54 protein-coding genes and 1 tRNA gene (2 of these 55 cut by a window edge) are annotated in these 57,671 nt (G+C 62.3%); 35 read left to right on the top strand and 20 right to left on the bottom strand.

The genetic code is table 11. The annotated features are described in order from the left end of the window. The 3 genes from fadB to EV688_RS05410 form a co-directional block, all read left to right on the top strand. On the top strand, positions 1-813 hold the 3' portion of the coding sequence (gene fadB, locus EV688_RS05420; RefSeq protein WP_117317032.1) for a fatty acid oxidation complex subunit alpha FadB. The gene continues 1,335 nt to the left of window position 1, outside the view; only the last 813 of its 2,148 coding nucleotides appear in the window; its start codon lies beyond the left edge, outside the window; its stop codon occupies positions 811-813. A 26-nt stretch (positions 814-839) separates the two neighbouring features. After that, on the top strand, positions 840-2,012 hold the full coding sequence (gene fadA, locus EV688_RS05415) for an acetyl-CoA C-acyltransferase FadA (RefSeq protein ID WP_117317035.1): 1,173 nt from the start codon (positions 840-842) through the stop codon (positions 2,010-2,012). Between the two features lie 279 nt (positions 2,013-2,291). Then, positions 2,292-4,427, top strand: coding sequence for a TonB-dependent receptor (locus EV688_RS05410; RefSeq protein ID WP_162883872.1), 2,136 nt, complete (start codon positions 2,292-2,294; stop codon positions 4,425-4,427). A 15-nt stretch (positions 4,428-4,442) separates the two neighbouring features. Here EV688_RS05410 and EV688_RS05405 read toward each other — a convergent pair whose 3' ends face one another. Beyond that, complete coding sequence (locus tag EV688_RS05405; protein WP_117317039.1) at positions 4,443-4,796, bottom strand: YqcC family protein; 354 nt, start codon at positions 4,794-4,796, stop codon at positions 4,443-4,445. A 167-nt stretch (positions 4,797-4,963) separates the two neighbouring features. Here EV688_RS05405 and EV688_RS05400 point away from each other — a divergent pair. Then, positions 4,964-5,037 (top strand) — tRNA-Gly (locus tag EV688_RS05400). A gap of 45 nt (positions 5,038-5,082) precedes the next feature. Here the strand turns inward: EV688_RS05400 and EV688_RS05395 are convergent. Beyond that, complete coding sequence (locus EV688_RS05395; RefSeq protein WP_117317041.1) at positions 5,083-5,856, bottom strand: ferredoxin--NADP reductase; 774 nt, start codon at positions 5,854-5,856, stop codon at positions 5,083-5,085. 354 nt (positions 5,857-6,210) lie between these two features. On the opposite strand from EV688_RS05395, the gene EV688_RS05390 reads away from it, so the two are divergent. Together EV688_RS05390 and EV688_RS05385 are read left to right on the top strand one after the other, a co-directional pair. Then, on the top strand, positions 6,211-8,568 hold the full coding sequence (locus EV688_RS05390) for a TonB-dependent receptor (RefSeq protein ID WP_240624323.1): 2,358 nt from the start codon (positions 6,211-6,213) through the stop codon (positions 8,566-8,568). A 416-nt stretch (positions 8,569-8,984) separates the two neighbouring features. Further along, a complete protein-coding gene (locus EV688_RS05385; RefSeq protein ID WP_117317045.1) occupies positions 8,985-11,561 on the top strand; it encodes a TonB-dependent receptor in 2,577 nt (858 codons plus the stop codon). 19 nt (positions 11,562-11,580) lie between these two features. Here the strand turns inward: EV688_RS05385 and dinG are convergent, their stop codons facing one another. Both dinG and EV688_RS05375 read right to left on the bottom strand, forming a co-directional pair. Beyond that, positions 11,581-13,734: an ATP-dependent DNA helicase DinG gene (dinG, locus tag EV688_RS05380; protein WP_131917558.1), complete on the bottom strand. Its 2,154-nt coding sequence runs from the start codon at positions 13,732-13,734 to the stop codon at positions 11,581-11,583. Beyond that, positions 13,724-14,890 carry a 1-acyl-sn-glycerol-3-phosphate acyltransferase gene (locus tag EV688_RS05375; protein WP_205686600.1) on the bottom strand — a complete coding sequence of 389 codons (1,167 nt, stop codon included), beginning with the start codon at positions 14,888-14,890 and terminating at the stop codon, positions 13,724-13,726. Before EV688_RS05375 ends, dinG begins: the two co-directional genes overlap by 11 nt. Before the next feature lie 154 nt (positions 14,891-15,044). Between EV688_RS05375 and EV688_RS05370 the strand changes: the two genes are divergently transcribed. Next, complete coding sequence (locus tag EV688_RS05370) at positions 15,045-15,269, top strand: hypothetical protein (protein ID WP_117317060.1); 225 nt, start codon at positions 15,045-15,047, stop codon at positions 15,267-15,269. 5 nt (positions 15,270-15,274) lie between these two features. On the opposite strand, the gene EV688_RS05365 is transcribed toward EV688_RS05370, so the two are convergent. Continuing rightward, positions 15,275-16,288 (bottom strand): tyrosine-protein phosphatase, encoded by a 1,014-nt coding sequence (locus EV688_RS05365; protein WP_205686601.1) that lies wholly within the window; start codon positions 16,286-16,288, stop codon positions 15,275-15,277. 232 nt (positions 16,289-16,520) lie between these two features. Here EV688_RS05365 and rpsT point away from each other — a divergent pair, with 232 nt between their 5' ends. Further along, positions 16,521-16,787: a 30S ribosomal protein S20 gene (rpsT, locus tag EV688_RS05360; protein WP_117317061.1), complete on the top strand. Its 267-nt coding sequence runs from the start codon at positions 16,521-16,523 to the stop codon at positions 16,785-16,787. 182 nt (positions 16,788-16,969) lie between these two features. Further along, positions 16,970-17,764, top strand: a complete 795-nt coding sequence (locus EV688_RS05355; RefSeq protein WP_117317063.1) for an NUDIX hydrolase — start codon at positions 16,970-16,972, stop codon at positions 17,762-17,764. A 12-nt stretch (positions 17,765-17,776) separates the two neighbouring features. Here the strand turns inward: EV688_RS05355 and EV688_RS05350 are convergent, their stop codons facing one another. Beyond that, positions 17,777-18,967, bottom strand: coding sequence for a ferritin-like domain-containing protein (locus EV688_RS05350; protein ID WP_117317065.1), 1,191 nt, complete (start codon positions 18,965-18,967; stop codon positions 17,777-17,779). A gap of 94 nt (positions 18,968-19,061) precedes the next feature. On the opposite strand from EV688_RS05350, the gene EV688_RS05345 reads away from it, so the two are divergent. Both EV688_RS05345 and EV688_RS05340 read left to right on the top strand, forming a co-directional pair. Continuing rightward, positions 19,062-20,078, top strand: coding sequence for an AraC family transcriptional regulator (locus tag EV688_RS05345; RefSeq protein WP_240624327.1), 1,017 nt, complete (start codon positions 19,062-19,064; stop codon positions 20,076-20,078). Next, on the top strand, positions 20,071-21,141 hold the full coding sequence (locus EV688_RS05340; RefSeq protein WP_117317067.1) for a patatin-like phospholipase family protein: 1,071 nt from the start codon (positions 20,071-20,073) through the stop codon (positions 21,139-21,141). The genes EV688_RS05345 and EV688_RS05340 overlap by 8 nt, the downstream gene beginning before the upstream one ends. Here the strand turns inward: EV688_RS05340 and EV688_RS05335 are convergent, their stop codons facing one another. Together EV688_RS05335 and EV688_RS05330 are read right to left on the bottom strand one after the other, a co-directional pair. Continuing rightward, positions 21,142-21,420 carry a polyhydroxyalkanoic acid system family protein gene (locus tag EV688_RS05335; protein WP_117317069.1) on the bottom strand — a complete coding sequence of 93 codons (279 nt, stop codon included), beginning with the start codon at positions 21,418-21,420 and terminating at the stop codon, positions 21,142-21,144. A gap of 46 nt (positions 21,421-21,466) precedes the next feature. After that, positions 21,467-22,342: a DMT family transporter gene (locus EV688_RS05330; RefSeq protein ID WP_117317071.1), complete on the bottom strand. Its 876-nt coding sequence runs from the start codon at positions 22,340-22,342 to the stop codon at positions 21,467-21,469. Between the two features lie 62 nt (positions 22,343-22,404). On the opposite strand from EV688_RS05330, the gene hslO reads away from it, so the two are divergent. The 5 genes from hslO (at position 22,405) to EV688_RS05305 (ending at position 27,017) form a co-directional block, all read left to right on the top strand. After that, the gene (gene hslO / locus EV688_RS05325) at positions 22,405-23,316 is read left to right on the top strand and encodes an Hsp33 family molecular chaperone HslO (protein ID WP_240624328.1); all 912 of its coding nucleotides are present in this window, start codon (positions 22,405-22,407) and stop codon (positions 23,314-23,316) included. Positions 23,317-23,472: 156 nt separating this feature from the next. Next, on the top strand, positions 23,473-25,032 hold the full coding sequence (locus EV688_RS05320) for a phosphoenolpyruvate carboxykinase (protein WP_117317073.1): 1,560 nt from the start codon (positions 23,473-23,475) through the stop codon (positions 25,030-25,032). 102 nt (positions 25,033-25,134) lie between these two features. Beyond that, complete coding sequence (locus EV688_RS05315; protein WP_117317074.1) at positions 25,135-25,716, top strand: hypothetical protein; 582 nt, start codon at positions 25,135-25,137, stop codon at positions 25,714-25,716. 134 nt (positions 25,717-25,850) lie between these two features. Next, positions 25,851-26,333, top strand: coding sequence for a phasin family protein (locus tag EV688_RS05310; RefSeq protein ID WP_117317076.1), 483 nt, complete (start codon positions 25,851-25,853; stop codon positions 26,331-26,333). Between the two features lie 12 nt (positions 26,334-26,345). Then, a complete protein-coding gene (locus EV688_RS05305) occupies positions 26,346-27,017 on the top strand; it encodes a TetR/AcrR family transcriptional regulator (protein ID WP_117317078.1) in 672 nt (223 codons plus the stop codon). Between the two features lie 45 nt (positions 27,018-27,062). Here the strand turns inward: EV688_RS05305 and EV688_RS05300 are convergent, their stop codons facing one another. After that, positions 27,063-27,716 carry a class I SAM-dependent methyltransferase gene (locus EV688_RS05300; RefSeq protein ID WP_117317081.1) on the bottom strand — a complete coding sequence of 218 codons (654 nt, stop codon included), beginning with the start codon at positions 27,714-27,716 and terminating at the stop codon, positions 27,063-27,065. 86 nt (positions 27,717-27,802) lie between these two features. Here EV688_RS05300 and EV688_RS05295 point away from each other — a divergent pair, with 86 nt between their 5' ends. After that, on the top strand, positions 27,803-28,282 hold the full coding sequence (locus tag EV688_RS05295; RefSeq protein WP_117317083.1) for a peroxiredoxin: 480 nt from the start codon (positions 27,803-27,805) through the stop codon (positions 28,280-28,282). Here EV688_RS05295 and EV688_RS05290 read toward each other — a convergent pair. Both EV688_RS05290 and EV688_RS05285 read right to left on the bottom strand, forming a co-directional pair. Next, positions 28,248-28,904: a paraquat-inducible protein A gene (locus EV688_RS05290; RefSeq protein WP_117317084.1), complete on the bottom strand. Its 657-nt coding sequence runs from the start codon at positions 28,902-28,904 to the stop codon at positions 28,248-28,250. The genes EV688_RS05295 and EV688_RS05290 overlap by 35 nt on opposite strands. A gap of 41 nt (positions 28,905-28,945) precedes the next feature. Continuing rightward, entirely contained in the window at positions 28,946-30,325 is a 1,380-nt protein-coding gene (locus EV688_RS05285) for an SLC13 family permease (protein ID WP_420867056.1), read from the bottom strand. A gap of 202 nt (positions 30,326-30,527) precedes the next feature. Between EV688_RS05285 and moaA the strand changes: the two genes are divergently transcribed. The 7 genes from moaA (at position 30,528) to EV688_RS05250 (ending at position 38,687) form a co-directional block, all read left to right on the top strand. After that, positions 30,528-31,535 carry a GTP 3',8-cyclase MoaA gene (moaA, locus tag EV688_RS05280; RefSeq protein ID WP_117317086.1) on the top strand — a complete coding sequence of 336 codons (1,008 nt, stop codon included), beginning with the start codon at positions 30,528-30,530 and terminating at the stop codon, positions 31,533-31,535. Between the two features lie 56 nt (positions 31,536-31,591). Further along, positions 31,592-32,536, top strand: a complete 945-nt coding sequence (locus EV688_RS05275; RefSeq protein WP_117317088.1) for an AAA family ATPase — start codon at positions 31,592-31,594, stop codon at positions 32,534-32,536. 19 nt (positions 32,537-32,555) lie between these two features. Next, entirely contained in the window at positions 32,556-33,989 is a 1,434-nt protein-coding gene (locus EV688_RS05270; protein WP_117317089.1) for a VWA domain-containing protein, read from the top strand. Positions 33,990-34,011: 22 nt separating this feature from the next. Beyond that, on the top strand, positions 34,012-36,075 hold the full coding sequence (locus EV688_RS05265; RefSeq protein ID WP_117317091.1) for a DUF1631 family protein: 2,064 nt from the start codon (positions 34,012-34,014) through the stop codon (positions 36,073-36,075). An 18-nt stretch (positions 36,076-36,093) separates the two neighbouring features. Next, positions 36,094-36,468 (top strand): PilZ domain-containing protein, encoded by a 375-nt coding sequence (locus tag EV688_RS05260; RefSeq protein WP_117317093.1) that lies wholly within the window; start codon positions 36,094-36,096, stop codon positions 36,466-36,468. Positions 36,469-36,575: 107 nt separating this feature from the next. Further along, on the top strand, positions 36,576-38,162 hold the full coding sequence (gene gshA / locus EV688_RS05255; RefSeq protein WP_117317095.1) for a glutamate--cysteine ligase: 1,587 nt from the start codon (positions 36,576-36,578) through the stop codon (positions 38,160-38,162). A 30-nt stretch (positions 38,163-38,192) separates the two neighbouring features. After that, on the top strand, positions 38,193-38,687 hold the full coding sequence (locus EV688_RS05250; protein ID WP_117317097.1) for a disulfide bond formation protein B: 495 nt from the start codon (positions 38,193-38,195) through the stop codon (positions 38,685-38,687). A gap of 69 nt (positions 38,688-38,756) precedes the next feature. On the opposite strand, the gene bamJ is transcribed toward EV688_RS05250, so the two are convergent. Together bamJ and EV688_RS05240 are read right to left on the bottom strand one after the other, a co-directional pair. Continuing rightward, a complete protein-coding gene (bamJ, locus tag EV688_RS05245; RefSeq protein WP_117317099.1) occupies positions 38,757-39,518 on the bottom strand; it encodes a BamJ family beta-barrel-assembly machinery protein in 762 nt (253 codons plus the stop codon). A gap of 91 nt (positions 39,519-39,609) precedes the next feature. Then, the gene (locus EV688_RS05240; protein WP_162883875.1) at positions 39,610-40,110 is read right to left on the bottom strand and encodes a TIGR02444 family protein; all 501 of its coding nucleotides are present in this window, start codon (positions 40,108-40,110) and stop codon (positions 39,610-39,612) included. Positions 40,111-40,177: 67 nt separating this feature from the next. Here EV688_RS05240 and EV688_RS05235 point away from each other — a divergent pair, with 67 nt between their 5' ends. Next, complete coding sequence (locus EV688_RS05235) at positions 40,178-42,082, top strand: ABC-F family ATP-binding cassette domain-containing protein (RefSeq protein ID WP_117317103.1); 1,905 nt, start codon at positions 40,178-40,180, stop codon at positions 42,080-42,082. 14 nt (positions 42,083-42,096) lie between these two features. On the opposite strand, the gene EV688_RS05230 is transcribed toward EV688_RS05235, so the two are convergent. Next, positions 42,097-42,381: a GIY-YIG nuclease family protein gene (locus EV688_RS05230; RefSeq protein ID WP_117317105.1), complete on the bottom strand. Its 285-nt coding sequence runs from the start codon at positions 42,379-42,381 to the stop codon at positions 42,097-42,099. 138 nt (positions 42,382-42,519) lie between these two features. Here EV688_RS05230 and trxA point away from each other — a divergent pair, with 138 nt between their 5' ends. The 3 genes from trxA to ubiD all read left to right on the top strand — a co-directional run bounded on the left by trxA (position 42,520) and on the right by ubiD (position 45,951). Then, on the top strand, positions 42,520-42,849 hold the full coding sequence (gene trxA / locus EV688_RS05225; protein WP_117317107.1) for a thioredoxin TrxA: 330 nt from the start codon (positions 42,520-42,522) through the stop codon (positions 42,847-42,849). Between the two features lie 283 nt (positions 42,850-43,132). Continuing rightward, positions 43,133-44,401, top strand: coding sequence for a transcription termination factor Rho (gene rho / locus EV688_RS05220; RefSeq protein WP_117317109.1), 1,269 nt, complete (start codon positions 43,133-43,135; stop codon positions 44,399-44,401). A 65-nt stretch (positions 44,402-44,466) separates the two neighbouring features. Beyond that, positions 44,467-45,951, top strand: coding sequence for a 4-hydroxy-3-polyprenylbenzoate decarboxylase (ubiD, locus tag EV688_RS05215; RefSeq protein WP_117317110.1), 1,485 nt, complete (start codon positions 44,467-44,469; stop codon positions 45,949-45,951). 31 nt (positions 45,952-45,982) lie between these two features. Here ubiD and EV688_RS05210 read toward each other — a convergent pair whose 3' ends face one another. From EV688_RS05210 to hemC, 4 genes are read right to left on the bottom strand one after another with little or no spacing between them, the layout of a single operon-like run. Beyond that, positions 45,983-47,260, bottom strand: coding sequence for a heme biosynthesis HemY N-terminal domain-containing protein (locus tag EV688_RS05210; protein WP_117317112.1), 1,278 nt, complete (start codon positions 47,258-47,260; stop codon positions 45,983-45,985). Continuing rightward, positions 47,257-48,543, bottom strand: coding sequence for a uroporphyrinogen-III C-methyltransferase (locus EV688_RS05205; RefSeq protein ID WP_117317114.1), 1,287 nt, complete (start codon positions 48,541-48,543; stop codon positions 47,257-47,259). Before EV688_RS05205 ends, EV688_RS05210 begins: the two co-directional genes overlap by 4 nt. Beyond that, on the bottom strand, positions 48,524-49,309 hold the full coding sequence (locus EV688_RS05200; RefSeq protein WP_117317116.1) for a uroporphyrinogen-III synthase: 786 nt from the start codon (positions 49,307-49,309) through the stop codon (positions 48,524-48,526). Before EV688_RS05200 ends, EV688_RS05205 begins: the two co-directional genes overlap by 20 nt. Next, positions 49,299-50,243, bottom strand: a complete 945-nt coding sequence (gene hemC / locus EV688_RS05195) for a hydroxymethylbilane synthase (RefSeq protein ID WP_420867057.1) — start codon at positions 50,241-50,243, stop codon at positions 49,299-49,301. The genes EV688_RS05200 and hemC overlap by 11 nt, the downstream gene beginning before the upstream one ends. A 112-nt stretch (positions 50,244-50,355) precedes the next feature. Between hemC and argH the strand changes: the two genes are divergently transcribed. The 7 genes from argH to EV688_RS05165 all read left to right on the top strand — a co-directional run bounded on the left by argH (position 50,356) and on the right by EV688_RS05165 (position 56,538). Beyond that, positions 50,356-51,765, top strand: a complete 1,410-nt coding sequence (gene argH, locus EV688_RS05190; RefSeq protein ID WP_117317121.1) for an argininosuccinate lyase — start codon at positions 50,356-50,358, stop codon at positions 51,763-51,765. 106 nt (positions 51,766-51,871) lie between these two features. After that, positions 51,872-52,006, top strand: a complete 135-nt coding sequence (gene lptM, locus EV688_RS17370; RefSeq protein WP_162883876.1) for an LPS translocon maturation chaperone LptM — start codon at positions 51,872-51,874, stop codon at positions 52,004-52,006. Beyond that, a complete protein-coding gene (gene lysA, locus EV688_RS05185) occupies positions 52,003-53,274 on the top strand; it encodes a diaminopimelate decarboxylase (RefSeq protein WP_240624329.1) in 1,272 nt (423 codons plus the stop codon). The genes lptM and lysA overlap by 4 nt, the downstream gene beginning before the upstream one ends. 9 nt (positions 53,275-53,283) lie before the next feature. Next, positions 53,284-54,114, top strand: a complete 831-nt coding sequence (gene dapF / locus EV688_RS05180) for a diaminopimelate epimerase (RefSeq protein ID WP_131917556.1) — start codon at positions 53,284-53,286, stop codon at positions 54,112-54,114. A 30-nt stretch (positions 54,115-54,144) separates the two neighbouring features. Beyond that, a complete protein-coding gene (locus EV688_RS05175; RefSeq protein WP_117317125.1) occupies positions 54,145-54,855 on the top strand; it encodes a DUF484 family protein in 711 nt (236 codons plus the stop codon). Position 54,856: 1 nt separating this feature from the next. After that, entirely contained in the window at positions 54,857-55,819 is a 963-nt protein-coding gene (gene xerC / locus EV688_RS05170) for a tyrosine recombinase XerC (protein WP_117317127.1), read from the top strand. Continuing rightward, a complete protein-coding gene (locus EV688_RS05165) occupies positions 55,816-56,538 on the top strand; it encodes an HAD family hydrolase (protein WP_117317129.1) in 723 nt (240 codons plus the stop codon). The genes xerC and EV688_RS05165 overlap by 4 nt, the downstream gene beginning before the upstream one ends. Positions 56,539-56,550: 12 nt before the next feature. Here the strand turns inward: EV688_RS05165 and glnK are convergent, their stop codons facing one another. Further along, positions 56,551-56,889, bottom strand: a complete 339-nt coding sequence (gene glnK / locus EV688_RS05160; protein WP_117317132.1) for a P-II family nitrogen regulator — start codon at positions 56,887-56,889, stop codon at positions 56,551-56,553. Between the two features lie 132 nt (positions 56,890-57,021). Then, positions 57,022-57,671 carry the 3' portion of an ammonium transporter gene (locus EV688_RS05155; protein ID WP_117317530.1) on the bottom strand. Its footprint extends 622 nt past the window's final position, so 650 of the gene's 1,272 nt are visible here — the last part of the coding sequence; its start codon lies off the right edge, out of view — the gene reads right to left on this strand; its stop codon occupies positions 57,022-57,024.

Raw genomic sequence — 57,671 nt, 5'->3', positions numbered from 1 at the left:
GAGAATTTCTGCGGCATGCACTTCTTCAACCCGGTGCACGCCATGCCGCTGGTAGAGGTGATTCGCGGTGATAAGACCTCGGACACCGCGATCGCCCGCACCGTTGCGTTTGCGCGACAAATGGGTAAGAAGCCGGTGGTGGTCAGGGACTGCCCGGGATTCCTGGTCAACCGTGTGCTGTTTCCCTACTTCGACGGCTTTTCCAAGCTGGTGCGCGACGGCGCCGACTTCCAGGCCGTAGACAAGGTCATGCAGCGCTGGGGCTGGCCGATGGGCCCGGCGTATCTCATGGACGTCGTGGGTATCGATACCGGGGTGCACGCTGCCGGCGTCATGGCCGAGGGCTTCCCCGACCGCATGCAGCTGGATTTCAAGACTGCCACGGAAGTGATGTACGAGAACAACCGTTACGGACAGAAAAACGGCAAGGGCTTTTACGATCACGGCACCGACAAGCGCGGCAAGCCCAAGAAGGAAGCCAGCGATACCGCGTACCAGCTGATAGCGCCGGTGGCCGGTGAGCGTCGCGAGTTCGAGGCAGACGACATTATCATGCGCATGATGCTGCCAATGGCGACAGAAATGGCCCGCTGCCTCGAGGAAGACATTGTCGGCACACCCGCGGAGGCCGACATGGCCCTGATCTACGGCCTTGGCTTCCCGCCCTTCCGCGGCGGCATTTTCCGCTGGATGGACAGCGTCGGCATGCACACCATCGCCGCTGCCTCGGAGAAGTTCAGTGACCTCGGCAAAACCTATGAACTCACCGATGGCATGCGCGCAAAGCTCGCCGACGGCGCTACCTACTACTGAAACGCGGGCATCAAGGGAGAATTATCGTGAGCATGAATTCAAGAGACGCCGTGATTGTCGACTTCGCCCGCAGCCCCATGGGGCGGTCAAAGAACGGCTGTTTTCGCAACGTACGCGCGGACGACCTGTCCGTTGCCGTGATCCGTGGTCTGCTGGCGCGTAACGACAAGCTCGACCCTGTGGAAATTGATGACCTGATCTGGGGCTGCGTTCTGCAGCGCGGCGAACAGGGCATGAATCTCGCGCGCAATATCGTGCTGCGCGCACAGCTGCCCTTCAGCGTGCCGGCACAGACAGTCAACCGCCTGTGCGGCTCCTCCATGTCGGCGCTGCACACCGCTGCCGCCAACATCATGGCCGGCATTGGTGACGTCTATCTGGTCGGCGGCGTGGAGCACCTGGGCCACCTGCCCATGATGGACGACGTCGACATCAACCCGCGCCTGGGGCTGAACGTGGCCAAGGCGGCGGGCATGATGGGGATGACCGCCGAATACCTCGGCATGATGCACGGCATCAGCCGCGAGGATCAGGACAAGCTGGGCCTGCGCTCGCACCAGCTGGCGCACAAGGCGACCATTGACGGCAAGTTCGCTCGGGAAATCATTCCCGTGGAGGGCCACGATGAGCACGGTGCGCTGACGCTGGTCGAGCGCGACGAGACCATCCGTCCGGATACCACCCTGGAAGGACTCGCCGGCCTGGCGCCGGCCTTCAACCCCCAGGGCAGCGTCACCGCGGGCACCTCCTCGCAGATCTCGGACGGCGCGTCAGCCATGCTGGTCATGTCGGCGGAGCGCGCGAAGGCCCTGGGCATGGAGCCCGTAGCACGCATCCGCAGCATGACCCTGGCGGGCGTTGATCCCTCCATCATGGGCTACGGCCCGGTACCGTCAACGAAGAAGGCGCTAAAACGGACCGGCCTGTCAATCACCGATATCGACATGGTGGAGCTGAACGAGGCCTTCGCGGCGCAGGCACTGCCCGTCCTCAAGGACCTCGGTCTGCTCGATGATATGGAAGACAAGGTGAACGTCCACGGCGGCGCCATCGCCCTGGGCCACCCCTTCGGCTGCTCCGGCACCCGCATTACCGGCTCCCTGCTGACAGTCATGCAGGATCGCGATCTGTCGCTCGGTATCTCGACCATGTGCATAGGCCTTGGCCAGGGCATCACCACAATCGTCGAGCGTGTGTAACCTGCAGGCCCGACACGCCTGTCAACCGTTGGCGGCATTTATGGTTGACAGCTGCTGGCGGCTACTGACTTAATACGCCCCGCCGGCGCCACAGCACGTGGTGCCTTCCTCGGCAATCCAGGGACGGGGCGTAAACCGATGCAGCACTATTCCAGAAATGGCGGGCTCGCCGACGCCGCTTCGCGCCTGCCGCGCTTCAGAAACGCGTCCGTGGCATCGAGTCTCATGGCGTTGACGATATTATCGGCAAGTCCGGTCGTAGCTTCCCCGGCGCCGTCAATGCTGCAGGAAATTGTCGTCACTGCGCGCAAGCGCCGTGAGGCGCCGATTGATGCGCCGATAGCCATCACCGCCTTCAGTGGCGCGCAGATAGAATCCCTGCGCATTCGGGACCTCACCCAGTTCACCGCGGGCCTGCCGAACGTGGCCCTGGATGACGTTGGGACCCGCCGCGGCACGGCAAACTTTTCCATCCGCGGCCTTGGCATCAACAGCTCCATTCCCTCCATTGATCCGACCGTGGGCCTGTTCGTCAATGGCGTCTACCTGGCCGTGAACAACGACATGATCTTCGACGTGTTCGACCTCGCCAGTGTCGAAGTCCTGCGCGGCCCCCAGGGCGTACTGTTCGGCCGCAACGTCACCGGCGGTGCCCTTCTGCTGCAGACGCGCAGGCCCGGTGACGCGCTGGAAGTTGATATCCGCAGCGCGCTGGAAGGCGGTGGCGACGGCGGTCTGAACCGCTACCTCATGGCAGGCGTCAGCGGTCCGATCACTGACACCCTGAGCGGGCGTTTTTCCGCGTATTACAACGATGATGAAGGCTATTTCAGCAACGACTTCGACGGCGAGGACTTCGGTGCCATCACCCAGCGCATGCTGCGCGGCACCCTGGCGTGGACGCCAGACGCCGACACGTCTGTCACCCTGTTCTACCAGAACACGGACATCGAGGGTGATGGTCCCGCAACGCAGTCCCATACCAATGGATCGGGGCTTCCGGGAACCCCCGTCAACAACCCGCGCGACAGCCTGCATTTTTCCATCGATGAAAGGGGATACCAGGACGTCTCCACCGATCTGGTGACACTGCAGACGGATCGCAACGTCGCCCTCGGCGACGGTACTGTTACCCATATTTTCGGCTGGCAGCAGTCCGAATCCGTGGGCATGAGCGATATCGACGGACAGCCGGTGTTTCTGTTCCATTCACCCGGCTGGGTGGACGCGATGCAGTGGAGCAACGAACTTCGCTATAGCGGGCGCTTTGCCGACCGCGCAGACGTCACCGCGGGGCTGTACCAGTTCAAGGGGGAGCTCTCCTATCACGATCGGCGGCTGTTCCTTGGGGAGCTCAGCGACGATGGTGGCGCGCTTGCCACCCAGGACGGTGGCGGCCACCAGAATACCGAGACCTTCGGTGTCTTTGCAGCAACCGATTACGCGCTGAACACACACTGGGCAGTCAACGCCGGATTGCGCTGGTCAAGCGAGGAAAAAAGCGTTCAAGTCGCGTCTTTCAACCTCAACAGCACGCCCTGCAATATCGTGCTCGACAACGACTGCCCCCTCGATTTCATCGATCAAGCGCAGTTCGACACACTGGCGCCGCGGCTTGGACTTTCCTGGCGACCCCACCCGAACACCCATGTTTACACCAGCTGGACACGCAGCTTCCGCTCCGGAGGCTACAACCTGCGCAACTCGAACTCGGCCGAACCTCCCGGTCCCTTCGGTGAAGAACAGGTCGACAGCGTGGAACTGGGCTACAAGCGTGTCGGTGAGCGTTGGCGCCTCAATGCCGCCATGTTCTACACCCGCGTCGATGACATGCAGCGGGAAGTCAATCTGCCCAGTGAATCGGCCGGTATTCTGCAGTTGATACGCAATACGGCGGTCGCCGACATTGCCGGGCTGGAGCTGGACGGGCAGCTTCAGGTAACGGATGGGCTGCAGCTGCAGGCATCCCTGGGCTACCTGGATGCAGGCTATGACAAGGTCAGCTTTGATCTTAACGGCGATGGGCAGGTCGACGCGCTGGACCGAGCGCTGGAACTGCCGCGGGCGCCGGAATGGACCGGAAGCCTGAGCGGTGACTATCGCAGTGCTCTGCGCAATGGCGCTGAAATCGGTGTCCGTTTGTCCTACAGCTACCGCGACCGGGTCGCCTATACCGACAACAACGCCGGATTCATTCTTGCGCAGGATGTGGTAGATGCCGGTATCGACTACATCAGCGCAGACGGTCACTGGCAGATCGCCGCCTACGGTCGCAACCTCCTGAACAGCGTGAAGCACGGGGGAGATTCGCAGCTGCCCGAGGTGTTCATCGGCCAGCCTCTCGGTGGCACCTTCTCTCCCCTGGCCAAGGGCCGGGTGATCGGTGTCGAACTGACCTGGCGGCTTGCGCCCTAGTGGGCATGCGTGACGCTACCCGGCGCGGGGTCCCTCATCGCCGCACAGCAGGCGATCGAGCCGGCGCAGTGCCGGAATGAGACTGCCATGCACCAGCGCCGTGCCGCGGAAATACTCCTCCGCCATCGGCGCTATGCCACAGGCCTCAGGCAGCCGCTCCCCGCTTTTCATCATGCCGTACATACGGGGAAGGAAAACGAACTGCAGCCACTCCGGCAGACTGAGTGTGTCGAAACAGAAAGGCTGGGTGGAGGCCAGCGCTTCTGCGTCGGGTTCGGACGCGCGCCACAGCGCCTGCGTGCGGAGCTCAGACTCCACGTCAATCAGCACTTCTGCAACTTCGATGTAAAGATTCTGCTCTTTCGACATGGGTAACATTCCTGCACCGGCGTCCTGTCGTCGGGCCAGCTATTGAGACACTGTTCGGGGTCAGCACGCTGCTGGGACGTTTCCGGGTCGACTCAACGTGCTGTTGGTTTCAGGTGGCTGCGGGCTGGCTTTACCTGATAGGGGCTTCGCGCTAATCTTCCATCTGCGCGGGTGTAGTTTAATGGTAGAACCTCAGCTTCCCAAGCTGATGACGTGGGTTCGATTCCCATCACCCGCTCCATGCCCCTCGCTCAGCCGGCATGGTATCCGACTTTTACCCGGCATATTATCCGACAAAGGCACGTTCGATCACGTAGTCGCCTGCGGTTCCCTGGTTGGGAGAGACCACAAACCCGCGCTCATCCAGAATTGCAGACAGGTCTTTCAGCATGTCCATGCTGCCACAGATCATGGCGCGGTCGCGGGAGGGATCGAGAGGCGGGAGCCCGAGGTCATCGCACAGTTTTCCCGACGCCACGAGATCGGTGATCCGGCCCCGGTTCTCGAAGGCCTCACGGGTGACAGTGGGATAGTACAGAAACTGCTTCTGTATACAGTCGCCGAGATACTCATGCTGCGGCAGCTCGTTGCGCAGATAATCCAGGTAGGCAAGGTCGGTTACACGCCGCACCCCGTGAACCAGCACCACGTTTTCGAACCGCTCGTAGGCGTCTGGATCGCGAATGATCGACAGGAAGGGCGCCAGACCTGTGCCTGTGGCAAAAAGGAAAAGGGAACGCCCGGGATGCAGGTCGGTCAGCACCAGCGAGCCGACGGGCTTGCGGCCCAGCAGAACCTCATCACCCACCTGGATATGCTGCAGACGGGACGTCAGGGCGCCATCGTCCACCTTGATGCTGAGAAATTCCAGATGGTCCTCGTAATTCGCGCTGGCGATGCTGTAGGCCCGCAGCACAGGCTTGTCGTCAACCTTGAGGCCAACCATCGTGAAATGGCCGTTCTCAAAGCGAAAGCCGGGCTCACGCTCGGTGGCAAAGCTGAACAAACGATCATTCCAGTGGTGAACCCAGGTCACCTGCGCGGTCTGTACTGCGGCCATTTGCCGGAAACCTCCCTGGCCGAGCGATGTCGCTGGCCGTCTGCTGGCAATCAAAGAACTGCCATTTTAGTACTAACACGATCTAAGTAAATCGATTCGGTATAACCGTTTGGAATGACATAATGCCACCTGAAAGTGCCTACGCCGCGTAGCACGTTTTCGATCAGCGCCAGAGGGCATCGAAAGGTAAAAAAATTCACGCTATCAGCCATTGTATTCAATGTGTTCGGCGGCAACACTCACAGTATGCTGTGTCTTGTCGTAACGTGACGTTGTGCCCCGCAGGCCGCATCCGTTTACCACCCGCGACAACGGACAGACCTATAAGCCTAACTAAGCATGAAAAGGATCATTATGAATTCGACAAAGCCTACACTGCCTCCGCTTGTTCTCGCCGTTGCCGTGGCAAGCGGTGTCTTCACGACATCTGCAGCGGCTCAGGAGCCCGCCCGGCGCGGCGGCTCAGCATCGCTGCTGGAAGAGGTTGTCGTCACCGCGCGTAAGCGCGAAGAGGGCTCCCAGGAAGTCCCGATGTCCATCGCCGCCTTCAACAGCGACCAGATTCAGGCCCTCAAGGTCCGCGATCTCACCAGCCTTTCGGTCGGCATGCCGAACGTAGCGCTGGATGACGTTGGAACCACCCGTGGCACCCAGAATTTCTCCATTCGCGGCCTCGGCATCAACAGCTCCATTCCGTCGATTGATCCCACCGTCGGTGTCTTTGTCAACGGCGTCTATCTCGGCGTGAACAACGGCATTATTTTCGATGTGTTCGACCTCGAGAGCATTGAGGTACTGCGAGGCCCGCAGGGTATCCTGTTCGGTCGCAACGTGACCGGTGGCGCTATCCTCATGAACACGAAAAAGCCGGGTGAAGAACTCGAGGGAACGATGCGCGTAGCGACCGATGGCGGTGGCGAAGGCGGCATGAACTACTACGCGATGGGAACCGTGGGCGGCCCGGTAACTGACAACCTGGGTCTGAAGCTCACCGCGTATTACAACGAGGACGAGGGCTATTTCGAGAACCAGTTCAACGGGGAAGATTACGGCGCGGTCAAGCAGACCATGATTCGCCCGACGATGGTGTGGAACCCCACCGACCTCAGCGAACTGGTGGTGCGCTACGAGTACACGGACATTTCCGGTGACGGACCGGTTGCTCAGTCGCACTTCAATGGTCGGGAGCGCAACGAGGGTGCGACGCCGCCTGCCAGCAGCACCTTTTTTGATCGCAACAGTTTCGGTGTGTCCAATGACAATATGGGCTCACAGGATCTCGAAGTGAATTTCCTCACCCTGCAGTATGATCAGGGCGTTGCGCTGGGTGACGGCAACATCACCTTCATCTACGGGTATCGTGACTCACAGGCGGTTGCAGATAGCGATATCGACGGCCAGCCATTCGCCGCATTTCATTCCGATTCCTGGCTGGATGCGACGCAGCACAGCATGGAGCTCCGCTATAACGGCCGTTTCGGCAATGCCAATGTCACCACCGGTGCGTACTGGTTCGACAACGACGTCGCTTATCACGAGCGCCGCAATCTGCTTGGCGCGCTTACCGCACAGTTGACCGGCGGCGCACTGGGTCCGGACGTGCCTTTCCAGCAGCAGGACGGCGGCGGCAACTACCAGGTTGAAACCCTCGGCTTGTTTGCCGCTGTCGACTACGATCTCAGCGACAGGCTGACACTCACGGCGGGGCTGCGTGTTACCGAGGAGAAGAAGTCCGCAGAAATTGCAACGCTGGCGTTGAATACCAACGTGCTGAATATTCCCGGCACACTCGGTAGCGGCACGCTTAACTACGCCAACCCGATATCGGGAATGGACTCACGCTGCAACATCGTGACTCGAGGTGACTGCCCGCTGGACTTCAACGACGACGACAGCTGGACGACGTGGTCACCCAAGCTGGGGCTCAGCTACGTGCTGACCGACGCATCGCGCGTTTACGGCCACTGGAGCCGCGGCTTCCGTTCCGGGGGCTATAACCTGCGCAACACCAGCCCGGTAGCCACCCCTGGACCCTTCGATGAAGAGCAGGTGGACAGCTTCGAGATCGGCTATAAGTCCACGCAAAGCTGGGGCCGTCTCAACGCGGCGATGTTCTACACCATGGTCGACGACATGCAGCGCGAGGTAAACACCGCCAGCGGTGAGTCCGCCGTAGTGCAGGTGATTGACAATACCGCTGATGCCACACTCTGGGGCCTTGAGGTTGACGGCTCGTTCCGCATCAACGACAGCCTGCTGCTGCTGGCGTCTGTCGGCTATCTGAACGCCGAATACGATGACGTGCGTTTCGACCTGAATGGCGATGGCGACATCAACGCGGCGGACAAGGACCTGGACCTGCCCCGCGCACCGGAGCTGACCTACAGCATTGGTCTGAACTATGACTGGAACGTTGGCAGCTGGGGCTACGCCACTGCGCGTGTCAGCTATGCCTATCGGGACAGCACTTTCTTCACCGATGACAACCGCGGCCTGATCAACGAGCAGGACATCCTGGATGCCGGCATCGACTTCTACAGCAACGACGACCACTGGGTGTTCTCACTCTACGGCCGCAACCTGCTGGATACGGTCAAGCATGGGGGCGCCACCCAGCTGCCGCAGGCACTGGGACCGCTGCCGCTCGGTGGAACCTTCGCACCTCTCGCAAAGGGTGAGGTGTATGGCGCCGAGGTGACCTACAACTTCTGATCCGGCGCCTTGCGGCACCGACGCTGTGTGCGGGTCGCATGACCCGCGGCAGCTCCCTGAAACCGGCAGCCCCCCTGCCGGTTTTTTTATGTCCAAAGCCCATCCTGCCTCATTGCCCACGCGGCACACCAACCCACGCCAACGCCAACGCCAACGCCAACGCCATTCGACAGACCCACCTGAGACTGACACTATTAGTGTCAATAATTCACAGTCGGGGCAGGGAGCCTCGCGCCGCACACAAATGTATGGTTGATTAATTGCAAAGAGCGATAAATACTGAGCCCGCGATGCGCTATCGGGGAAACATTTCTAAAAAAAGGAGTCGATGACTGCATCCATCCGTTGCCGCGAAAATACAACAATAATCGGATAACACGACATATCTATAAAAAAACCGGGTAAGGAGCAACACCATGCAAAAGCAGCACTTTCGCACATCGCCTCTTCTTCTGGCGGTCGCCATCGCCAGCGGTGCCGTCGCGCAGGAAGGGGAGTCTTCACGTCTGCTCGAGGAGGTGACGGTCTACGCGCAGAAGCGTGAGCAATCCACTCTTGAAGTGCCTGTCTCCGTTGCCTCCTACAGCAACGAAGCTCTCAACCGCGCACAGATTCGCGATCTGTCGGAACTTCAGCAGGTGGCGCCCAGCGTGGTCTTCAACAGCTCCACAGGCGCGACCCAGTCCATCCTTACCATCCGCGGTATCGGCACCGCCGGGCAGAACTCCGGCCTTGAACAATCCGTGGGCGTCTTCATTGACAACGTCTACCGCGGTCGTCCGGGCGCTGCACTTGGCGATTTCGTTGACCTCGAGTCCATCGAGGTCCTGCGCGGACCCCAGGGCACGCTGTTTGGACGCAACACCTCCGCGGGGGTGATCAGCGTTCGCTCGCAGCAGCCCGAGCAGGAATTCGGCGGCAACGTGTCCGTTGGCATCGGCGATTTTGGTTTCCAGCAGGTGCGCGGCAGCGTGACCGGCCCCATCACCGATAATCTTGCCTGGCGGCTTGCCGGTACCTGGCAGGAGAGGGATGGCTATATTGATGATACCTTCAGCGGCGAACAGTGGAATGACCGCGATCGCTACTCGGTTCGCGCGCAGATGCTGTGGGATATCAACGAGACGACCTCACTGCGCCTGATTTCCGACTACACAGAAACCAACGAGCGCTGCTGTGTTCCCGTGCAGATCTTTGATGCGAGCAGTGCCCAGCTGCTTATCGGCAGCCCGGCAGGTCTCGGTGCACTGAGCCCTGCGTTCGCCAACTTCAGGATCGGCGTGCCCCTGCAGCAGGGTACGCCCGGCTCCACCGTTCCGCAGGAGGTCACCTTTGATGGGCAGTTCCTCGATCCCGACGACTACGAGGGAACGCGCACAACGGCGGCGAGCGCCGACGACAGCTTCGAGGACGGCGGTGTATCGGCAGAGCTCAACACGGCACTGAGCGACAGGGTCGACATGACGCTGATCGGCGCCTACCGCTTCTTCGAGACGAACCCCTACGGTGATATTGACATGCGCACCGCTGATATCTGGCGCGGTGGTCGCGGCCAGGATATCGACGAGATCTCGCTCGAAGTGCGCTTTTCCGGCACCCACGGCAATGCCGACTGGACCATCGGCGGCTTCTATTTTGACCAGGACATCAAGGGCACGGGGCGCTTTGAGTGGGGCCCGGATGCCGCCGCCTACCTGTCCCAGGTCGGCATTGCCCGCCTGCTGACAGACCCGGAAATTGTTGCCGCTGGCGGTCAGGTTTCCGATATTCTCGGCTCGGGCCTCGTGGATATCGGCGACAGTGCACCCGGCGGTGCGGCCAACCCCCTGAACTGGTCGCCAACCACGGCACTGACGGGCACCGGCGCCCGTGAATCCGTTGACTACAACTCGGAGAGTATCGCGGTTTTCGGGCAGGTCACCTTCAACCTGACCGAGCAGCTGAGCTGGACGATCGGCGGCCGCTATACCGACGAGCAGAAGGAAGCCTCCTACCTCACAACGGCCAATGATCCCTACTCTGCGAGAGACCTGCGCGCAGCGTCATTGAGCGGTAACGACGGCCTCTTCTGGGCACTGCGACCGGTGCAGGTACACCTCACCTCAGATCCGGCATCGGACAGCTTCGAGGACGACGACTTCTCCATGACCACCAACGTTAACTACGAAATGTCTGACAATGTCTCGCTGTTTGCGCGCTTCGCCCAGGGCTACAAGGCCGGCGGCCTGAACCTCAATGGCACCATCGGCCAGCAGCCCGGCGATCCGACCCCTACTTTCGCCAACAACCAGTTCGACTCGGAAACCAGCGACAGCTATGAACTGGGCGTGAAGTCTTTCCTGCTCGACCGCACACTGCAGTTGAACGCCACCGTGTTCTACCAGGAAACCAAGGATTTCCAGACCAACTCCTTTGATGGCGTCGCGTTCACGCTGCGCAACGCGGGAGAGATCCAGGGCACGGGCCTGGAAGTCGACTACAACTGGATGCCTACCGACCACTGGACCTTCAGCGGCGGCGTTGTCTGGCAGGATATCGAGTACGAGGATTTCACCAACGCCTCCAGCACTATCGCGCAGCAGGAAGCGGCAGGGTTGCGCGCACGGGCGCTCGGCATCGTGCCCGACCAGGACCTCACCGGAGGAACGCCAAACTTCGTGTCCGACCTGACCTGGTCAGGCAGCCTGGCCTATAATCGCCCGATGGCGGAGGGCCTCGCGTTCAGCGCAGCAACGAGCTGGCGCTATCGCTCCAGCTTCAACACCGCCCAGGATAACGAGATTCTTGCGAAGCAGGATGCCATCTGGACGCTGAACGCCACCGTCGGCATCGGCGCTGCCGATGATGCCTGGCGCCTGGAAATCTGGGGCAAGAACCTGACCGACGAAACCGTGCTCAACATCGGCTTCGACACACCGGCGCAGACCGGGTCGTTCAGTGGCTTCATCGAACCGCCGCGCATGTACGGCGCCACGGTGAACTACAGCTTTTAGACCCTGCCTCCCAGCGGGGTCAGGTCCGGGCCGGACCTGACCCCGCTGGGCCCAGCTCACGCCGGAACGGCGGCAGTGAATCGAGAATCTCCCGCCCGTAGCGACGGGTAAGAATCCGCCGGTCGCACAGGGTCACGCGGCCACTGTCATTTTCCGTGCGCAGCAGCCGCCCGCTGGCCTGCACCAGACGCAGCGCCGCGTCGGGCACGCTGATCTCCATGAAGGCATTGCCTCCCCGACTGTCTATCCATTCAGCCAGTGCCGCCTCCAGCGGGCTGTCGGGAACGGCAAAGGGAATCTTTGCGATCACCACGTGCCTGCAGTAACCCCCGGGGAGATCCACCCCCTCGGCAAAGCTGGCAAGGCCAAAGATCACGCTGCCACGCCCCGCATCCACCGCCTCCCGGTGGCGGCGCAGTATTTCCTGTTTGCTGTAGTCGTCCTGCACCAGCAGCCGTTCGCCAAGGCCCCCTGCGATGCCTGCCACCACCGCCTGCATCTGACGACGGGAGCCGAAGAGGACCAGCGCTGCAGCGTTGTCCGCGAGAAGCGCAGGCAGCAGTGTAACCAGCTCTGCCGTGTGCGCCTCGGCATCGCCCGCATCCGACTGCATGGCCGGTACTGCAAACGTCGCATTGGCGTAATCGAAGGGGCTGGCGACGACCTTGAACACCGCATCCTCTGGCACGCCCGAGCGCTGGATGAAGCGGTCAAAGCGATTCAGTGCGGTAATGGTCGCGGAGGTAACCACAACGCCCGCGGCGCGCGACCAGAGATGCTCGGTGAGGATGTCGTTGGCAAGAATGGGACTGCAGCAGAGTTCGTAGCCTTCCTGCCCACCGACCGGCACGCGATTCATCCAGCGCGCCCGCGGCGGCTCTTCCTCCTTGCCGGAAACCGCATAGTCCTGCCACAGCGCGAGCGCGGATTCACAGCGCCCGCGTATGCCGGCTACTGCCAGATGCCAGTCTTCCAGTTCCGCTCGATCGAAGCCGCTGTCGCCCTCCTCCACGGCATCCTCCAGCCGCGCCTCGATGCGCGCCAGCGTCTCTGCCAGCCTGCCAAATCCGCCCGCAAGACCTGAAGCGAGTGTCTGCAGTGGCGCCGGCACATGCCCGTTGGGGAAGCGCCAGCGATCGCTGTCGCGCCCGCCACTGGTGGCTTCCCCGGGGGCCAGCTCCGATAGCTGTTCCTCGAGCACCTGCAGCGACCGCGACAACTCCGCCATGTCTTCCGGCATCGCGGCAACAGCGCGCTCGAGGCCTGTCATTTGCGCCAGCGAGGTGCTCGCCTGAGCCAGGCTCTTGCCGCTGTCCTGCAGCCATTGCCGGGTGCTGTGCAGGCGACAGAAGGAGGAAAAATGATTGAGCGCCTTGTCCGGCAGGTGGTGCCCCTCATCGAAGATATAGATCACGTCCTCGGGGGCCGGCAGTATAACGCCGCCACCGAGCGCCAGATCCGACAGCACCAGGTCGTGGTTGCTGACAATGATGTCGGCACTCTCCAGCGCATCCCTGGCGCGAAAGAAACTGCACTGGCCGACATTTGGACAGCGTCTGCCCGTGCATTGGCTGTGGTCCGTGGTGACACTCAGCCATAGCTCGTCTGACGCCTGGCCCGACCAGTTATCGCGGTCACCGTCCCAATCACCTCGAGCGAGCGCTTCTACCATTTCCTCGTAAACCGGCAGTGCATTCTGTATGGCCGCCGCAGGCATTTCATCCGGATATAGGGGTATGCTCGCCTGTGACGTCTCCCGCTGCTCGAGATGGCGATCCAGCTTGCTCAGGCAGACATAGCGACGACGACCCTTGGCCAGCGCCACGCTGAACTCCAGGCCGCTGCTCACGCGGATATCCGGCAGGTCCTTGTTGATGAACTGCTCCTGAAGGGCGACCGTGGCCGTGGCCACTACCAGCCGCTTGCGCCGTGCCCTGGCCAGAGGAATGGCCGCCAGCGAATAGGCAATGGTCTTGCCGGTACCCGTGCCCGCCTCGACCACGCAGATTGCCGGCCCTTCGGAAGTTGACTCACCGGCCTCGGGGATCCGGCCGAGCGTTCGCGCGATTTCGGCAATCATCTGCCGCTGGCCCCAGCGCGGCACAAGACCGCGGGCCGCGATCACCGCGTTGTAGGCCTCGCGGATTGTGTCCTTGACCTCGTCAGCCAGCAAGGTCGGGGCTGCCGAGATCGCGCAACAGAATCTTGCTGCGCACTGCATTGGCGTAGAGGGCAAGCGCATCGGCCTGCTGCGCATCGGGAATCGCTTCGATACGAGCGGCAAATGCCGCCTCCGATACCGAGCCCGACTCCTGATGCAACCCGCGAGCATCGTCCGGGCTGCCTCCCAGCATGTGGTAGGCCTGTAAATTGGAGGGGTGGAGACAGTAGTTGCCGATGACCTGGCGATCGATTTCCCGTGCGACCTCGGCGGGAGTGGTAAAGCCAGCGCCGAGCGGTGTACCGAAACTCACGTGAACCCGCCCCTTGTGTCCGGATATTCCCATGCCGATGGAGGCGACATCCTCCTGTGCACCCTTGGCGTAATCACCGCGCTCACGCCGCTGCCACACCTCGTTGGCCTTGAGGGCATCGCAGGGATCCAGTTCGTAGGAAATGGACACCGGGACAATGTTCAGTGCAGCCACGTAGTCGGAAAAACTCTCGGTGGCCTTGTCTCGCCCCAGCGTGAGCATCTTGATGATTGCCGGCTCCGTGCGGTCGAGACCATCCTTGGCACGTCCCTCGCGCTGGGCAATCCAGATGGGGGCGCGCTCGTCCTTGAGAGAATAGCGAATGTAGTCCGAGAGATGGCGGGAGCGTGTCAACAGCTCCCGCGGTCCACTGGCTGAACGGCGGACGATGAAACTCTTGTTCAGGCGCATGAGATCCGAGACCCAGGGTTTCGTCAGCAGATTGTCGCCAATGGCAATGCGCACGGTCTCCCGCCCCTCGCAATGCAGCGCATAATTGGTAAACGCCGGGTCCATGGCGATATCGCGATGATTGCTGATAAAAAGATAAGGCACCTCCGGATCCAGCTGCCCGAGTCCGGAGACGGTAAAGCCGGCCGTGGTCGACTCGATCATCCTATCCATGTAGTGACGCATTACCGACTGCAGATCCGTCACCGAGTGTATATCGCGCACCTGCCGCATGAGGTACCAGCGCACAGCGGGGTGCAGCACAAATGGCAGGGCCCGCGCCAGGAGGCCGAAGCGGAACGTGGCGACTGCCTGCAGCATCTCCCGGTCAGACAACAGGCGAGCCAGCACGTCAGCCACTTCGTCATCGCCGTAAGGCCGTATATCTGCGTAGGGGTCGCTCACCCGCATCTCCTTGAAAAAAGCGCCTCACCTTACCCAAATTCACCGATTGCGTCATCCGCCAATACTGTCCTGCCGGCAAAAACGCTGGCCTGGAGGCGGGAATCTGGTAGAGTTGCGTCGGCTTTTTGTCCAGAACTGACATCGTGGAGGATGCATGGATTCCGGGAATGCTGTATTGCTGACATTCGGCCTGGCGACCCTGTTCGTCAGCTGGATTCTGTTACTGATCGTCGCCTGGACAGAAGACTATGCCTGGGGCCTGTTTGCCCTGCTGCTGCCACCGCTCGCCTACCTCTACGGACTGTTCCGCCTCGACAAAGCAGGCCAGAGCCTGTTGGTCGCTGCCGCCGGCCTGGTCATGATCTGGGCCGCTCTCTGACGCGGTCAGCTCTCAAGGTACAGCCCAGCCAGCGCTCTGCGCTCGGCATCTCCCACGCCCAGACACTGTTCGAGATACGCGTCCATGCTGCCGTAGTCCTCTGCGATCGCGGCATAGGCGGCGCCAAGATAGGCCTCATCCACCCCCAGCATCGGCAGTAACGCGTCATCGTCGAGATGGTCGACGGGGTATTTTGCCCGCACCCTGGGGATCTCCCGCCATGGATCAAAATAATGCCGGGTAAGCAGATAGTCATGCAGGACGCGTTCCCGGGACACGCCGAGAGCGGACAGAATCAGCGCCGCGGCAAAGCCCGTGCGATCCTTGCCCGCCGCACAGTGCAGAATCAGGCCCCTCGGTCGCTGCTCGAGAATTGCCGCGAACATCTGCCCGAAGCGATCGCTCTGGGCGCGCACGAACTCCCGGTTGATATCGACCATGAAGGCAAACATCGCATCCCGGCCGTCCAGTGATGTGGCATCTCCATAGAGTGCACTGGCCTGGCTGCCGGGAGTAATCGGCAGACTGAGCAGCCGCGGTTGCCGATCGGACGACGGCAGCCGGCTGGGATCCCTGCGCTGCTCATCCTCACGGCGAAAATCACATACCAGGTCGATATCCAGGCGTGCCACATAGTCGATATCGGTCGGTGAGAGCGCCGACAGATTACCGGAGCGGTAAAGATGCCCCCAGCCCACGGCACCGCCGGACTGCGTGGGATAACCGCCGAAATCCCGGAAGTTGTCGGCACCCTCCAGGCCCATGCCACGTGCAGCAACGTCGACAACCGTGCCGCGATCATCACTCACCCGGAAACGGTGACGCGTCAGCGGACACAGCCCGGCAATGCTGGCGCATGCGCGATGGACACCACCGGCGTGACGTGTCAGGTCTGCCCGGTCGGCGGTGGTCAGCACCTCCACGTCGACCCGCACGTCGGCATCTGCCAGATCCCAGGCCAGGTGGTGCATGCCGTCGGCGCTCCGCCAGGCATGCACGGTATCGGTCAGCAATGACATTGGAAAATCTCCCCCGAATCTTCGATGGTGCGAACCCGGATGGACCGCGGCTCGCGCCACGCTGATGCACGGCCACCCTATGCGTGCCACCCTGTGCGGGCCACCCTATGCGGGCCACCCTATGCGGGCCACCCTATGCGGGCCACCCTATGCGGGCCACACTGGTTGACAATGATACCTGCTATGTGAATAATCCGCGCTCCCATTTTTTGATAGTTATCGAGGCTTAACCGTGGCAAATTCTCCCCAGGCCAGAAAGCGTGCCCGTCAGAACGACAAGCGCCGCCTGCACAACGCCAGTCTCCGTTCGCTGGTGCGCACTCAGATCAAGCGCGTCATTGCCGCCATCAAGGAAGGCAACGCCGAGCAGGCGCGTGCCGCCTATGACAAGGCGGTTCCGGTCATCGACCGCATGGCCGACAAGGGCATCATCCACAAGAACAAGGCCGCACGACACAAAAGCCGGCTGAACGCGCAGGTCAAGAAACTCGCCGCCTGATCGGCCGGGGCCAGCTTCCACCGCGCAGCCGTGCGCAGATGGAACAGCGCCGGAAGGGCGCCAGGAATCGCCCCGCAACAGCCCTTACAGCGCTTGAGAAAGGCCGGTTATTCCTGGGATGACTGGCCTTTTTCTTTTCAGATGCCGACAGCCCTCACCACATCTCCCGCGCAACTCCGCTCATGACCGAGAGCAGCTCCCCCAAGGCCACGCCGGAACCTGCTGCAACGCTCATTCTGCTGCGCGCCGCAGGGCAGGACACGGAAGTTCTCATGCAGGTTCGCCACAGCGACATGGCGTTTGCCGGCGGGGCGCTGGTGTTTCCCGGCGGTAAACTGGAACCCCAGGACAGCGAGTCCGCACTCACTGCGGCAATTGATGACCCGGATATTGACGATCCGCTCCGGGCGGCAAAGATTGCGGCAATTCGCGAAACCTTCGAAGAATGCGGGTTGATGCTGGCGCGCCTGCCCGGCTGCCGTGAACGGGTCAGTGGCGAATGGCTTCGCAGACTGGATGAAGACCGGCGGCGGCTGAACCGCGGTGAACAGAACTTTCAGGAATTGCTTTACCGGGAATCTCTGCGACCGGCGTTAGGCGACCTGGTGCACTTCGCGCACTGGATAACGCCAGACGTCATGCCACGACGTTTTGACACGCAGTTTTTCCTCGCCGAGGCACCCAGTTCGCAGGAAGACACGCACGATGGCAGGGAATCGGTAGCGTCTGTATGGATCCGTCCCGAGGATGCGATCACGGGGAGTACACAGGGGCGCTACAGAATGCTCTTCCCGACCCGCGCCATACTGCACCGTCTGTGCGGTAACCGCGCCCCGGCGGAGCACCTGCAGATGGCAGCCGAAGCGCCTGTCATCACGGTGGCCCCGCGCCTGGTCAAGCGCGGCAACGAGACCTTCGTACAGATTCCCGAGACTATCGGCTACAGCTTCTTCGAGGAAAAAATCCGCCGGGAGTGAGACGGCGCCCTTTCAGCCCTGGGCAACCGCCTTCTTTTCCTGGTCCGCCGCATGCGCATCGGCAAACGCCGCGAGCATGCTCTGCTCGTGGGACTGCGCTTCGGCGGTATCCAGCGGGCGCTCCAGAGCCGTCCAGTCGATATCGCCATCGGTTGCCAGATTCTCGAATTCGAGAATGCCCAGCTCCTCGAACTTCGGCCGTATGCGATCCGTGAGCAGACCGATGCGGTTCAGATTGGGAATCACGCGCTGGAACAGCAGGTTGCGGAAGGTCGACATGACAAACCCCTCGAGAACCTGCTTGCGCGCTTCCTCAACGTCCCAGCCGAAGTGCTGGAACACGTCGGTTGCCACCAGCCGCTCGCGGCTGACCACACAGGCCTCATAGGCAAACTGAGCGCGCTCCTCTCGCTCCTCATCCGTCAGCGTCTTGACGAACTCCTCCAGGTAATTCACGCCGAAAGTCACGTGGCGCGCCTCGTCCCGGGTGACCAGATACACGACGTCCTTGAGGACGGGGTCCGGCGTGGTCTCCCGCGTGGTGTTGAATGCCGACAGCGCCAGGCCCTCGATCACGATCTGCATGCCGATGAACTTCATGTCCCAGCGTGGATCGGTGAGAATCTTGTCAATAATGCTCTTAAGATGCGTGTTGATGGGGTACATCACGCCGATGCGCTTCTGCAGGTACTTGTTGAACACCTCGACGTGACGCGCCTCATCGAAGGTCTGGGACGCCGCATACAGCTTCGCATTCAGCGTTGGCGCACAGGAGCACAGCTGGGATGCCACCAGTAGCGCGCCCTGTTCGCCGTGCAGGAACTGGGACAGGCTCCAGGCATTCATGTGCAGCCAGAATTCATCGCGGGTCTTCTGATCCATGGCGAGATAAGGCGGATACTCGTGCAGGTTCATCAGCTCCGGGGACTGGTGCTCCTCCGGCCAGGGGCGATCCCAGTCGATGTCCATTTCCGGGTCCCAGTTCAGCTGCTTGCCGAGGTCGTACAGCTTCTTGATGCGATTGTCCTGTACGGTGTAATCCCAGTTGTAGGAGCCGGTCAGAGGCGTCTGGAAGATCTCGGCAATATAATCCACCTGATCACTGGTCAGCAGATCCTCAAGATCGGGATTCTCCTTCGGGTAATCCGCCCCGGCAAAGTGCTGGATCTTGCGCGGCGCCTGGTCTTCCCACTGGATTTTCATGGCCTTGTCTCCTGTTATGGCATTGTTCGACGATTGACTATGCGCCTCGCCCGTCAGGGCAACAAGGTGAAGTCTTGTCAATATGCAGTCATTTATGGCCAAATGGGACATGTCCCGCGCCAGCACGCCTGCACAGTACGCCCTGATTCTGGTCGATCTCGTTCGACGCCAGGGACATCCGCTATCCGCCATTCTGTCAGGAACCAGCCTGGCGGCCAGCGGCATGCAGAGCGTCGGCGCTCGCGTCAGCCAGAGTGATTTCATGCAGCTGGTTGTCAACGCGCAGGCACTCACCCGGGATCCCGCGCTGGGTCTGCACCTCGGCGAGCGCCTCAACCTGAGCGCCCACGCCGTTCTCGGCCAGGCATTCATGACCTGCCAGGACCTGCACGAGGCGCTGGACCTGTTCATGAAGTACTACCACCTGCTGTCGCCGGAGCTCGAGCTGTCGCTGGAACTCACGGATGAGGACTATCGATTGACCACCGTCGCCGCACCGGATCCGGCAATGGAAGTGTTTGGCGCGGAACTCATGGCTGCCGCCATGCTGAACACGCTGCGCGGCCTGCTCAGCCGCAGCGACTTCATACTGCGGGTCGATTTCCCCTATCCCGAGCCGGCCCACGGCGAGACCTACCGCGCGTTGTTCGGCAGCAACAGCGTTCACTTCAACTGCAGCCACCAGCGCATCTGCTTTGATCGACGGCTCGGCGATACGCCACTGCCGTCGTCCAATCCTGCGCTGCGCGAGCTCTATGAAGAAGAGTGTGCGCGCCTGCTCACCGACCTGGAAGGCACTGACTCCGTGGTCGCGCAGATTCTCAGTCTGTTGCGTAAGCTGGAGGGGCAGTATCCGCAGATGCCGCAGGTCGCACGCATGCTCAATACCAGCCCCCGGACCCTGCGCCGACGGCTGGACGCAGAGGGCGCATCGTTTCAGCCACTCCTGGACAGCGTGCGCGCCGAGCATGCGACCCGCTACCTGAAAAACACACGTCTGCCGCTGGCGTCGATCGCCTACATGATCGGCTTCAGCGACCCCTCGAATTTCCGCCGCGCCTATCGCAAATGGACCGGGGTCACGCCGGCAGAGGTGCGTCAACGTGGCTGAAGCCCTGCAGGTTTTCGCCGGCAGGGAGGCTGCTCGCCGGCTGGCCCGGGATGGCTGGTCGGCGGAGCAGTTCAGCCTGCTGCTGGGGGCGTCCGGCGGCCCGAAGTGGTTTGTGCTGGCAGCGCTGGACCGCTTTCTGTTCGGCGATTTTCTGCAGCGCTCGTCACAGCCCCTGGCGACTCTCGGCTCGTCCATCGGCGCCTGGCGCCATGCCTGTCTGGTCCAGCCTGACCCGGCGGCAGCGCTGGACCGCTTCGCCCATGCCTATATCCATCAGAACTACAGCCGGCGGCCCGATAGTGACGAGATCACCGCAGCCAGCCGCGGTATCCTGCGATGCATTCTCGGCGAGCACGGCGCGATGCACGTCGCCGGCCACCCGCGAATCCGGGAGCATGTCGTCACGGCGCGAGGCCGCGGCGCCTGCGCCACGCGCCACCCGCTGCTGCTACCCCTGGGCCTGGCCAGCGCCGCCGCCGGCAACACGCTCAACCGCAGCCTGCTGCAGCGGGCGTTCCAGCGGGTGCTGTTCTCGAGTGAGGCCGCTGCCCTGCCCGGGCTCGCTCTGGATGATTTCGATACCCACCGCGCGCCGCTGACGGCGCAGAATGCCGAAGACGTGCTGCTGGCGACGGCTTCCATTCCTCTGTTGCTTAACGGCGTGCGCGACATCCCCCAGGCGCCGCCCGGCCAGTACTGGGACGGCGGCGTCATCGACTATCACTTTGACCTGAAACATTACGCGGATGCGGGTCTCATCCTGTTTCCGCATTTCTCGTCCGCGATTGTGCCCGGCTGGTTCGACAAGGGCCTGCGCAAGCGCCACACCCGTCCCGGAGCGATCGATAATCTGGTGCTGCTGAATCCACACCCCACTTTTGTCGCCAGCCTGCCCGCAGGAAAAATACCCGACCGCAGCGACTTCAAGCGCTTTACCCCGGAGCAGCGCATTGCCAACTGGGAGATCTGCCTGCAGCGCGGCGAGGCTCTGGCGGAAGAGCTGGCGGCGCTGGTCGACGGCAGCGATCCCCTGCGCGGTGTGGTGGTCGCGCCTGTCCCGTGATCAACGGATGTTGTCGTCGAGATAGCGCTGTATTTCGGCCCGCAGTTTGCCCTGAAATGGGGACGCCAGAAGACTCAGCTTGACGTTGACTGCTATCTGCCGGTCATCGATCTCCAGACGCGCATCGAGACCCGAGCCCTTCACCGCAACCACGTCATCTCCCTGCCAGGTGGACCGCAGGCCATGCTGTGCCTCCAGGCGATCCGCCAGTGCGCGCGCCGTGTCGCGCAAGTCCTCCCGCGACATGTTGTGTGTCTTGCTCAGGCGAAATTCGGACATGCTTGTCTCTCCCCGGGGCTATCCGGGCCCCGTCAGAAAACGTTGATCAGACGCGATTGCGGCGCATGGCGATCCAGTTGCCCGACAATACCAGACACAGGCCGACCAGCGCCCACAGCGTCCACTGGAATCCCTCCAGCACGGTCGATATCAACAGCGCAACGATCGGAAAAAGCAGCGTTGTGTAGGATGCCCGATCGGGGCCGATGCGGCCGATCAGTGTGACATAGGCCCAGAACGCGAGCACTGACCCGAAAACGGAAAGGTATAGCAAAGAGCCGATATATTCCGCCGTCCAGGCAATACCGATAGTCTCGCCCCGCAACCCGGCGAGGAGGTACAGGGCAAGGCTGCCGTAAAACATGCCCCAGACATTGCAGGTCAGCACGGGCAGCTTCTGGCGGTGATTGCGTACGGCGATGATATTGCCCGCGGAGGCACAGAGAGTGCCCAGCGCACACAGCACCAGCGCGCGCACCGCCGCCGGGGAAAAGTCCAGCGCCCGCAGCTCCGGCAGAAACACGCAGGCCATGCCCACCAGGCCAAGCACGGCGCCCACGACCACCGCACCGCTGACGGGAACCCCCATGAACAGCGCACCGTTGATGATATTCAGGATGACCATGGTCGAGAACACCACGGCAATCAGACCGCTGGTGAGCTCGCCTGCCGCTGCGTAGATAAACAGGTAATTCACCGAAAACATGCTCAGGCCCTGGGCGAGAACAAACAGATGATCCCTGGGGCTAAGACGGGTCAGCCGACGTGCCGGCAGCATCACCGCGAGCATCAGCAGTGCCGACAGACCGCTGCGATGCGCGATGGAAACCATCGGCGAGATATCGCCGAGCTGGTACTTGATGGCGATCCACGTCGACCCCCAGACAAGCACCGTGTAGATATACAGAAAGGTTGTGTTCATGGCGCCCCCGCCGCTCGAGGGAGGCAATGTAGCACAGGGAAGACGCCTGCGACGCGGGAGAAATGCAGTACACTATGGCCATGGACAACGAGATCGACAGCCAGAACCCGACACATACAGCGCCGGATACATCACGCCGCTTCCTGTTTGATGAGGCGGACATCCGCGGCGAGACCGCTTATCTCGATGCGGCACTGCGCGGCATCCTGGACAATCACCAGTACGCCCCCGGTGTGGCGCGACTCATCGGTGAGTTTGTGGCCGCTGCCGTGCTGATCAGCAGTACACTGAAGTTCGACGGCCGCCTGACGCTTCAGGCACGCAGCCGCGGACAGATCCCGCTGCTGATGGCCGAGTGCACCAGCGCACTGGAGGTGCGCGCCATCGCCCGGGGCGCCGAGGAGGCCACCGCAAGCGCGTTCCACGAACTGGTCGGCGAAGGCCAGCTGGCCATCACGATCGAGCCCAGTGAGGGACAGCGCTACCAGGGCATCGTGCCGCTGTCGGGGGCATCCCTCGCCGAGTGCCTGGATGCTTACTTCGAACAGTCAGAGCAATTACATACCCGGCTTTGGCTGTCCTGCGACGGCAGCAGGGCCGCCGGTCTCCTCCTGCAGCAGCTCCCCAGCAAGGTCGCGCCCGACCCTGTTATCCGCGAGCAGCAGTGGCAGCACGCCTGCGCACTGGCGGCCACCATAACGGCAGAGGAACTGCTGTCACTCTCCAGCGCTGATCTGCTGTACCGTCTCTATCATCAGGATCAGGTTCGCCTGTTTGATCCGCGATCCCTGCAGTTTCACTGCAGCTGCTCACGCGATCGCAGTCGCCGCGCGCTGGAAAGCCTCGGCGAGGCGGAAATCACGTCAATTCTCGAGGAGCAGGGCAGCGTGACCATGGATTGCGAGTTCTGTAACCAGCGCTACGTTTTCGCACCGGATGAGCTGCTGCCGGACGGCGGCAAAACCCTGCACTGACGCTCCGTGCGGGAACTGTGATACCGCGCGCAGCGGGCTTCCACAGCGGTTAGCGGGGCGCCGCGGAATCTGACATAATCCGGCCTCCAAGAGCCTCCAGCCCACGCTGCGGCCGCCCTCATCAGGCGACGACCGCAGGTAATACAGGATCTACTGATGACCGGAGACAACGAGATCACCCAGGAATTCATTGACCTGGAGCCCGCTCAATTTATCGAACATGCCATCCGCCGCGGCGAAGGTACGCTGGCGGACACCGGAGCACTGCTGGTAACGACCGGCAAGCGCACCGGGCGCTCTCCCGCCGACCGCTATATTGTCCGGGAAGCCAGCAGCGAGGACGCCATCGACTGGGGCGCCATCAATCGTCCCTTCGATGCCGACCAGTTCGACGCGCTGTGGGACAGAGTGGAAAGCTATATCGGCAAATGTGATCGATTTATCTCCCACCTGCACGTCGGGGCCCACAGTGATCACTACCTTCCGGTGAAAGTCACCACGGAATGGGCCTGGCACGGACTCTTCGGCTACAACATGTTTATCCGTCCGACCCAGTACAACGCCGGACACAAGCCGGAATGGTCGGTTCTGAATGCTCCCGGTTTTGTCTGTCACCCGGAGCGCGACGGCACGCACTCGGACGCCACGGTGATCATCAATTTTGGCCAGCGCAAGATTCTTATCGCCGGCATGCAGTACGGCGGGGAAATGAAGAAATCCATGTTCTCGGTGCAGAACTTTCTGCTTCCCGAGAAAGACGTGATGGCAATGCATTGCTCGGCCAACGTCGGCGATACAGGCGATACCACCCTGTTCTTTGGTCTCTCCGGCACAGGCAAGACCACGCTCTCGGCAGACCCCGACCGCCACCTGATTGGCGATGATGAGCATGGCTGGACCCGCGGCGCCGTGTTCAACCTCGAGGGCGGCTGCTATGCCAAGACAATCGATTTAAGCCGTGAAAACGAACCGGTCATCTGGGATGCCATCAACTTTGGTGCCATTATCGAAAACGTGGTCGTTGACGGGAAGGGCCACGCCGATTACAGCGACACCAGCCTCACCGAGAACGGTCGCTGCTGTTACCCGCTCGAACATATCCGCAAACGCGTCCCCGAAAATGCTGCGGGTGAACCCAGGTGCGTGATCTTCCTCACCTGTGATGTGTCCGGCGTGCTCCCACCCATTGCGGTTCTCTCCAAGGAAGCCGCCGCATTCCATTTTCTCAGCGGCTATACCGCGCGCGTCGGTTCCACGGAGGTGGGCGCCGCCGCAGGCATACACCCGACCTTTTCCACCTGTTTCGGAGCGCCGTTCATGCCGCGCCCGGCAAGCGATTATGCCGAGCTGCTGATGAAGCGCATAGATGACTTCGGCAGCCAGGTCTACCTGATCAACACCGGCTGGACCGGTGGCTCCGGCGCGCCCGGCGGCACCGGTTCACGCTTCCCGATTCCCGTGACCCGTGCGGTTGTGGCAGCGGCACAGAGCGGTGCCTTGCTGGGTGCCGAGACCCGACACCTGGACATTCTCAACCTGGATTTCCCCACGCACATTCCGGGGGTTGACGATGCCTATGTGGATCCGCGCGCGAGCTGGGGCGATCCAGAGGCCTATGACGAACAGGCGCGAAAACTCGCCGCCCTGTTTCAGGACAACATCGGCCGGTTCGACGTGTCCGAGGCTATCGTCAAGGCCGGTCCAAAAGCCGACTGAGACGGGCAGCCTCGCCCACTAGTATGTTTACTCTAATTTTTATGACTATTCTCTCCCCGTCTGCAGCAGGTTCGCTGCGCAAAAGGCAAAAGGAGAGACACCATGGCCGAAGAAACCAACGCAACAATTGAGAGCCCTGAAAGCCCCGCGAAAGCGGCGCCTAAGCGCAAGACTGCCGCACGCAAGACTGCGGCTCGCAAAACCGCGGCAACCGGCGCAACCACACGCAAGACCGCGGCGCGCAAGACCACGGCTCGCAAAACTGCCGCGAGCAAGAGCGCAGCCAGCAAGGCCACCACCAGACGCAAGACGGCACCGCGCAAGACCGCGGCACGCAAGGCGTCCCCCGACATTGCAGCGCGGGCCCGCGAAGCCTCACGTGGCGCATTCCTCGCCAGCCTCGGTTTCTATGGCAAGGCATTCGACCAGGTGCAGGACCAGTTCAGCACGGTCCAAAGCCAGCTCGAAAGCCGCCGCAAGAAAGCCGACAAGCTGTATGCCGACCTGGTGAAGCGCGGTGAGAAAGTCGAGAAAAAAGCTCTCAGCGCGATTGACGACATCGACCTGTCGCGCCTCGAATTCACCAGCATCACCGATCGCAAGCAGCTCGAAGCGCGCCTTGGCAAGGTTCGCAAGCGCTTCTCCGAACTGCGCGAATCCGTGAGCTTCAATTCGGCGGCGTGATACCGGAAACCCGGTTTTATTGTCCGCTTGTTGGACACCAGGGGCCCTAGCGGCCCCTTTTTTTTGTCACGTATTCTGCTGTATTGTCATAAACGCCCATGGTGGGTTCTGCACTCTGACAGAGAGGCGCCAGCATGACCGACGAAAAGAACAAGATGACGGACAAGGCAAGCGAGATCGCCAAGAACATCTGGCTCGCAGGCGTCGGTGCCTATGGTCGCGCGGTGGACGAGGCCCATGGTCGGCTGGAGAAGGCCGGCGTCGAGTCACCCAAGCTGTTTCGCGACCTGGTCAAAGCCGGTGAAGCTCTCGAGGAAGAGGCGCAGGAGGCACTGCAGGCGGGCCAGCAGGCGCGGCACTCTGTGGAGGAGCGCATCAACCGCGTGCGCGACAATTTCAATCTGCAGCGGCCCGTCAAGGGCGAGGATCTTCTGGCGCTGCACGAGAAAATCGACCGCCTGAACAACAAGGTCGATGCGCTCAGCGCCGCGCTGGCGGCGAGCGGCGTTGTCAAGACACCGCGCAAGAAAGCCGCCCCACGAAAAAAGAAGGCCGCGGCGGCAACCGGCAGAAGCACCAGCGCGAAAACCACCGGCGGTCCGAAGCGGCGTAGCTGAGACCCCGCCTGCGTGAAAACCCGAGATCGTATCCTCGTCACCAGCCTGGAGCTGTTCAACACGGAAGGTGAGGCGACGACCACGACACTGGACATTGCCAATGTCATGGACATCAGCCCGGGCAACCTCTACTACCATTTCAAGGGCAAGGAGCAGATCATTACCGAGCTGTTCGAGCAGTATGAGACGGCGCTCGGCGGCACGCTGACGGCCCCGCTGGAGCAACCCCTGAGTGAATCCCGGGGGCAGGTCGAAGACAACTGGTACTACCTTTACGTTGTGCTGGAGGAAATGTTCCAGTACCGGTTTCTCTACTACAACCTCGACAATATCCTGCAACGCTACGAGGGCGTCCGCAAAGGCTTCCAGCGACTGCTGCAGCTGAAGCGCGCAGCGCTGTACGCCATCTGTCAGACGCTGCTGGAGCAGTCCGTCATCAGCGCCCGCGAGCAGCAGCTTGTCGGCCTGGTCGACAACATGACACTGACACTGACCTTCTGGTTCAACTACGAGAAACTGCTGCACGACCGGGACCAGCAGCAGGTCACCATTCACCAGGGCGTGCTGCAGCTACTGACCATGATCGCTCCCTATCTTGGCGATGAACAGCTGGCGTTCTATCGGGACTGCGAATCGATCTACAAGCGCATGCTGGATGACGAAACGGGTCGCGAACACTGCTGAAGGCACGTGCAGCCTCATTGCCCGCCGCGGACCTTTGCCGGCCAATCAGGAGCGCTTGAACAGCAGCGCAGTATCCGCAGCGGGCAACTCCAGCCCGGCGCCGTAATGACTCGCCCACCAGTCAAAGGTTTCAGCGCTGAAAAAACAGACATGGGTGGGGTCATTCCTGTAGTGCCAGCCCAGAAACGCCTCACGGTCCGACACGCGCTTGGTCATGATGCCGAGAACACCGCCGGGACGCAGCAGCTCCCAGAGGCGCGCCAGCTCGTCGCCCGGACTGTGCAGGTGCTCGACAACCTCGGTCGCCGTGATGAAGTCATAATGTCCCTGCAGAACGCGCCGATCCGGGTAGTAAAAGATGTCATACAGGGAAACGCGACAGCCCCGCTCTTCCAGCATCGCAGCCAGGGCTGGCCCTGGACCACAACCAAAATCCAGGCCCCTCGCCCCCACGTCCAGATAGGGCATCAGGGGATCTGCAAGGCGTGACAGGAAACGCCGGTAGCCAGGGTCGTCAGTCGAGTTATCGTGCAGGTCATACTCGGCCTTCTCGCGCTCCGGGGAAAGAAAAAATGCCGGGGGCACCCAGACCAGCAGGCAGTTCTGGCAGCGTCGGTAGGCGCGCCGACGATCGCGCGCGAAGAGGGGTATATTCCCGGGCTGGGACTGGCCGCACAGCGGGCAGTATGTCGGATTCATGTTCTGTTACTATCTCACGTCGTAAAACGGTGGGCCAACCCGCCGACAATTCAGTCCGATAACCTGATACCCGCAAGGAGCCTCACATGACCCTCAAAACCGGCGACACGATTCCCGCTAGCACCCTCAAGACCATGGGTGATAATGGTCCAAAGGATATCACCACCGATGAGCTTTTCTCGGGCAAGAAGGTCGTCCTGTTTGCCGTGCCAGGTGCGTTCACGCCCGGCTGCAGCATGACCCACCTGCCCGGCTATGTCGTGAACGCGGACAAGATCAAGGCCAAGGGTGTCGATACCATCGCCTGCATGGCCGTGAACGATGCCTTTGTCATGGACGCGTGGGGCAAGGCTCAGAATGCCGGCGAGATTCTCATGCTGGGCGACGGCAACGGCGACTTCACGCGCGCCCTTGACCTTGAGCTGGACGGTACCGGCTTTGGCCTGGGCATGCGTTCACAGCGCTTTGCGATGATCGTCGATGACGGTGTGGTCAAACACCTGGCCGTCGAAGAGGGTCCAGGCGTTGAGGTCAGCGCGGCGGAGGCGATTCTCGCCCAACTGTAGACGAGACGCGAAGATCGGCGCGCCCCGTCAGGAGCGCGCCGGCAGCGATGGAAAACAGGCAGTAGGCAAGGAAATAATAGAACCCGGGCCCAAGCTCTGCATGCATCCGCAGCAGTTCCCCCGCATGGCCGGATGCCCTGCCGGCCATGAATGCCACCAGCAGTGCGACTACGAATACGTCGGCCATTGACCATTTGGACAATGCGGCGTTGGCCCGGAGCAGCAGCTCCGAGGCCGATGACGGCGCGGCGACGGCAGCTGCGAGAATCAGCATTTTGAGCACGGGCACCACCATGCTGAACGTGACGATCAATATCGCCACCAGCATATTGCCCTGCCTGGCAAGCTCCCCGGCAAACCCGGCGATGGACTGTGTTTGGCGGTAGACCTCGATACTGCCCTCCAGTCGGTCAAGCCCGAGAAACTGGCTGATCATATCCAGCATCTGCCGAGACTGGGAGTCGACCTGCCCACCCGCCAGTGCATCCATACCGAATTCGGCAAGATCCGCGCGCTGGATGTCGCCGCTCAGGGTCAACACCGGCTGCGATACACCGGGGTACAGCAGGGCGATGGCCGCGACGATACAGAAAAGACAGGCGATACGACGATGATTGGACATGCAACTTCCGTTCCCGCTTCAGATCGTGGTGACAGTGAGAGTCACGTAAGGGTGACATAACAGCACAGGCTGATGACGGCGACGCCCAGCAGATTCAACTGCAGGCCTTCACGGGCCATACGCGCGGTGCTTACCAGACCACTGCCATAAACCACAGAATTCGGCGCCGTGGCAACGGGCAGCATGAAGGCACAGCTTGCGCTCATGGCGGCCGGCACCATGATGATCTGCGGCGCGATCCCTGCGGCAATCGCCGCCGCCGCCAGCACCGGCATCAGCAGCGAGGTACTCGCCGTATTCGATGTCGCCTCAGTCATGAAGGTGACGCACAGACAGACCAGGCCAATCAGCAGCAACAGCGGCAGTTCCGTGAACCCTGCCAGCCACAGCCCCATGAGATCGCTGAGACCCGAGCTGACAAAGCCCCGCGCCAGGCAGATACCGCCGGCAAACAGCAGCAGAACGCCCCAGGGAATCGTGCTGGCCCGCTCCCAGTCGAGCAGACGCTTGCCGCGCCCATCGGGTACCAGGCACATTAGCACAACCGCCAGCAGAGCAACCGAGGCATCATTGGCCTGCGGCAGACCCAGCCAGTGGCTCCAGCCACCGAAGGGCTCGGAGCGCGTCACCCAGGCCAGAGCGGTGAGACCGAACACGAGCATGACGCGTCGCTCGGCGGCACTCCACCTGCCAACCGTTGGCAGCGTCAGACGCAGGGATGACGACATGCCGCGCGTCAGCAGAAACGCCATTGCCGGGACCATGACCAGAACGACCGGCACCGCCCAGGACATCCAGGTAAGAAAGCTGATCGCCTCCCCTGTGGTGTCGGCGTAGACCTGCATGAATATCAGGTTCGGCGGCGTGCCGATGGGCGTTCCCACGCCACCGACGCTGGCACTGTAAGCCATGCCAAGCAATAACGGCGGCGCCAGCTTTTCCCGATCCGCGCTGCCGTCAAGCACCGCCAGGGCAACGGGCAGCAGCATCAGCGTGGTCGCGGTATTCGAAATCCACATGCTGAGTACAGCGGCGGCCGCCATAAATCCCATCACCAGGCGACGCGGACTGTTTGCCCCGAACAGGCGGATCATGGCGAGCGCAATACGTCGGTGTGCCCCGGAACTCTCCATGGCACGCGAGAGCAGAAAACCGCCCAGGAGCAGGAGGATCAGCGGCGAACCGTAGGCCTCGCCGACTTCGGCCGGCGTCAACACCCCCAGCAAGGGCAGCACGGCCAGCGGGATCAAGGACGTGACCGGAATGGGAACCGGCTCGAAGATCCACCAGACGACACAGACGATGGCGACGAACAGGACGATCGTAATGCCCGGCGGCTGTCCTGACGCCTGGCCCAGAAACGCAGCCAGAGAGGCCAGAACAGGCCCGGCCCACAACGCGACAGACTTCAGCACAGGCACACAGCGTCAAGGATCGTCACAAGACGCCCGCGACCTGACGGCACTGTGACACGCACGGTTGCTGTGGCAAACGAACTTTGCAGCATGAATTATTCTCTCCCGGATGCTGCGTCATCCTGTCCCATGCCACTGCCACTGTAAAGTTCCAACAATTGCCAGTACGGCAGTGGAGCTGCTCCAACACTCCGCGTAAACTGTTGCCATGCCTGTGTCGCCCTCATCACTCGTCGACCGCTTTGGCCGCGAGGTCAGCTACCTTCGCCTGTCCGTTACGGATCGCTGTGATTTTCGCTGTGTCTACTGCATGTCAGAAGACATGCGGTTTGCGCCGCGCAGCGAGATTCTCTCGCTCGAGGAGATATACCAGGTCGCAGAGGCCTTCGTAGCACTGGGCGTGCGCAAGATCCGAATTACCGGGGGTGAACCCCTGGTCCGCAACGGCATTATGCAGCTGGTGCGCCAGCTTGGCGGGATGCCGGGCCTCGATGAACTGGTAATGACGACTAACGGCTCAAAGTTGAGCAGCTTCGCCGGACCGCTGCGGGAGGCCGGCGTGAAGCGGCTGAATATCAGTCTCGACAGTCTGCGTCCCGACCGGTTTCGCGAGCTGACCCGTCACGGCGACCTCCATCAGGTGATTGCCGGGATCGACGCCGCCTGCAGCGCCGGTTTCGAAGGTGTGCGCCTGAACGCCGTTGTTCTGCGCGGTCGCAACGAGGACGAGGTGATCGACCTGGTGCAGTTTGCCTGTGACCGGGGTATCGACATCGCCTTTATCGAGGAGATGCCGCTCGGCAGCATATCGGAGCACAGCCGGGCGCTGGCGCACATCAGCAGCGCCGAATTGCAGCAGATCATCTCGCGGCGATTCGAGCTTGAGCCTCTCGGCGATCCGGCGCAGCATGCCGGACCGGCCCGCAAGCACCGGGTGACTGGCAGGAAAAGCCGGGTGGGCTTCATATCGCCCCACAGCAACAACTTCTGCCATTTGTGCAATCGCGTGCGGGTGACCGCCGAAGGGCGACTGCTGCTGTGTCTTGGCAACGAACATTCGGTAGATCTGCGGGAGGTCCTGCGCGCGGAGAACGCCGGCCCGGCGACGCTGCGCAGTTGCATTGACCACGCTATCAACCTGAAACCCGAAAAACACCACTTTACTCACAGTGATGAGCCGGACATCGTGCGCTTCATGAGCGCGACGGGCGGCTGACGTTAGCCCGTGCCACCCCCACCCTCGCGAAACGCGGCAATCCCAAGAGGCAGACCTTGAACAGACAGGCGCTCCCCCAGTTCGAGTCTATCGAGGCAATCAGACACGGCTTCGACGCACTCGGCTACATCTGCAGCGATCGCATTGCCACGACGGTTTTTCTGGCGTTCCAGCTGGGCAAGCCTGTATTGGTAGAGGGCCCGCCGGGGGTCGGAAAAACCGAGCTGGCCAAGACGGCGTCAGCGCTGCTGTCACTGCCGCTGATCCGGCTGCAGTGTTACGAAGGGCTGGATGAGGCCAAGGCGCTGTATGAATGGAAATACGGCAAACAGCTGCTCTACACCCAGATCCTGAAGGAAAAGCTGGGAGATCTCCTGCAGGGCGCAGACGACCTGGCCGCTGCCGTGGAACGACTGCACGCGTTCGGTGATATTTTCTACTCCGAGGCTTTTCTGGAGCCCCGCCCACTGCTGACGGCGATGCAGCAGGAGGAAGGGGCGATTCTGCTGATTGATGAGATCGACAAGGCGGACTACGAGTTCGAATCACTGCTTCTTGAGGTGCTGTCGGACTTTCAGGTCTCTATCCCTGAAATAGGGACTGTACGGGCAAGATCACGTCCCATGGTGTTCCTGACCAGCAACAATACCCGGGAAATCTCCGACGCCCTGAAGCGCCGCTGCCTGCACCTTTATATTCCCTTCCCCTCGTTGGAGCTTGAGGAGCGGATTGTCCAGAGTCGGGTGCCGGGGATTGACGACGCGCTGCGTCGGCAACTGGTGGCCTTTGTCCACTCACTCCGCGAGCTGGATCTGCGCAAGACACCCGCGATCTCGGAAACCATCGACTGGGCGCGCAGTTTGCTGCTGCTGCACGCCGACGCGCTGGATGCGCAACTGGTTCGCGACAGCCTTGGCACCCTGCTCAAATTCGAACAGGACATTGAAGCCGCGCAGGCAGAGCTCGGTTCGCTGCTGGACATTAGTGCCGGCAGACACTAGTCGGCGACCAGGCGGAGTTATGCAAGCCAGCCTCATCACCTTCATCCGGATTCTGCGCAGTCACGATGTGCGTGTATCTCCTGCGGAGACACTGGATGCGGTGGCAGCGCTGCAGCTCCTCGGCTACGCCGACCGCGACCGGCTGCGAACCGGTCTGACGGCCTCGCTGGCCAAGACATCGCGGGAGCAGCATATCGTCGAGACCTGCTTTGATCGCTATTTCGGACAGCGCGACGCCGACTTCAGTGGTAAAGACGATAATGATGACGCAGACGACACGGATAGCGCCGGGTCTGCGGCTGCCGGCCCGGAATCGCCACCACAGGACAGCGGGGCAGCCGATGACGGCGAGCGTGAGCTGCTGGAATCCGCGGCCGAGACCCATGACAGCGTTCGCGAACTGCTGCAGTCAGCTCTGATGCAGGGCCTGATGAACAATGAACGCGCCCAGCTAAGCGCTGCCCTGAGGCGCGCCGGCAGCGCATCGGGTGTAGCAGATATCCAGATGTTCACCCAGAAGGGCCTTTATGTGCGCAGCATTTTGCAGGCGATGGGTGAGGAACAGCTGCGCAGCGCGGTTATCGACCTCGAACGGGACGAGCATCCCGCGCTGGACAGCATAAGACGATACCGCGACATCTTGCGTTCCCAGGTGCGCGACTACGTCGACGGCCAGTACCTGCTGCATGCGGAAGGCAGAAACAGCCAGTTCATGGACGACATTCTCAGCAAGACGCGCCTCAGTCACATCGAGCGCCACTACATGGATCGGGTACAGCGGCTGGTCGAGAAAATGGCGCGGCGCCTCGCCAGCCGCCACTCCAGCCGGCGCCGTCCCGTGCGCCGCGGGCAGCTGGACATGCGCAAGACCCTGCGCGCGGGGGTACCCACGGACGGCATCCTCTTTCGTACCCACTGGCGCCGGCGTCGGCGGGACAAGGCACAGGTACTGGCTCTCTGCGACGTCAGTGGTTCCGTCGCCGCGTACGCAAAGTTCCTGCTCATCTTCCTGTACAGCCTGCAGGACATTCTGCCGCGCATGCGCAGCTTTGCCTTCTCACACCACCTCGGTGAAATCAGCGAGCTGTTTGAGACCCACCCTGTGGAGCGCGCCGTGGAACTGGCAAACTGGCAATACGGCGGTGCAACCGATTACGGAGGCAGCCTGCGCGATTTTGCGCGCCTGGCACTGAATGATATAAACCGACAGACATCAGTTATCATTCTCGGTGACGCCCGCAACAACCGGGGGGATCCAGAACTGGAAATCATGCAGAGTCTCTATCAGCGAAGCAAGCAGGTCATCTGGCTCAATCCCGAATCGCGCCAGGCATGGGGAACCGGTGACTCCGAGATGCTCCGCTACCTCAGTGCCTGCCATTTTGCCGCTGAATGCAACAGCCTGCGGCAACTGGAGCGGGTAATCGACCAGCTATTGCGCAGCACGCGCTAGCGCTGCTGGCGCCCGCGGCCTGATGCCTCTTTCCAGCGAACATATCCCGCTACCCTGCTCGCTCCGCGACGCGGTCACACGGCGCTTTCCACAATCCGGTGGCGAGGCAGGGCGAGAGGTGCTGACCCGTGACCAGCTGATCCGACTTCTGGGAAAGCTGGGCGATGACCCGACGTCGCCGCTCATCAGCCTGCGCCGTCAGGCGGAAAGCGAGGGTGCAAGCGGCAGCCTCGAGCCTGCGCATGGCTCCATTGTGGAATGGGTGACGCTGTCATTCGACCACTGGGAAGACCATTATCCGCTGGAGCAGAAGCTCGCTCTGGAAGTGCGCAAACTACTGCCGCTGGCGATTGCGCTGGCGGTGTCTGACGAGCACTTTTTCACCCCCGGCGCACACCCCCTGCATCAGCTGCTTGACTGTCTCCAGCAAAGTGCCGTCGGCTGGCAGCAGCGCCTGGACCGCGCCGGCCAGATGCTTGAGCAACGCGTCATGCGAGCCGTGGTCAGAGCACGTGAGTGGTTCGAGGACCGGTCCGTGGATTTCGCCCACATCACGCGTGAACTCACCGCGGCCGCCGAGCGGGATGCTGCGCGCGCCCAGCGAATGGTGCAGCGCCTTGCCGAAGCCGAGGCGGCCAGCCTGAAAACGGATCAGGTCAAGCGCGACGCCGCCGGGGTGATCAATAGCGGTCTCGAGAAGTACCAGCTACCTGCCGCCATCGGGGAATTTCTCAAAGGTCCATGGTTTGACAGCGCGCAGCTGGTCGCCCTCAAATTTGGCACGGACTCCCATGAATGGCGCCAGGTGCGGCGGGCGACGGAGCATCTTATGGAATCCGTCCAGCCCCGCGAGGACGCTGACGATGCCAATCGCGACCGCCTGGCCAACATCGTCAAGCGCCTGCCGCAGGAGCTCAGGGAATGGCTGCTCAGTCTGCAGCACGATCCGGACGCAGCAGACGATGCCATCGGCCTCGTGGAATATGCGCACCTGAGGCTGCGTCATGGCCAGAATCTGGGCCTGACGCGTATTCCGCCGATCGCCATCACGGGCTCCCGCGCCGTCGTGGAGAATCATGACCAGGACGCAGTGGAGCTGAACAACGGCCACTGGTTCCTCATGCAGGACGATGAGGGAGAACTGCGCGCCCAGCTGACGCTGCAGCTGGAGAAGGGTCAGCATCTCCTGTTCACGAATGTCGTGGGACTCAAGGCCCTGGACCTGCGCCGCGATGAATTTCTACGACGGCTGCGCGAAAACCGGGCACGGCCCCTGCCCGCCGAGGACACTTTCAGCCTCTCCCTGGCGAGCACCGCGGGCGTGGACAGCAATGAAAAGCTGCGTGCCCTGATCGATCCGTCTTTCGTGCCCGAACCCATCGACGGCGAGTCCATCGATGCAGACGACACCGAACCCGACGCGAGCGACGCCTTACAGCCCGAGGACGGTGACGTACTGTCAAGCAGTAGATCGCAACACACGGCATCCACCGCCGCGGCTGAAGAGTGGGAAGACCCGTTGCCGGACCTGAGCCGGCGTGAAGGGAGGTCCGTGGGTGACCCTGCGGTACCCGAAATCGAATCCCTCGAGCTGACGCTGACAGAGGACAGTGACAGCGGTTCGCCCGCCCCACCCATACAGCCCAGCACCGTGGCGGTACCGGCACCTGACCTGCGCCAGGCGGAGGCCAGGTCGCCCGAGCGGCTAACCCAGCGACCCCGGGAAAACCGTGCACCTGTCTCACAGCCACGTCCCACCGAGCGCGCCGGAACCGCCTACAGCGAGCGCCAGGACAGGGGTATGTCCGACAGCGGGCGTGAACGAAACGCGGAACCCGAGATCGACGTCCCGATGGGCGCCTGGCTGGGATTTCATGACGGTGAAACGCCGATCATGGCCAAGCTGGCGGTCTACGATCCGCGCCGGGACAACTATATCTTTGTCAACCGCCGGGGCATTGCCCTGCGCGAACTGTCCCGCAGTGAGCTGCTCGGGCTGATTGATGAAGGGCTGGTCGACATCCTGGAAACACGCTCCTACTTCCGCGACGAAGTGCAGCGCGCGCGAGGCCAGCACCATGACTGAACAGCGGGGGGCCTGGACATGACCGGCAAGAACAGTCGTCGCTATTGCCGACTGCCGCTGGAGAGCACGGTATTCATCGAGCTGGAGTCACCCCCGCCCGGCAGCCTCGGGCCCGGGAAGGTTGTGCGCTGCCACACCCTGGAAGTGTCGCGCTGGGGCCTGCGTGTCCAGATCGACCAGCGTGTCACCGTCGGCGCTATCCTGCAGATTGGGGTCGATATTCCGGGCAACGACGAGCCCTTTTACCTGGTGGGTCAGGTTCGCTGGAGGATGCAGGAGAAGGACAAGCCGGGCAGCTGGATTGCGGGCTTCGAGATACTCAACGCCGCGGGCTCGGACCTGGAGCACTGGGAACAGGCGCTGCAGGTGATGGAAGTCCGGGAGGACAGCTGATTCATCGCACATCTGTACTCGCCGAACGTTCACCGCTACACTTTTGCGCCGCGACGCCAGCAACTGCTGCGCGCCCGCGGCGATGACTCCGGCACAGGATATGCAACTTGACATCCCACTGGCACCGACAACTGCAGCACGTGACTGCAGACCAACCCGACTTGCTCAACGCCATCCAGCGCGGCATTGAAAAGGAGAGCCTGCGCATATCTGCAGAGGGCACGCTCGCGCAGACACCGCATCCGCAGGCTCTCGGTTCCGCACTGACGCACGGCGCGATCACAACGGATTACTCCGAAGCACTGATGGAATTCATCACCCCCGTGAGCACAGGCATCGATACCACGCTGACAACGCTGGCGGACATCCACACCTACGTCTATCGGCACCTGGGCAACGAGCGGCTCTGGGCAGCCAGCATGCCCTGTATCGTCTCCGGGGATGCAGGTATTCCGGTGGCGCAGTACGGCTCGTCCAATGTCGCGCGAATGAAAACCGTGTATCGACTGGGTCTGGGCAATCGATATGGCCGCACCATGCAGGCGATCGCCGGGATTCATTACAACTTCTCCATGCCGGACAGCTACTGGGACGCCAGCTGGCAGGCAGACGGCTCGCCAGGCAGGCGGCAGGACTACATCACCGACCGCTATCTGGGGCTGATTCGCAACTTCCACCGCTGGTCATGGCTTCTCATCTACCTCTTCGGCGCCTCCCCGGCCGTCTGCGCCAGCTTCCTGCGCGGACGCGGACAGAAAAGCGCGCTCGAGGCCTTCGACAGCGAGGGCAACACACTCTTCCTGCCATACGCAACGGCACTGCGTATGGGGGGACTTGGCTACAACAGCGCCGCGCAGCGAGGCCTGCAGGTCTGCTACAACTCACTGGATAACTATATCCACGCGTTGAAAGACGCCATCATGCAGCCACACGCCGATTACGCCGCCTATCCCGCCGGAGAGGATGGCAACTATCAGCAGCTCAACACGAGTCTGCTGCAGATAGAAAACGAGTTCTACAGCACCATCCGTCCAAAACGTGTTGCGGCCTCTGGCGAGACACCGCTCGCCGCCCTGAACCGCGCCGGCATTGAGTACATCGAGGTACGCTGCCTCGACGTGAGCCCGTTTCTGGCGGAAGGCATCGATGCAGGAATGATCCGTTTTCTCGACACATTCCTCCTGCATTGTCTTACCGATGACAGCCCCGCCTGCAATGAACAGCAGCAGTCCATGCAGGACGCCAATCTGGAGGCCGTGGTCAACCGTGGCCGCGAACCCGGTCTCACCCTGGGCACCCCGGACGGGCCGCGGCCAATGGCCGAACTGGCAAACGCGCTGATGGATGCGCTGATCCGGTCAGCCGATGCGCTGGACAGGTCCCACGGCGGCGAGGACTATCGCCGTGCTCTGGAGGCTCAGCGCGCGAAGATCAACAACCCGGAACTCACACCCTCGGCGCAACTGATCGCGGAAATGCGCGAACGCGACATGCCCTTCTACCGCCTTGGGCTGCACTACAGCAACCATTGGGCGGAGCACTTCCGCGCCCGTCCCCTGTCTCCGGAAACGCTGGCGGCCCTGGATGCCGAGAGCGCGCGATCCCTGGAAGCCCAGACGGCGCTGGAGCGCAGCGAGACCCGCGATTTTGCCGCGCACCTCCGAGCCTACTACGATCAATACGCCGCGCTATAGCGGCAACCGCGGTTTACCGCAGGAGTCACCATGCACCCACTGATGCAGAAACGTCCGGTTTTTTTTGCCCTGTTCCTCATACCCGTTATCGCCATGGGCTTCGCGGTGCTGTTCCTGCAGCAGGCCCTTGGGCTCGCCCCATGCCCGCTGTGTATCACGCAGCGTGGTTTTGTCATACTGGTGGGCCTGTTTGCACTGGCGGCATTTATTCACAACCCTTCCGGCATCGGTCGCCGTCTCTATGCCGGACTCTGTACGCTGGCGGCTATCGGTGGTGCCGCGGTTGCCGGCCGGCATGTGTGGCTGCAGAGTCTGCCTGCGGACCAGGCACCTGCCTGTGGACCCAGCCTCGACTACATGCTGGATACGCTGCCGCTGAGTGAGACCTTTGCGTTGGTCATGATGGGGGACGGCAACTGTGCCGAGACGCAGTGGAGCTTCCTGGGAATGAGCATACCCGCACAGACGCTGCTGTTGTTCCTGGTTCTGGCTATGCTGGGACTCTGGCAGACAGCCAGGCGGTGATGCGAAAACGGCTGTCGGGGGAGAATCCGACGCCGGCAGTGGCGCCGGCGTCGGGGAACTGACGCGGTATCAGCCTTCTTCGTTCTCTTCGCTGTCTTCAGACTGGCTCGGCACTGACAGCAGCTCAACCTCAAAGGTCAGCGCAGCGTTCGGGCCGATCACCTGCCCTGCACCACCAGCACCGTAGGCCAGCTCCGGCGGAATGAACAGCTTCCACTGGGAACCTGCAGGCATCATCTGCAGTGCCTCGGTCCATCCGGCAATGACCTGACCTACACCGAAGGTCACGGGCTCGCCGCGCTTGTAGGATGAGTCAAACTCGGTGCCATCCAGCAGTTTGCCGCTGTAGTGAACTTCCACCGTATCCTCAGGTCCCGGCGTGACGCCATCGCCCATTTTCATGACCTCGTACTGCAGGCCTGAGTCAGTGGTAATGACACCTTCGCGCTGGGCGTTTTCAGCCATGAACGCCTCTGCCGCGGCGGCATTGGATGCCGCCAGGGCTTCCTGGTTCGCCGTCTGCTCAGCTTCCAGCTGCTCCTGGAACGCCATCATCTCGGCCTGAATCTCTTCCTGGGTCAGACGCTGCTCGGCACCGGAGAATGCATCGCGAAGGCCCAGTGTGAAGGCATCGATATCCATTTCCATGCCATCTGACGCCATATTGCGACCGAGGCCAAGTGCAACGCCGTAGCTGAGACGCTTGGTCGGTGTATCGAGCGTAACCTCAGCACCGGATTCGGCTGCGCCGCCCTCCTCTGTGCCCTGGTCACAGGCCTGAAGCCCCAGTGTCAACGCCGCGATCGCGAAGGGGAGTATGGCTTTCTTCATAAGTGAGTCCGTCAGTTGTGAGTGAATTTGCAAGTGGAGAATGGTACTACCCCGACAGCTATTCAGCTACCCCGCGATTTTCAGCCACTCATCATGGCCAAAGCCGTGCTGCAACGCCGTCGAGAAAGATCTCACGGGCCTCGTCGCAAGCCAGACACGCTCTCGCGCCCGGCAACACCGCGAGACAATTGCGGCGAAGCAACGCCCGACCAGCGACTGCCTCGGGCAGTGGGGACGCCGCCTCGAGCGTAGACTGCAGCAGGCTGACCTGGCTGCGCTCGGCCTCCAGCTCCAGTGCTTTCACGCGTTCACGCAGTGACTGCGCGGCCAGCCTGCCACGCCACCGCCTGCGCAGGGCACGCAGCGGCAGGACCACCTCGTGTCGCCATTCCGCCGTCGCAGCCACCAGCCTGCCTGCAAGATCCGGCGTCACCTGTCGTTCGCTGCGCGCCAGGATCGCCGCGGTGAGAAGCAGCAGAACATCGGCGTCGCAGGCGTCCTGGACACCAACACAGGCCTCCGGGACACCCCGTGCTGAGTAAAGGTCAAGCATTCCCTGCCAGAGCTCGGGAACCGCCATATCATCATCCATCGATTGTCCTGCGCAGATTGTCCCGCGCATCTGGTGGACCTGCGCAGCGCACCGTAGAATTCTCCATATGATCATACTACGTAACATTACGCTGCGACGCGGTGAACACCTGCTGTTTGCCGACAGTTCAGCAACGCTGCAGGCCGGACAGCGCATTGCGCTGATCGGCGCCAATGGCAGCGGCAAGTCGAGCCTGTTTTCCCTTCTGCTTGGCAAACTGGGTGCCGACGCCGGCCACATCGATGGCATTGACGGGCTGCGCATCGCCCACATGGCGCAGGAAGTGGAGACGAGTGGCGCCACTGCGGCAGACTACGTCCTGGAGGGTGATGCCGCCATCGCCATGCTGCTGCAGCGCCTGAAAGAACAGGAAGCAAACGACGACTTCGAAGGCATGGCGCAGACCCATGTGGCGCTGCAGGAAAACGACGGCTACAGCGCCGAGGCACGCAGTCATCGCCTGCTGAGCGGGCTGGGTTTCGCCCCGGGGGATGCGGCGCGCCCGGTCAGCGAGTTCTCCGGCGGCTGGCGCATACGGCTGAACCTGGCCCGCGCCCTGATGATGCCGTCGGATGTGCTGCTGCTCGACGAGCCGACCAACCACCTGGACATGGATGCCAGTCTCTGGCTGCAGCGCTGGCTGCAGGAATACCCGGGTACGCTTCTGCTTATCTCGCACGACAGGGATTTCATCGATGCCACCTGCGAACGGGTACTGCACATCGAGCAGCAACAGCTCAACAGCTATCGCGGCGGATACACCGATTTCGAACAGCTTCGCGCCCTGCGTCTCGCGGAACAGCAGGCACTGCATGAAAAGCAGCAGCGGCGTGTCGCCGAAATCGAGGATTTCGTGCGCCGCTTCCGTTACAAGGCGACCAAGGCCAGGCAGGCGCAGTCGCGACTGAAAGAGCTGGAGCGCATGCAGCAGGTCGCCGCCGCGCATATCGATAACCCCTTCACCTTCAGCTTTCCCGAGGCGCCGGCACTGAGTGATCCCGCGATCTACCTGGAGGAGGCATCTCTGGGCTACGCTCGCGAGGCGCTGCTTGACCGCATCAACCTGCGGCTGCATCCGACGGCGCGCATCGGCCTGCTGGGTCGTAACGGCGCCGGCAAGACCACGCTGCTCAAGAGCCTGGTCGGCGACCTGCCTCTGGTGGCCGGCAAGCGCCACGTCAGTCCGGGTTGTCGCGTTGGCTACTATGACCAACAGCAGCTGGAGGTGCTTGATCTGTCCGCCACGGCTGCACAACATCTGCAGCGTCTGTCACCGGATGCCCGGGAACAGACCATCTACGATTTTCTCGGCGGCTTCGACTTTCGCGGTGCCCGTGCCGACGACGTGATCGCGCCATTCTCCGGCGGCGAAAAAGCCCGTCTTGCCCTGGCAATGGTGGTCTGGCAAAAACCCAATCTTCTGGTCCTGGACGAGCCGACCAACCACCTGGACCTGGAAATGCGCCACGCACTGACCCTGGCGCTGCAGGCCTTCAGCGGCGCAGTATTACTGGTCACCCACGATCGCCACCTGCTGCGCAACACCGCAGACGAGCTGTGGCTCATTGCCGACGGCACCGTTCAGGTCTATGACGGCGATGTCGCCAGTTACGAGCGTGCTATCGCTGCCGAATCACCCGCTGAATCGCGCCGCCCCGCTCCGGCACCCGCGATGCCTGCGGCGGGCGCCGGTGAAGACGCACGCAGCCGGCGCCAGAACGCCGCGGCCCGTCGCGAGCAATTGAAGCCGCTGCGCCAGACTCTGCGCACTATTGAGAACGACATGGCGCGCAGCGAGGCTGAAATGCAGGACCTTCAGGCACGGCTGGCAGACCCATCGCTTTACGGGAATGATCAGCAGGCAGAACTTCCCGTTCTGCTGAAACGTGAGGGTGAGCTGAGGCAGCTCACAGAAGCGCTTGAAGAGCGCTGGCTGGAGACGCAGGAAGCGCTGGACAGTCTGGGAGACTGACAAACAGCGACCCACTAGCCCCTGACAAGCGCCCATTTTGCGGCCCGCGACAGGGCCTTGATGGAGGCCTCGAGGCGCTGCGCCTCGGCCCGACATTCAGCCTGCGTCGACCACGCCAGTGCGACCGGTCGTCGCGATCGGGTGTATCGCGATCCGCCGACCAGCTCCCCGTTGTGCTGTCGAAGACGGCGAGGGAGGTCGCGGGTAATTCCGGTATACAGACTGCCATCGGCGCAACGCAGCAGGTACACGCACCAGCGTGCGTCCACCGGCGCGATGACACCGGCATCATCGCACATTCTGCGCGCCCGGGAGCCCGCGGGGATCAGTGGGCTTGAATTGGACGCGACGCATCCCAATGGTAAACTGCAGCGACAGATACATGTTTCTTTCATTGCCCACCAGGGCAGGCCTTATTCAATATTCCGGAGAATCTCATGAGTGAGCACATCGTACATGTGACCGACAGCAGTTTCGATCAGGACGTCCTGTCCGCAGATGTTCCCGTACTGGTGGATTTCTGGGCTGAATGGTGCGGCCCCTGCAAAATGATTGCCCCTATCCTCGACGAAATTGCGACGGAATACGCCGGCAAGCTGAAGATCTGCAAGGTTGACGTCGATTCCAACCCGGAGATTCCGCCAAAATTCGGCATCCGCGGTATTCCCACATTGATTCTGTTCAAGAATGGTAATGCCGAGGCGACCAAGGTGGGCGCACTCTCCAAGACGCAGCTGGTTGATTTTATCAAGGAATCGGTCGAGTAGACCCGGGGGTGCCCACTGTGCGAGCGCAGTCGGCACCGTTTCCAAAGCTGGCATCGTTGCCCGTGCACAAGAGCCGCAAACCCCGCAGCGGGCGTGGCCGAAAAAGCGGTAGACGCCCCTCTCCCGACATGCTAACTTTCAGATCGTTGCTACCTCCCGTGCAGCGATAATAACCCCGTAATTCAATTGGCCGCTCCAACGTCCTGGGCATAAAGCCCGACACACCTGATGCCAGCGCGTGGCCATACACGGCTCTCTTCAATCCCACATCCCAGAAAAGTCTATGAATCTTACCGACCTGAAGACCAAATCCACCCAGGAACTCATTGACATTGCGAAAGAGATCGGCCTGGAAAACATGGCCCGCTCGCGCAAGCAGGACATCATTTTCTCCATCCTCAAACGCCACGCCAAAAGCGGCGAAGACATTTATGGCGATGGGGTACTGGAGATCCTGCAGGACGGTTTCGGGTTTCTGCGCTCCGCCGAGGGCTCTTACCTCGCAGGCCCGGATGACATATACGTCTCGCCCAGCCAGATTCGCCGCTTCAATCTGCGCACCGGTGACTCCATTACCGGCAAGATCCGCCCTCCGAAGGACAGCGAACGTTACTTTGCACTGCTGAAGATAGGCGAGGTTAACTTCAACCGGCCGGAAGATTCCAAAAGCAAGATTCTGTTCGAAAACCTGACCCCGCTATTCCCCACCAAGCGCCTGATTCTCGAGAAGGGCAACGGCAGCACCGAAGATCTCACGGGGCGCATCATCGATCTGGTCGCCCCCATTGGCAAGGGCCAGCGCGGTCTCCTGGTAGCACCGCCCAAGGCGGGCAAGACCATCATGATGCAGAGCATGGCCCAGGCCATCATGAGCAACAATCCCGAGTGCTACATCATTGTCCTGCTGATCGACGAGCGGCCCGAGGAAGTCACCGAGATGCAGCGCTCGGTCGGGGTGCGAGGTGCAGAGGTCGTCGCATCCACCTTTGACGAACCCCCTTCGCGTCACGTGCAGGTCGCCGACATGGTGATCGAGAAGGCCAAGCGACTGGTCGAGCACAAGCGCGACGTGATCATCCTGCTCGATTCGATCACGCGCCTGGCCCGCGCCTACAACACCGTTATTCCGAGCTCCGGCAAGGTACTCACCGGCGGTGTCGATGCTCACGCGCTGGAGCGCCCCAAGCGATTCTTCGGTGCCGCACGCAATATCGAAGAGGGCGGTTCTTTATCGATTATCGCCACGGCGCTGATCGACACCGGTTCAAAGATGGACGAGGTCATCTACGAGGAATTCAAGGGCACCGGTAACATGGAGCTCCACCTCGACCGCAAAGTCGCCGAGAAGCGCGTGTATCCCGCCATCAACATCCGTCGTTCCGGCACCCGGCGCGAAGAACTGCTCACGGCCGAGGACGAACTGCAGCGCATGTGGATTCTGCGCAAGCTGCTGCACGGTATGGAAGACACACCGGCGATCGAGTTCCTGATCGACAAGCTCAAAGACACCAAGACCAACGAGGAATTCTTCCTCTCGATGCGTCGCAAGTAGTCTGCACCTGCGTCGCCAGCGTGGCGACGTTGCTATACTGTGCCGCCCTCTGACGGAGCAGCACCATGGCAAGCAAGTACGCGGACCTGCGCGATTTCATCGATGCCCTGGAAAAACAGGGTGAACTGAAGCGCATCGACGTCGAAGTCGACCCGTACCTGGAAATGACGGAGATTGCCGACCGCACCCTGCGCGCCGGCGGACCCGCCCTGCTGTTCACCCGCCCGAAAAATCACAGTGTTCCCGTGCTTGCCAACCTGTTCGGGACAGAGCGCCGCGTCGCCATGGGCATGGGCGCAGAAGACGTTTCCGCCCTGCGCGAAATCGGCGAACTGCTGGCCTACCTTCGCCAGCCCGATCCACCCGCCGGTTTTCGCGACGCCATCGATAAGGCGCCGCTGCTGAAAAAAGTCATGAGCATGGGCCCGAAGCTCGTGCGCAACGCTCCCTGCCAGACTCACGTCCGCGAGGGCAGTTCGGTCGACCTGCATGAGCTACCCATACAGACCTGCTGGCCCGGGGACGCCGGCCCGCTGGTCACCTGGCCGCTGGTCATTACCCGCGGACCGAACAAGAAGCGACAGAACCTCGGCATTTACCGCATGCAGCTGATCGGCCGTAACCGCCTCATCATGCGCTGGCTGTCACACCGAGGCGGCGCCCTCGACTACCGCGACTGGCAGCTGCAGAATCCGGGCAAGCGCTATCCGGTGGCCCTCGCCCTCGGCGCCGATCCCGCCACCACGCTCGGTGCGGTCACGCCGGTGCCGGACACGCTGTCGGAATACGCCTTCGCCGGCCTTCTGCGCGGTGGCAAGACCGAGCTCGTGGAATGCATCACGCCACTGTGTCGCGAACACGGCCTGCAGGTACCGGCCACCGCGGAGTACATTCTGGAAGGGTACCTGGAGCCGGGCGACATGGCCGCCGAAGGACCCTTCGGCGACCACACAGGCTACTACAACGAAGTCGACAGCTTCCCCGTGTTCACGGTGGACGCCATCACCAGCCGGGAATCACCGATCTACCACACCACGTACACCGGGCGACCACCGGATGAGCCCGCCATTCTCGGCGTCGCCCTGAACGAGGTGTTCGTGCCGATACTCAAGAAACAGTTCCCGGAAATCGTCGATTTCTACCTGCCGCCGGAGGGCTGCTCGTATCGCATGGCCGTGGTGACCATGCGCAAGGAATATCCCGGACATGCCAAGCGCGTCATGCTGGGCATCTGGTCATTCCTGCGTCAGTTCATGTACACCAAGTTCATCGTGGTTACTGACGACGATGTTGACCCGCGTAACTGGCAGGATGTGATCTGGGCCATTACCACGCGCATGGATCCACGGCGGGATTGCGTCTTCGTGGACGATACGCCCATCGACTATCTCGACTTCGCCTCACCCGTGGCCGGACTGGGATCCAAGGTGGGAATGGATGCCACTAACAAATGGCCCGGGGAGACCACCCGTGAGTGGGGACAGCCGATCAGCATGTCCGACGACGTGAAAAAGCGGGTTGACAACATGTGGGCGTCACTCGGGCTCTGATGCTCAGGGACCCGTTCCGGATACAGTGCACTCAATGCTTCTTGCCGGCGCTGATATCCACAGTAATGAGGCGGTCTTTTGCCACTGCGTTTTCCGGCAGGGGCAGTTCCGGCAGGCCACGGTCCTGCAAAGCCAGACCGGCACAGAAAACCTTGCTGGCCTGCAGGTAGTCACCGCTGGCGGCAAGCAGACGGCCGAGCTCGGCACAGGCCTCATCGCGGGGATCGACACTGATGCTGCGCTCGAAGTAATCCCTCGCCTGCCCCCACAGACGCTGCCGCGCCGCCAGGCGCCCGAGGCAAAGCAGCAGCGTCGGCTCCTCCTCGCGACCCACCAGCCAGCCTTCTGCCAGCGCCAGCTGCTGCTGCGGATTCTGCCCCGGCAGGCGCCCGAACTGCTCAACCAGCACCGGGTCCCAGCGTTTTTTCAGGATGCGAGCAATCAGGTTGATCGTCTCCTCTGTGGCACCGGCGTTCGCCAGCAGCGACAGATAGCGGTGCAGCACGCGATCGTCGTGCTGAAGATCCGCCGGCGTCTGCTTCCAGGCGCGCTGCAGGGCCGTGACCGTATTGTCACCGAGGTCACCGGCTGCCACTTTGAGGAGGCGCAGGGCCGTTTCCCTGCGCAGTCGCGCCAGCTTCCTCGCCGACAGCACCTCATGCTTCTGCAGATCGGGCAGCAGCGCACGAAGGCCTTCCCAGTCCGACAGGCCCAGCATCGCCTTGCTGCGCAGGCGCAGCGACAGGGGCGTGCGCGAACCGCTGGCTTCGGCGCGGTCAAGGCTTGCCAGTGCGGGGCCGTACTGCGCGGCCTGCAGCTGCATCTCTGCCTGCACCAGATCCACCGCCGCCGCGGCCTGGCTGTCTGAGGCCAGCGCAGCCTCAAGATCACTGCGCATCTGTGATCTGTCCTCGAGCTGAAAACTGGCACGCGCGGCCATGAGGTGATTGAACACGGGCGCCTCGGCATGACGGGCGCCGCGCCGGAGCTGCCGACGGGACTGCTTCCAGTTACCCTCAATGAAATTCATCAGCCCCCGACTGGTAAGCCGTGCCGCCTGGCGACGCTTGCGCGAGTTCGCCCAGAACACGAGTGAACCCGGCGCGGAAAGCACGCGCTGCAGAAGGCGCAGTGCCGCGTACAACGCCAGCACGATGCCGGCGATCAACAACAGTCCTATCCACAGGCTGGTCTCTATCGTGTAGCCGCTGTAGGCCACCAGCAGGTAGCCGGGCTCGCTGTCGATGAGGGCGACAACGCCAGCGCCCAGAAGAAGCGCAACGAGCGCCACAAAGAACAGCCGCATCATGGGCCAGCGTCCCTGTCGCCCTTGCGGGCCGCCATGACGGCCTGCATCGCCTGCAGCGTCTTCGACGCATCCGGTGCATCGACACTGATGGGCGTGGCCTCGAGGTCCTCCAGCTCACGCAGCATTGCCCCTGCCGCGGTTTCGTCGCTGCCGGGGAACTGGCCGAGCCAGTCTCGCGCACGCTGCAGGCTCTCACGGAAAAGACGCGGGTTGCCCGAAAGCAGCGCCAACTGCGCCTGCTCGATCAGCAGGCGCAGGTTCTGCCTCAGCATGGCCTCCCACTGCGGATCCATCAGCGCCTCTGGCGACACATCCCGGCGACGGAATACCACGTAGCTGGAAAGCTTTTCCAGCGCCCTCTCATACCCGAGGCGGAGGCGACCGCGCCAGTCTCCGGCCTCTGTGACAGCGGGCTCTTTGCGCGGCTCCGGGAGCGAGAAGATGGCGAGCGAGGCGGTCTGTTCGATCAGGGCACCGAGGCGAAGGTAGATCCCCTCGAGGTCAGGTCCCGACACCGCGCGCACCGCGAGCATATCCGCTGCCAGGGCGCGGCGAACATCCCGCAGATCGGCCCCATCGAGTTCCTGCAGCAGATTGTCCGCGCTGCGCAGCAGCGCCCCTGCAGCCCCGGTATCACCCGTCATGATCAGGCGCTGGTTGGCCAGGCGAATCAGGTGCTGCGCCTCTGCCAGCAGCCAGCTCTCCCGATCGTCCGCGCTGAAACGGTCGAGCCGGGCTCGCTGGCGAGCCAGCTGGCTTTCGAGGGCGGCAAGCTTTTCTTCGAGCGATTGCCGCGCTCCTGCCAGCGCCTCCTGCAGGGAAGACACGCGCCGATCGACGTCCAGCTGCAGCCGCCGCGTTTCATCCGTGCCACCTGCCAGCTGGCGGGCCTGCTCGCGCAGCTTCTCTACCTGATCCTGCCACTCACCGCGGAGCGTTGTCTGCGCGGCGGCAACCTCCAGCTCAACCTGGCGCTGGAGATTCCTGCTGATCGGGTCGATAACAGATACGTCGCTGCCGGCACCCGCCTCTATTGCCTGAAGCCGCTCCCGTAGCTGGCTCTCGCGCTGCTGGGCCTCCAGCAGCGCCCAGACACCAGCGGCGGCGAGAAACAGGACAAGCAGCAGTGCCAGCCAGGCGATGGCGGTACTCCCTGAGCGCTCGGCACTGGCGGGCGGGACCGGAGAAAATGCTGTTCGGGCCGCCGTTGACTCCGGCGCTGCGGATCCGGCCGCCGGAGCCGCCGTCGGATTGTTGTTCTCGTCAGCCACCCATGCGCTCACGCGTCAGGTCCCGTTCCTGCAGCGCCGCCAACATGGCATCGTCGGAAGCATTGGCTGCCACTGTGACATCCTGCCAGCCGGCGGCCCGCGCCTGCGCCGCAACCCGCGCAGACGGCACGACGAGCGCGCAGTGCTCGTGGATGGATTGCGCGGTGTCGGCAGGTTCGAGAATTCCCCTCAGGTTGTCGAGCGCCTCACCGCTGGAGATCAGTATGCAGACAACCTGCTCTGCGTCCAGCAGCTGCTGCAGTGCGTCGGGCGCGACGTCCGGTGGTGACCTGCGGTAACAGCGAAGCTCATCCACCTGCGCACCGCGTCCAGCCAGCGCCTCGCGCAGGGCAGTGCGCCCGCCCTCACCCTTGACGATCAGCACACGCTCACCGGCCACCGACTGCAGCGAGGGCAGCGTCAGCAGTCCTTCACTGGTCATTTCCCGTCCCGGCGTGTGCACGACGATCCCCGCGGCCCGCAGGACATCGGCGGTGCTGTCACCCACGGCGTAGCACTGCACCCTGCCCGGCCAGGCAGTGCGCCCCGCCAGCAGGCACTCGAGGCCATATTTCGCCGCGTTGCTGCTGACAAACAGGCAATGCGCATAGCTCTCCAACGCGCCTGCCATCGCCTGCTGGGCGGCATCCAGTGCGATCGGTGACACTGCCAGCAGCGGCTGGTGTAGCGGCCGGTATCCCGCCGCCGAAAGACCCGCGCACAGCTTCCCGGCCTGACCCGCCGGCCGGGTAACCAGTACCGATCCGCTAACGGCCATATACCGCAGCGAGAATATCAGCGGCACCCTGGGCCAGGAGGTCGTCCGCGACGCCCTCGCCCAGGGCATCCGCGTCCCGCGTGCTGCCCCGCGCCTCGGCACGCAGCACCAGGGTTCCGTCCGGACTGCCCACCAGGGCTCGCAGCCACAGGCTGTCGCTCGACTCGTGCACCGCATAGGCAGCTATCGGCACCTCACAGCCGCCCTGCAGTCGGCGGTTTACCGCACGTTCGGCGGTAACGCACTCCGCGGTCGCCGGATGATGCAGCACCTCCAGCATTGCGCGGGTCGCATGATCGTCGGTGCGGATTTCGATTCCCACCGCGCCCTGACCACCGGAAGGCAGCGACTGCGCCACCGGGATCCGGTTGCGGATGCGATCACCCATTTCCAGACGCAGCAGACCGGCGCAGGCCAGAATGATCGCATCGTACTCGCCGTCATCGAGCTTGCGCAGCCTCGTGTTGACGTTGCCGCGAAGGAAACGCACGGTGACGTCAGGGCGAAGCTCACGCAACTGGCACTCGCGCCGCAGGCTTGAGGTTCCGACCACGCTGCCGGCAGGCAGCGCCTCGATACTATCGTAGTGATTGCTCACGAACGCGTCTGCGGGCTCCTCGCGTTCGCAGATCACGGCCAGCCCCAGACCGTCCGGAAACGCCATGGGCACGTCCTTCATGGAATGCACGGCAATATCGGCACTGCCGTCGAGCAGCGCGGTTTCCAGTTCCTTGACGAACAGTCCCTTGCCACCCACCTTGGACAGCGGCACGTCGAGCAACTGATCCCCGCGCGAGGTCATGCCCAACAGTTCTACCTGAAGGCCGTCATGCGCGCTCTCCAGGGCGTCGCGAACGTATTCGGCCTGCCACAGTGCGAGGGGACTTTCGCGGGTCGCGATGGTGATTTTCTGCGCCATATTCTGCTCTCTCATCCGTTCGCCGACATCATACCAGCGCCCGCAGGACGCGGCGAGGCGGTGCTATACTCCGCGGCGGAAATCGATTTCGCCTGAGCAGCCAATCAACGCCGGAGCCGGAGACATCATGAGCAGGACCACTGACACCAGCCACGTCTGGGGCGGACGCTTCAGCGAACCCACAGATGCCTTCGTGCAGCGCTTTACCGCGTCCGTCGGCTTCGATCAACGCCTGGCCGTACAGGATATCTCCGGCTCTCTGGCACACGCCGACATGCTCCGCCACGTGGGAGTCCTCACGGCAGCAGAACACCGGCAGATTGTCGATGGCATGCGGCAGGTGCAGGAGGAGATTGACCGCGGCGAGTTCAACTGGTCGACGGCGCTGGAAGATGTGCACATGAATATCGAGGCGCGGCTTACTGAGCTGATCGGCAGCACCGGAAAAAAACTGCACACGGGTCGCTCACGCAATGACCAGGTGGCCACGGATATCCGGCTGTTCCTGCGCGACGCCATTGACACGATCAGTACCGCACTGACCCACCTGCAGCGGGGCGCGGTATCACTCGCCGAAGCGCACGCCGATACGGTCATGCCGGGCTTCACCCACCTGCAGACCGCGCAGCCGGTGACCTTCGGCCACCACGTACTGGCGTGGAACGAGATGCTGGAACGCGATCACGGCCGGCTCATGGACTGTCGTGCACGGCTGAATCAGTGCCCGCTCGGGGCGGCGGCGCTGGCGGGAACTCCCTATCCGATCGATCGAGAGCATACGGCGCAGGCGCTGGGCTTCGACGCGCCGACAGCGAACAGTCTCGATTCGGTGTCCGACCGCGACTTCGCGATCGAGTTCTGCAGCTTTGCCGCTCTGCTGATGACACACCTGTCGCGTATCTCCGAGGAGCTGGTGCTGTGGACATCGGCCCAGTTCGACTTCGTGCGCCTGCCGGATCGCTTCTGCACCGGCTCCTCGATCATGCCGCAGAAAAAGAATCCGGATGTCCCCGAACTGGTGCGCGGCAAGGTGGGCCGCGTGAACGGCAACCTGGTGGCGCTGCTGACCCTCATGAAAAGCCAGCCGCTGGCGTACAACAAGGATAATCAGGAGGACAAGGAGCCGCTGTTCGACACGGTCGATACGGTCATCGACAGCCTGCGCGCCTTCGGCGACATGCTTCCGGCCGTGGAACCCTGCGTCGACAATCTGCGCGAGGCAGCCCGCCGCGGCTTTTCCACTGCGACCGACCTCGCCGATTACCTGGTGCGTAAAGGCATGCCGTTCCGCGACGCGCACGAAGTCGTCGGCAATGCGGTTGCCCACGGCATCGACGAGGGCCTGGACCTCGCTGAAATGGACCTTGCCACGCTGCAGTCGTTTTCCACTACGATAGAGCAGGATGTTTACGGCATGCTGACGCTGGAAGGCTCCGTTGCTGCCCGCAACCACATCGGCGGCACCGCGCCGGAGCAGGTTCGCGCTGCGATCGATCGCGCCAGAGCGCTGCTGGAGCAGCGGGACACGCGCGCCTGAAAAACACTCGCGCGGCGCCGCTGGACCCCGCGACAGGTTCGCAGAGTCACCGGCGCGGCGTTATACTTCGCCGCCTTTCACTGGCGGATTCACCGTGGGGATAGCCATGTTTCGCACACTGCTGTTTGTCGCCTGCGTCGCACTGGCGAGCTGCGGTCAGACCGGACCGCTGTACCCTCAGCCCGAGCCGGAAACACTGGCGGGCATCGAGCGCGTCGGCAATCTGCAGCGACTGCCGTGACCCGGCACGAAGACAATAACGCGGTGTTCACCCGCCGCGACGGCGAACTGCACGTCGAGGGCGTGTCATTGACGGCTGTTGCCGATCGTGTGGGGACTCCCTGCTATGTGTATTCCCGCGCAGCACTCGAGGGCGCGCTGGATGCCTACCTCGATGCACTCGCGGGCTGCCCTCACCTGGTCTGTTACGCCGTCAAGGCAAACTCCAATATCGCCGTGCTTGATGTTCTCGCACGCCGTGGCGCCGGCTTCGACATTGTTTCCGTTGGCGAACTGGAGCGGGTGATTGCCGCCGGTGGTGATCCGGGCAACGTGGTGTTTTCGGGCGTCGGCAAGCAGGCCGCCGAGATGCGCCGCGCACTCGAGGCTGGCATCCGCTGCTTCAACGTCGAGTCCGCTGCAGAGCTGGAATTGCTCAACGGCGTCGCCGGTGACACCGGTCGGCGGGCGCCTGTCTCCATTCGCGTCAACCCCGACGTCGATGCACAGACGCATCCCTACATATCGACCGGCCTGAAGGAAAACAAGTTCGGTGTCGACAGCGACCAGGCCATGGATGTTTTCGCCCGGGCAGCGGCTTTGCCGCACATCGACGTCATCGGTATGGACTGCCATATCGGTTCGCAGCTGACACAGATCGCGCCCTTCATCGATGCCACCCGACGCATGCTGGCACTGGTCGACAGGCTCGCCGGCGCCGGCATCCATCTGCGCCACCTGGACCTCGGGGGCGGCCTCGGCGTGCGTTATCGCGGCGAGTCGCCACCGCCCGTTCATGACTACATTGCTGCCCTGCGCGACTGCATCGGCGACCGCCAGCTGGAGCTGATCCTGGAGCCCGGCCGTTCGATCGCCGCCAATGCCGGCGTCCTGCTGACCGAGGTGCTATATCTGAAGCGCACGCCGGCACACAACTTTGCCCTGGTTGATGCCGGAATGAACGACCTCATCCGCCCCGCGCTTTACAGCGCCTGGCAGGACATCCAGCCTGTCGTGGAAGGCACCGGTGGCACCACTGCAATATGGGACGTGGTTGGCCCCGTCTGCGAGACTGCGGACTTTCTGGGCCGCGACCGCGAACTGACCCTGTCCCCGCGGGATCGGCTTGCGGTGATGGGCGCAGGCGCTTACGGTTTTGTCATGAGTTCCAATTACAACACGCGCGGTCGCGCCGCCGAAGTGATGGTCGATGGCGGGCAGATCCATGTCGTCCGCGAACGCGAGACCCTCGCCGACCTCTTGCGTGGCGAAAGCCGCCTGCCCGAGTGACGCTCGCCGATGTTGCTGAAATTCACCAAAATGCACGGTATCGGCAATGACTTCGTCGTGATTGACGGCGTCACCCAGCGACTGCAGCTGAAGCCCCGCGATATCATGAAAATCGCAGACCGGCGTCTCGGCGTGGGCTGCGACCAGGTGCTGCTGGCTGAGCCGCCCGGACGCCCGGATGTGGATTTTTTCTATCGTATCTACAACCCGGATGGGAGCGAGGCCGAACAGTGCGGTAACGGTGCGCGCTGTTTCGCCCGCTTTGTGCGCCAGCGGCGGCTCACCCAGAAACGCGTCATCCGCGTTGAGACGCTGTCGGGCATCAGCGAACTACGGATAGTGGACCGTCATCAGGTCGAGGTGGACATGGGCCAGCCGACGCTGGATCCCGGCAGCATTCCCTTGCACCGACCGCAGCGCGAGCAGGAATACTGGCTCAACGTGCAAGGCGAAGAGCTGTCGATCGGGGCCGTCTCGATGGGGAACCCCCACGCAGTGCTTCGCGTCACGGATACCGATACCTGCCGCATTGAACAACTGGGGCCACTGATTGAGCACCACGTTGACTTCCCCCACCGCTGCAACGTGGGCTTCATGCAGATCGTGGAGCGCAACGAGATCCGCCTGCGCGTGCATGAGCGCAGCGCCGGCGAAACGCTGGCCTGCGGCTCCGGGGCCTGCGCCGCGGTCGTTTACGGCAGACTTCGGGGCTGGCTGGATGAGCAGGTGACAGTGCAACTGCCTGGAGGTAAGCTCCACATCGCGTGGCCGGGTGAAGGCCATACGGTGCGCATGACCGGCCCTACGGCCGTCGTTTTCGAAGGCAGCATCCGGCTGTAACAATCACAAGCTGATAAAGGAAGCGAAGGTATGGCGGCAGAGCAACCGACACCACTCACCAGCAGCGAGCTGAGCGACGCACAGGTGCGGGACTTTCTGGGGCAGCACCTCGACTTTTTCCAGCGCAACCCCGATATGCTGCGAAAGCTGCATATCCCGCACGCCAGCGGTGATGCGGTTTCACTCGTGGAACGACAGGTAAGCGTGCTGCGCGAACGCAATGTCGACCTTCGGCATCGACTGCGCGACCTGACCGATGCTGCCCGCGATAACGAGCAGCTGTACATGAATACGCGCAAGCTCGTGCTCGCCCTGCTCGAGGCCGACTCGCTGGAAAGCCTGTTTGATGTGTTCACGCGCTCCATGCGCAAGGAATTCAAGACGGATCAGGCCGCCATTATCCTTTTCGACAACAACACCACTGCTGCGGTCGATGCGACGAAGAGCTGCAGGCTTGCACCCCGGGAAAACGTTCTTGAGCATCTCGGCCCGCTGGTCAAGGGTGGCAAACCCGCCTGCGGCGCTCTTCGCGATGAGGAGTTCCACTATCTTTTCCCCGATGCCCGCGGCAGTGGATCCGCCGCGGTAGTCGCAATACGCCACGGTGACAGCGAACTCGGCCTGATTGCCGTGGGCAGCGTCGATGCAAAGCGTTACCACCCACAAATGGGCACGATTTTTCTTGAGCATATTGCCGCCGTCCTGGCGCGACTGCTGCCGCGAGTGACCGCCGCGCACTGACATGGCAAGCAGTGACGACACCATCGTCAGCACCCTGCCCGGCGAAACCACCTTCGCGGCGTCTGTCGCGGCTTTTCTGGATTACTGCCGTGACGTGCGACAACTGTCACCGCATACCCTGAGCAACTACCGGCGCGACCTCGACAGCTTCGAGACTGCGCTGTCGAGACAGCAGATCTACCGCGCCGAGCAGGTGCAGGAGGCGCATGTCCGGCACTGGGTGAGCGGCCTGCATCGCAGGGGCCTGTCGGGCAGCAGCATCCAGCGAGGACTGTCAGCGGCACGCTCGCTGTTCCATTATCTGGGGCGGATTGCCGGCTATCCCCGCAACCCGGCTGCCGGCGTGCAGGCACCCAGACAAGCCCGCCGACTGCCAAAAACACTGGATCCGGACCAGCTGCAGCAGTTTCTTATCTTCGCCGACGACAATCCGGCAGCGCGACGTGATCGGGCGATGGCAGAGCTGTTCTACTCGTCAGGCCTGCGCCTCGCTGAGCTCGTCAGCCTGAATATCGACGATATCGACCGTCAGGAGCGCCTCCTGCAGGTGACCGGGAAGGGACGCAAGACACGTAATGTCCCGGTGGGCAGGGTTGCTGTCGCGGCAATCGACAGCTGGCTGGAAGTCAGACCGTCCATCACCCTGGATCCCGATGCAGCGCGCGCGCTGTTCATCAGCTCCCGGGGGCGACGCATCAGCCTGCGCAATACCCAGGCACGACTGCGGCTGCAGGGCCGCCGCTCCGGTATGCGACAGGACGTCCACCCGCACATGCTGCGGCACTCGTTTGCCAGCCACATGCTGGAGTCCAGCGGCGACCTGCGCGCGGTGCAGGAGCTGCTGGGGCACGCCAACATAGGAACAACACAGATCTACACTCACCTCGATTTCCAGCACCTGTCGAAGATCTATGATGCTGCACATCCACGGGCGCGCCGGCAGAAGGACCAGAAGCCCTCTTGAGCATTCGCGTCGTCACCTTCGATCTCGACAATACCCTGTGGGACGTGACCCCAGCGCTGCTGCGCGCCGAAGAAACCCAGCGTGCATGGATGCTGGAGCACCGTCCCGGCAGTATGGAGGGCATTGACCACGATGCCCTCCTGGCGGTGCGCAAGGCAGTAGCGCAGCGACATCCTGAACTCCTGCACCATGTCAGCCGCATGCGCCAGACCGTGCTGTATGAGCTGCAGCGGCAGGCCGGATATGACCACGCCACTGCACAGGCCGGGGCAGAAGCCGCCTTCGCCGTGTTCCTGCAGGAAAGACACGCCGTCGAACTGTACGAGGAAGCCCTCGCCGTGATTCAGCAGCTGCATCGAAGCTATCGTCTCGGCGCGCTGACCAACGGCAACGCCGATATCTACAAGACCGATGCCGGCGACTACTTTGATTTTGCCTTTCTCGCCGAGGATATCGGCGCCAGCAAGCCCGCCCCCGACATGTTTCAGGCTGCCATAGCGCGGTCGGGGGTAGAGCCGCACAACATTGCGCACGTCGGCGACAGCCTCGGGCACGATGTCCGGGGAGCTCGGGACGCAGGTCTGCGAACGGTATGGTTCAATCCCAATAGAGAATCTGCCACAGCGGATGTGCGGCCGGACGTGGAAATCAGCTGTCTGGGAGATCTGCCGCAGGCATTGCGGGCCCTGCAACACCGATCAGAACTGCCTGCTGGCTGAACCCGCGGCGCATCAGACCGCCTCTTCACCGGACTCGCCGGTCCGGATGCGAATGACCTGCTCCATATCGGTGACGAAAATCTTGCCGTCGCCGATCTTTCCGGTGTTTGCCGACTGGATGATCGCTTCGATAATGGCGTCGAGCTGACTTTCGGCAACAGCAATCTCAAGCTTCAGCTTGGGCAGAAAATCGACCACATACTCCGCACCGCGATACAGCTCGGTATGACCGCGCTGACGCCCGAATCCCTTCACTTCCGTGACGGTGATGCCTTGCACACCAATATCAGACAGTGCGGCGCGCACATCGTCCATCTTGAACGGCTTGATGATCGCGGTAACTAGTTTCATGGTGATGCAACTCCTGTTGGTGAAGCGCCGATGATAGGGAGTGGAGGGCAGGTGTGGCAAGCATCCGGCGGCGAGACAAAAAAAAGGGACCCGAGGGCCCCTAAAACCGCATTTTTCAATGCGCCCGCAAGCTTATTTCGCCGCCACAAACTCCGGATAGGCCTCCAGACCACACTCCGATACGTCGACGCCCTCGTACTCCTCTTCCTCGCTGACGCGAATCCCCACCACCGCCTTGAGGATGCCCCACACCGCCAGGCTGGCGACAAACACCCAGACAAAGATGACCGCCGCGCCGATGAGCTGACCCAGGAACGTTGCCTCTGCGTCAGACAGCAGAACCGCGAAAATGCCCCACAGCCCAACGACGCCATGCACGGAGATGGCACCGACGGGATCGTCGATACGGAGCTTGTCGAGCGAGACAATGCTGAAGACCACAATGATGCCGCCAACCGCGCCAATCACTGTCGCCAGCAGTGGCGAGGGATCGGCTGGCTCGGCAGTGATAGCAACCAGGCCTGCCAGAGCGCCGTTGAGCGCCATGGTCAGATCTGCCTTGCCAAACACCAGTCGCGCTACAATCAGGGCAGAAATCAAACCGCCAGCGGCGGCCGCGTTGGTGTTGAGGAAGACGTTCGCCACTTCGTTGGCAACGCCGATACCGCCCAGTTTCAGGGTGGACCCCCCATTGAAGCCAAACCATCCCATCCACAGAATAAAGGTTCCGAGAGTGGCCAGCGGCATGTTCGCGCCGGGTATGGCCCGGATCGAGCCATCGG

The sequence above is a fragment of the Chromatocurvus halotolerans genome, from assembly GCF_004340525.1.
Lineage (GTDB): Bacteria > Pseudomonadota > Gammaproteobacteria > Pseudomonadales > Halieaceae > Chromatocurvus > Chromatocurvus halotolerans.
This window is presented reverse-complemented; position numbering and strand designations above follow the sequence as displayed.

Excerpts from the sequence above, each read along its gene's own strand:
- EV688_RS05410 (WP_162883872.1), top strand. The coding sequence starts at position 2,292 with ATGCTGCAGGAAATTGTCGTCACTGCGCGCAAGCGCCGTGAGGCGCCG.
- EV688_RS05405 (WP_117317039.1), bottom strand. The coding sequence starts at position 4,796 with ATGTCGAAAGAGCAGAATCTTTACATCGAAGTTGCAGAAGTGCTGATT.
- EV688_RS05395 (WP_117317041.1), bottom strand. The coding sequence starts at position 5,856 with ATGGCCGCAGTACAGACCGCGCAGGTGACCTGGGTTCACCACTGGAAT.
- EV688_RS05390 (WP_240624323.1), top strand. The coding sequence starts at position 6,211 with ATGAATTCGACAAAGCCTACACTGCCTCCGCTTGTTCTCGCCGTTGCC.
- EV688_RS05385 (WP_117317045.1), top strand. The coding sequence starts at position 8,985 with ATGCAAAAGCAGCACTTTCGCACATCGCCTCTTCTTCTGGCGGTCGCC.
- EV688_RS05370 (WP_117317060.1), top strand. The coding sequence starts at position 15,045 with ATGGATTCCGGGAATGCTGTATTGCTGACATTCGGCCTGGCGACCCTG.
- EV688_RS05365 (WP_205686601.1), bottom strand. The coding sequence starts at position 16,288 with ATGTCATTGCTGACCGATACCGTGCATGCCTGGCGGAGCGCCGACGGC.
- EV688_RS05355 (WP_117317063.1), top strand. The coding sequence starts at position 16,970 with ATGACCGAGAGCAGCTCCCCCAAGGCCACGCCGGAACCTGCTGCAACG.
- EV688_RS05350 (WP_117317065.1), bottom strand. The coding sequence starts at position 18,967 with ATGAAAATCCAGTGGGAAGACCAGGCGCCGCGCAAGATCCAGCACTTT.
- EV688_RS05345 (WP_240624327.1), top strand. The coding sequence starts at position 19,062 with ATGGCCAAATGGGACATGTCCCGCGCCAGCACGCCTGCACAGTACGCC.
- EV688_RS05335 (WP_117317069.1), bottom strand. The coding sequence starts at position 21,420 with ATGTCCGAATTTCGCCTGAGCAAGACACACAACATGTCGCGGGAGGAC.
- EV688_RS05330 (WP_117317071.1), bottom strand. The coding sequence starts at position 22,342 with ATGAACACAACCTTTCTGTATATCTACACGGTGCTTGTCTGGGGGTCG.
- hslO (WP_240624328.1), top strand. The coding sequence starts at position 22,405 with ATGCAGTACACTATGGCCATGGACAACGAGATCGACAGCCAGAACCCG.
- EV688_RS05320 (WP_117317073.1), top strand. The coding sequence starts at position 23,473 with ATGACCGGAGACAACGAGATCACCCAGGAATTCATTGACCTGGAGCCC.
- EV688_RS05315 (WP_117317074.1), top strand. The coding sequence starts at position 25,135 with ATGGCCGAAGAAACCAACGCAACAATTGAGAGCCCTGAAAGCCCCGCG.
- EV688_RS05310 (WP_117317076.1), top strand. The coding sequence starts at position 25,851 with ATGACCGACGAAAAGAACAAGATGACGGACAAGGCAAGCGAGATCGCC.
- EV688_RS05300 (WP_117317081.1), bottom strand. The coding sequence starts at position 27,716 with ATGAATCCGACATACTGCCCGCTGTGCGGCCAGTCCCAGCCCGGGAAT.
- EV688_RS05295 (WP_117317083.1), top strand. The coding sequence starts at position 27,803 with ATGACCCTCAAAACCGGCGACACGATTCCCGCTAGCACCCTCAAGACC.
- EV688_RS05290 (WP_117317084.1), bottom strand. The coding sequence starts at position 28,904 with ATGTCCAATCATCGTCGTATCGCCTGTCTTTTCTGTATCGTCGCGGCC.
- moaA (WP_117317086.1), top strand. The coding sequence starts at position 30,528 with ATGCCTGTGTCGCCCTCATCACTCGTCGACCGCTTTGGCCGCGAGGTC.
- EV688_RS05270 (WP_117317089.1), top strand. The coding sequence starts at position 32,556 with ATGCAAGCCAGCCTCATCACCTTCATCCGGATTCTGCGCAGTCACGAT.
- EV688_RS05265 (WP_117317091.1), top strand. The coding sequence starts at position 34,012 with ATGCCTCTTTCCAGCGAACATATCCCGCTACCCTGCTCGCTCCGCGAC.
- EV688_RS05260 (WP_117317093.1), top strand. The coding sequence starts at position 36,094 with ATGACCGGCAAGAACAGTCGTCGCTATTGCCGACTGCCGCTGGAGAGC.
- EV688_RS05250 (WP_117317097.1), top strand. The coding sequence starts at position 38,193 with ATGCACCCACTGATGCAGAAACGTCCGGTTTTTTTTGCCCTGTTCCTC.
- bamJ (WP_117317099.1), bottom strand. The coding sequence starts at position 39,518 with ATGAAGAAAGCCATACTCCCCTTCGCGATCGCGGCGTTGACACTGGGG.
- EV688_RS05240 (WP_162883875.1), bottom strand. The coding sequence starts at position 40,110 with ATGGATGATGATATGGCGGTTCCCGAGCTCTGGCAGGGAATGCTTGAC.
- EV688_RS05235 (WP_117317103.1), top strand. The coding sequence starts at position 40,178 with ATGATCATACTACGTAACATTACGCTGCGACGCGGTGAACACCTGCTG.
- EV688_RS05230 (WP_117317105.1), bottom strand. The coding sequence starts at position 42,381 with ATGTGCGATGATGCCGGTGTCATCGCGCCGGTGGACGCACGCTGGTGC.
- trxA (WP_117317107.1), top strand. The coding sequence starts at position 42,520 with ATGAGTGAGCACATCGTACATGTGACCGACAGCAGTTTCGATCAGGAC.
- rho (WP_117317109.1), top strand. The coding sequence starts at position 43,133 with ATGAATCTTACCGACCTGAAGACCAAATCCACCCAGGAACTCATTGAC.
- ubiD (WP_117317110.1), top strand. The coding sequence starts at position 44,467 with ATGGCAAGCAAGTACGCGGACCTGCGCGATTTCATCGATGCCCTGGAA.
- EV688_RS05210 (WP_117317112.1), bottom strand. The coding sequence starts at position 47,260 with ATGATGCGGCTGTTCTTTGTGGCGCTCGTTGCGCTTCTTCTGGGCGCT.
- EV688_RS05200 (WP_117317116.1), bottom strand. The coding sequence starts at position 49,309 with ATGGCCGTTAGCGGATCGGTACTGGTTACCCGGCCGGCGGGTCAGGCC.
- hemC (WP_420867057.1), bottom strand. The coding sequence starts at position 50,243 with ATGAGAGAGCAGAATATGGCGCAGAAAATCACCATCGCGACCCGCGAA.
- argH (WP_117317121.1), top strand. The coding sequence starts at position 50,356 with ATGAGCAGGACCACTGACACCAGCCACGTCTGGGGCGGACGCTTCAGC.
- lptM (WP_162883876.1), top strand. The coding sequence starts at position 51,872 with ATGTTTCGCACACTGCTGTTTGTCGCCTGCGTCGCACTGGCGAGCTGC.
- dapF (WP_131917556.1), top strand. The coding sequence starts at position 53,284 with ATGTTGCTGAAATTCACCAAAATGCACGGTATCGGCAATGACTTCGTC.
- EV688_RS05175 (WP_117317125.1), top strand. The coding sequence starts at position 54,145 with ATGGCGGCAGAGCAACCGACACCACTCACCAGCAGCGAGCTGAGCGAC.
- xerC (WP_117317127.1), top strand. The coding sequence starts at position 54,857 with ATGGCAAGCAGTGACGACACCATCGTCAGCACCCTGCCCGGCGAAACC.
- glnK (WP_117317132.1), bottom strand. The coding sequence starts at position 56,889 with ATGAAACTAGTTACCGCGATCATCAAGCCGTTCAAGATGGACGATGTG.